We start from the raw sequence: 57671 nt of genomic DNA, 5'->3' as shown, positions 1-57671 counted from the left end.
CCTGATATAGAGGAACACCAGAATAGACGCGAGTGCCAGAGTCATTACGCCCAAAAGCAGTGAACTGAATCGATGGGACAGTTTCATAGCGGCTTGCCTTTGAGTTCACCGGTCAATGTCTTGAGAAACTCAATGATCAGAAGTTTGTCCTGCGCCGAAGGCGTACGCCCCAGTTGATACGTGAACATCACGCTGACGGCCTCATCGAGCGTCCTGGCTGACCCATCATGAAAGTACGGCGCCGTGAGGGCGACGTTGCGCAGGCTCGGCACTTTGAAGACGTTACGGTCGGCCTCATCCCTGGTCACCAGATAACGTCCCAGGTCGCTTTCTGCCGGGTTGCCCCGCGCCTTGAAATAGTCGCTCATCACACCAAACTTCTGGTACATATTGCCACCGATGTTGACGCCTTGATGGCAGGCGATGCAGCCGTATTGCTTGAAGCGCTGATAGCCGTATTTTTCGTTAAGCGTCAGGATGTCGGTATTGCCTTTGAGGTAGAGGTCGAAGCGCGAGTTGGGCGTCAGCAGGGTGCGTTCATAGCTTGCCAACGCATTCTGCGCATTGGCTGCGGTGACCCCGTCCGGGTAGGACCTGGCGAAGGTGGCGCGATAGTCCGGGTCTCTGGAGAGGGTGTCTATCACGGCTTTCCAGGTGTTGCCCATCTCGACAGGGCTTTGGACCACCTCTTCGATCTGTGCCTCCAGCGAGTCGGCCCGACCATTCCAGAACTGCTTGAAGTTAAGGCTCGCATTGAGCACGGTGGGAGTGTTGATGCCTAGCGGCGCGCCATTGAAACCAGTGGAGAAAGGCTTGTCGTCGGCCCCACCTTTTTCCAGGTGATGACAACTGGCGCAGGACACGCTGTTATTGACTGACAGGCGTGTATCGTTGAATAACTGACGGCCCAGTTCGACCTGCACGGAATTGTGTATCACAACGTCAGGTAACGGTTTTAGCGGCTCGTCCAGTGGTGTAGCAGCGGCCAACTCGCAGACACCAAGCAGCAACGCGAAAGCAGCGGGCAATCCATATAACTGCATCAATAATCCCTGGCTGCCTATAAATGTAGTGGTGCCCCGGCCCTAAATACGCCAGCGATCTCGTCTTGTCCGATTTATTCCTGTCGTGCTGCTTCCAATCGCTCACCACTCAATATTCTGGCGAATGCACATGGCTCTACCGCTCGGCTGAAGAAATAGCCCTGGCCTTCTTCGCAGTGGTTGGCTTTGAGGAAATCAAGCTGATCCTGGGTTTCGATACCTTCGGCAATGATGTTCAGCTTGAGGCTTCTTCCCAGACTGATGATGGCGCTGACCAACGCCGCGTCGTTGCTGTCGGTACTCAGGTCGCGGACAAACGACTGATCGATTTTTAATACGTCGATGGGGAAGCGACGCAGGTAACTCAGGCTGGAGTAGCCCGTCCCGAAGTCATCGATGGCCAAGCGGATGCCCATGTGCTTGATCGCTTGCAGGATCTGGATCGTCGACTCGGCGTTTTGCATGAGCACGCTTTCGGTGATTTCCAGTTCCAGCAGTTCAGGGTTCATTCCGGTTTCTTCAAGTACGGTTCGAATGCCCTCGAGAAACCCCCTCTGGCGAAACTCGGTGGCAGAAATGTTCACCGACATACGAATCGGCGGTAATCCGGCTGCTTGCCACGCGCAGGTCTGGCGACAGGCTTCGCGCAATACCCATTTGCTCAGTGGGACGATCAGGCCGCTGTCTTCGGCGACCGGGATGAATTCAGATGGGAAAAGCCAACCTTGTCCCGGTTTGAGCCAGCGGATCAACGCCTCGGCGCCGACTATTTTGCCGGTTTCCAGGTTCAACTTCGGTTGGTAATGCAAGACAAACTCGTTGCGCTCCAACGCCAGTCGAATGCCCGACTCGATAGACTGGTGCTCGCGGGCACGCTGGTTCATGGTGTCGGAAAAAAAGCAGAAGTCGCCTGGACCGCTGTCCTTGATGTTGCGCATGGCGGTTTCGGCTTTTTTGATCAGGGTGACGGCATCTTCACCGTCACCGGGGAAGATGCTGATGCCCAGGCTCGCGGTCACACTCAGGTCATGACCGGCGACATAGCGAGGAACCTTGATGGCGGCCAACAACTTCTCCGCAATGCCTTTGGTTTGTTGGGGGTGATGAACGTCGGACAGCACCAGGACAAATTCATCCGAGCCATAGCGAAACACCGAGTCGGACTCGCGTACGGTGTGGATGAGGCATTGAGCAACGAGTTTAAGCATCTCATCGCCGGTGGGATGGCCCAGCGCATTATTGATCCGCTCGAATCGATCCAGGCCAATGAACATCACTGCCAATTGCGTGTCGTGGCGGCGGGACAGGGCAATGGCTTGAGTCAAACGATCACCCAGCAACGTGCTGTTGGGCAGCTCCGTCAGCACATCGTACTGGAGCAGATGGGATACTTTCAGCAATTCCTGAACGCGCTCGGCGATGGTTTGCTCCAGGTTGCGCATTTTTGCCGCGGCATCCTGTGCCATTTGCCATTTGACCGTCAGCGCACTGGCCATCTGGCGGATTTCCAGGCTGTCGAACGGCTTTTTCAGAACCAGCAGTTGGTCGCCGAACTCGAGACGTTCGGTCATCGCCTCCCACGAGTAATCGGAGTAGGCAGTGCACAGTGCGATCTGCAACTGCGGGTCGGCTTTCCACAGGTGCTCAATAGTCTCCAGACCATCCCAGCCGGGTGGCATGCGCATGTCGATGAAGGCCAGCGCGTAGGGCCGACCTTCTGCCAGCGCTTGCTTGACCCGTTCAAGGGCTTCTTGCCCCTGATAGGCGGAATCGAGCTCGAAATTTTTCCGAGCGACCTGTACTGTGCCGAAGAGCTCTTCCTCCGCTGCATCAAGAGACTCTTCGCTGTCCGGTTTCGGGCAGAGAATTTTACGAAAGTCCTGATGAATCGATGGCGTGTCATCAATGATAAGCACGCGGCGATTAGCGTGAGTGGCCGGATTGCTCATTCAACGCTACCCGGCAGGTCTGCATTCAGATGAAAAATATGCATACGGATTTCCCTTCCTGAAGGCGCGACAACGGTTGCGTATACATTGGATACTATTTTGCGGAGCATAGCCCTCGACGAGGCGCTTCGCTGAGAAACCGTAGCTAATGTGCCATCAGTTTGTTAAAAATGCCTCTGCCCTTAGCCAAAAAAGCGAGGGAGCGAGGTTTTTATCATGAAAAACCCGTAAGTGCCCTCAAATGAGTGATGTCAGGTAACGCTATGGATGAGCAATCCGCTTCTGTTTCGGCTTATAAACCCTGCGTGCTGCTGGTGGATGATGAAGAATTCATTCTTAACAGTTTGCGCCGTCTGTTGCGCAGCCAGCCGTATGATTTGTTTTTTGCCGAAAGCGGTGAAAAAGCGCTTGAGTTGATGGCCCACCAGCCTATCGATCTGGTGATGACCGATGCCCGCATGCCAAATATGGATGGCGCTACCTTGTTGGCGGAGATTCATCAGCGTTATCCAGGCACCACACGGATCCTGCTGACGGGTTATGCCGACCTGGACACCATCGTCAAAGCGATCAATGAAGGAAAGATTCATCGCTATATCAGCAAGCCCTGGAACGACGAGGAGTTGCAGCTGACCTTGCGGCAGGCCTTGGAACATCAGCATTCCGAGCGCGAGCGGCAACGCCTGGAACGCCTGGCCCATGAGCAGAATGAGGCGTTGCAGGCACTTAATGCCACCCTGGAAAAACGGGTTGTCGCACGTATGTCCGAGCTGCAACAGACGGCCGACATGCTCGACCTGGCCTATGACGAGTTGAAGCACAGCTACGCGACCAGCACCGAAGTGTTCTCCCTGCTAGTCAATCAACGGCTGCCGAAAAGCAAGCAGACCAACCGGCAAATCATCGATTTGATTCGCACCTACTGCAAGTCCCACCCCATGGACGAGGCGAGTAGCCGCGATCTGGCCATGGCGGCAGCGCTCTACAACATCGGTAAGTTGAGCTGGAGCGACAGCATGATGGGCGCGCCTGCCGACCTGCTGCACCATACGGATCGTGAGCGTTATCGCGGTTATCCGAAACAGAGCGAGTCGCTGTTGATGACGTTGGAGCCGATGCAGGACGCGGCTCAGTTGATTCTTCACCATCAAGAGCGTTGGGACGGCACGGGATTCCCCGACCACCTCAAAGGCGAAGCCATCCCGTTTGGTTCGCGCCTGCTGAAACTGGCCGTGGACTTTATCGAGTTGCAGCGCGGGTTGATCCTCGAACGGCAAATGAACAGTGATGAAGCCCTGGTGTTTATCCGTAAGTACGCCGGCCGTCTTTATGACCCAGGGCTGGTGGAAGACTTCGTTCAGGTGTGCGCCGAGTACTTGAGCGATGTCACCTTGGGTGATCCTACGGTCAAGGTGGTTGGCACCCGCGAACTGTTGGGGGGGATGGTGCTTGCACGCAACCTCAATGCCGACAATGGCATGCTCCTGCTTAACGCGGGCAAGGTACTCAACACCGCGTTGGTGGAAAAGTTGATCGCCTTTGAAGCCATGGAAGGCGCGAAGTACAGCATTTTCGTCAAAGTGCCGGATGAGCTGCCTGCCAACCCCCTCGTGAATGAGCCTGTGCCAGCCACGACGTGATGCACAGTGGCTGGCATGCCTGTGTGGTCAGGTTGTCCTGTTTATGTCGTCAGCTATTTATGTCGTTAGAAACAGCATTTGCGGTGGTTCATGCATCAGAAAGTCCCGGTGCGAAATGTTCCAGGCATAGGCGCCTGCCAGGGTGAACACCAGTAGGTCATCGATCGCCAGGGCAGTGACTGTTTGCTGGCTTGCCAGCACATCTTTGGGCGTGCACAGCTGGCCGACCAGGGTGACCGGTTGATTCTGTAACTGCGCGGGTTGCTGGCCCCGTATCACGACAAAAGGATGGTTATGCCCCTGGGCAGCCGGTGTCCGGAAATGGTGGGTGCCACCCCGGCCAATGGCGAAGTACTGACCATGGCTGCGTTTGATGTCGAGGACTTGCATCAGGTAGTAGCCGCAGGCCGCGCTGATAAAGCGGCCGATCTCGAAGCGAATGCGCGTATCGCCCATGCCTTCTTCCGCGATCAATGCCTTGAGTCCTTGGCAGAATGTCGTCCAGTCGAATGAGTTCTGCGGGTCCTGGTAATTAATGCCCATGCCGCCCCCGACGTTGAGCAGGGGCAGTTGCAGACCGTGTTCGGCGCAGAGCTGGCTGAAGGTGCGACAGTAGCTGCGGATCAGTCTCAGGTGAGCGGCCACATCAAGCTGATGAGACAACACATGAAAATGCAGGCCCTGGAGCTCCAGCCAGGGTTCGTCACGCAACAGCTTCAGCGCTTCGTCCAATGCGTCTTCGTCCAGGCCGAAGGGGGTCGGTTTGCCGCCCATCACCAAACGGCTGTCGGGTGCCTCGGCCAGTTTCAGGTTCAGGCGCAGCATGACCGGCGCCCGTTGGCGACGTCTGGAAGCGATGCGCGCCAGATTGCGTAACTCGGTCAGGCTCTCGACATGGAAGGCCGAAATCCGGTAGTCCATGGCGATTTCCAGCTCACTGTCGAGTTTGCCGGGGCCGCCGAAAATCAGCGAATGCCCTGGGCATTGCTCGTACAGCCAGCGCAACTCGCCACCGGACGCGGCCTCGAAGCCGTCTACTAGCGGTACGAGCGTGCGGAGGATCGGTGCTTCCGGGTTGGCCTTGGCGGCATAAAACAGCTCACAGTTGGCGGGCAGCGTTTCACGCATGTGCCGAACGTGTTGCTCCAGGGCGACCAGATCGTAGACGTAAGCACAGAGCGGTGTTTGCTGTTGTTCGCGCAATTGGTCGATGGCCTGGGTGACGCGTGTCGGCAAGCTCATGAGCCGGCCCTCGCACCAGCAGCGAACAACGGGCTGGGGAGCGCGGTGTAGCCTGCTTCGCGGTCGGCGCGCATCATCAGCCGGGTCATGAAGTTTTCCTTGCTGGGCAGCGGAGCCCCTGCACACAATTCGCGTAACTGAGCGGGGTCATCCAGTACCGCTCGTTGTGCCTGCAGCAGCGTGCCGATATGCGCCCACAGTTGATTTTCCAGCCCTGAATCGGCGTTGGCCAAATGGAAGATCGCTTCGCCCAGGTTGTTCACCAACGCGCAGTAGGCGACGCGCTGCCAGGCTTTATCCTCGTTGTAGTACAGCGAGGCGCGAGTGCGCTCGTTGAGTTCACCGAGGCGTTCTGGTGCCCAATGGCTGGCCACCAGCTTGGTGCCCTCCAGGTCGCGAATCCAGACCCGACAAGGCAAGCCGTCGACGTCGAAACCCAACAGGGTGTTCTGCAAGTGTGGCTCCAGCACCACACCCTGACGGAACAGGCAATGCATCACCCCACCGAGTAATTGACGGGCATAGCCGTCGAGCCAGCGCAGAGTCGCCTCGGCCATGTCGAGGCCAAGACGCTCGGCACATTGCTGCACCAAGCGCTGACAAACACTGCGGCCTTGCAGATCCCAGGTGAATAACGCCATGGCCACTTGCGGTTGGTAGCGCTCGCGGGTGGCCTCATCCAGGTTCTGGCGATAGAGGATGCCGAAGCATTCGGTGACTTCTCGGGCCTGTTCCAGGGTACCAAGACTGCTCAGGTCCAGGGTGCTGGCGGCCGGTTCCGGCATCAGCAGAAAATCCGGAAGTGCGTGGGACAGCTCGGCCATCACCGGCGCGAGCAAGCGGGTCAGGGCGACCGCGCTGTCCAGTTCGTACCAGGCGTTTTTGCGCACGCAATTGGTCAGGCGCACATGCATCGAAAATTTCAGGAAATAGGCTAGCTCGGGGTGATAAAGGGTGCGTACCGACGACGTCGGGTACAGCGCCAGACCTTGAGGGCCGAGGTACTCCAGCAGGCCACGCTGTTGTGCGCGACGGACCAGAGGGTCGGCCAGAATCCGCTCGACTTCCCACGGGTGGCAAGGGTACAGGTCGTTTCGACCACATAGCTGATGCAGGGTATCTCGGGGGTCGTCGCCCTGATGCTGGATCAGCGCCGGATCGACACGGAACCAGTGCAGTTCGAAGCAAGCGCCGACTTCCGGCGAGCAGGCCAACAGGTCTTTTTGCGAGATGCCTTCGCGGCTCTTGGGGGTTGGGTGCAGGGCATGGCCCCAAATCTGATGCTGTTCCGAGGCCAGCAGGCTGTCAGTCGGTTGATCACGATCGGCGCGGGCATGACGGAGAAAGGTCTGGGTGATCTGCAGGCTGTTATCGACCTGCTGCAACATCTCGCCCACACGGTCCGGTCGACTCAACGGCACGCACAGCAGACGCGCCAGTTCGGTCGCGCTCAACGGGTGCCAGCTGTGCCCATTGCCCTTGAAATAGGGGGCGCTGACAAAGCGGCAACGACCGAGCAGGCTTGCGCGGTCGACCCGCACCACCAGTCGCCCGCTGGGCAGCCGGATGCTGATGCACTGGCCATTGAGTTGACGCAGGCTCATGGGCAGATCCTGAGCGCGATAGTCCAGGCTCGCCTCGTCGCGTGGCAGGGCGTATTCACGCAGATAACAATTAAGCAGGGATTCGATGGCGTGCCGTTGGGCTTCACCATCAAGGGCACGTTCATGCAGGGAAGCGGTGGTCAGAGCAAGGTTCATGCTGGTATCTCCCGCGAGGTCATGAGTAGGGGGCGTGCCAAGGCCATCGCAGCAACGGCGGCCAGACAGGCAACGAGGAAAGGTGAGGCGATGCCGCAAGTCTGACTGACCAGCCCGGCGGTCACGCCGGCAGCTGTGCCGGCCCATTTACCGCTGGCATCGAACCAGCCAAACAGGCGCCCGGCACTGCCTTGGCGGCTGCGTTGGCTCAGGCAGCGATGCAAGCCGACAAAGCCCAGCAACATCCCGGCACCGCTGAGCAGGCGCAGGGCAAATAACGGTTCGGCCTGGGTACTCCAGAACTGCAGGGCATTGCTGACGGCCAGCAGCCCAAGGCCGGGTAGCAGCAGGTTGCTGGCGTGCCGTTGGACCCAAGGCAGGGCGATGAGGTAGACCAGATGCGGCAGGCTGTAGAGCACGCCGATCAGCGCGTCGTTGCCAATGCCCAGTGCTTCGCCGTAAGGGACGAAATAAGGGAAGGTGACGACCATGGCGAAGCTGAACAGAAACTGCACCAGTAACAGGCGTGGCATGTCGGTCGGCAGTTGGCTGAGTGGACCCTCAGCTTTGCTCGCATTCGCCTGATGGCGTGGGGTATCGGCGGGCAACGGCAGGATCATCACGAACGCCAGTAACGGCAACCAGGCCAGGTAGCGATACAGCTCCAGTCCCAACCCTTGCGCCGTCATAAGACCGAGCAGAATGGGGCCGCTGATCATGGCCAGACGTGCCGAATATTGGGTCCAGTTCAGCGCCCGCGACAGGTCGCCGTCCTTGAACTGGGTCGCCAGGTAGGCATTGGATGCGGCCATCGCCCCGCCAAAAGTGCCCTGAATGATCAAGGCCAGCACGAACATCGGCAGGTTGGTACTGAACCCGGCCAGGAGAAAGCCCGTAAACAGTCCGGCATGGGCACGCAACAAGGACAGGCGACAGCCCCGTCTGTCCGCCCAGCGACCCCAGAGCGGCGCCGCCAGAGCGGTGCACAGGGTCGGCAGGACAAACAACACGCCGATGCTCCAGCCCGGCGCATCCGGCGCCAGATCGGCGAGGATGCGTGGCAGGTACAACGGAATGCCGAGGGCGGTGAAGGCCGATAAATAGTGGCCAAGCAATACACTGGCGATCAGTCTGCGTTGCACGGGTGCGCCTCCAGCAGGAAGTTTGCCGCGCTGTAGCCATAGAACTTGTTGATGTCCTGGGCGCCTGAGTGGTTTTTGCTGAACAGGCTGCCGGCACTGAGCAGGTATTTCACCGGCAATTTCGGGCTGTCCAGCAACACGCGTCTGGCTTCAGTGCAGTCCAGGCCTTTGCCCTCCAACTGCTCAATGCAATTGATCAGGCGCTGGCGCAAGGTGGCGTAGAGCGGCTCGCGGGGTGCCAGGTCGGCGGCAATGATCGCTTCCAGCACCGCGACGATATTCAGTTGCAAGGTGATGGTGCAGAACATCTCGGCCAGTGGCTGGGCATCGTCGACGCGGATGCGCTCGTCACGCAAGTCTGCAGGACGCTGTGCAAGGTCGGGGCAGGCTGCGGCGAAACGCTTGGGCCAGAGGCGTGCGGCGTCGTTATCTTTCATCAGCAGGCGCAATGGGCGATCAGCTTCGAAGATCAGCACGGCGTTCTGCTGATTGGCTTCCAGCGCGATGCCATAACCCAGCCACAGGCGCAGGTGTACGTGCAGCAGCAGGTCCAGATAATCGTCGAGCCAGCGTTGCAGCGAGCCTTGGTAGAAGCGCTCGATCAGTTGCTCGACGAACAGTCGACCATCGGGCAGCGGGCTGGCGAGGGCAGCGACGGGCACCAGCGTTGCGATGCCCAGTTCGCCGGGGTAGTGACGCGCAATATAGACCAGGTGGCGGCTTTCATCGGCATGCCCGCCATGTTCCTCATCAACGTGCAGATAGCGCATGCCCAGCTGAGGATCTCGTTTGGCCAGTGCTTGCAGCGTGGTCTGAAACCAATGACCGTCATACAGCGTGCTGGGCTTGATCAGGCGCAGGTTGCGGGCGCCCAGGGTGGTCACCAGCAATGGCAGTTTGATGTGCCAGTGCGGTCGCTCGACGCACATCACGGTACGCACCGACAGGGTTGGCTCAACGTCCATAGCGCTGTGCGGTGCCTTGATCGTGCCTTCGGGTAACCCATACGTATCCAACTCCAGCCACGTCAGCGGATGCACCGGCAGCAGGGTATGGCTGGTTTCGAGGCTCTGCTTCAAACCCAGTTCGACAAAGCTCGGCCAATGTTTGGGCGGCGAACTGCTCAACGTCAGGGCCGCGTTCGGCACAGCCAGCCAGTTGAGTTTGAAGCGCGGGGCGAATTCCGGGGCATAGCGCTTGAGGGCCGTGCTGTCGAAGCCACTTTTAGCGCGAGCGGTTGGGTAGTACGGATGGTCCAGGTAACTGGCCAGTCGGTCTATCCCTATCAGGCGTTGGTCCCAGGCGGGTTTACCGAGGATGCCGCTCAGTTCAGTCGCGTGTTCTTGATAGGCCGCATGACATAGCGCGCGATGGTGCACCGCGCAGTCAGCCTCTTTGCGGTACGCGGCAAACAGCTCAAGGCTGGCGTCGTCCAGGCCGTTGCTCAAATGCTCGAGCCAGCGTGCGTAACCGTGCTCGATGAAGACGTGTCCGTTTTGATCGCAGAGCCAGGCATGGCTGGACGTGCTCCAGGCCTGTAAAGGGCCGCCTTGGTGTACCGGCAACCAGAGTTCATCGGCGTCCAGGTGGGCTATGCGCAGCCAGTACGGGCTGACCGTTCCGGGCCAGTGGTCGTGCAATTCGGTGGGCAGGTGCTGGACGATGCCTTGGCTGAGCAGCCCGCGAATATCTTCGCGCAGGCAGCAATCGATGATGCGTTGGCTGATGGCCGCGTGATCGGCATCCTGCGCCACAACGTTCATGCCATCACCCAGCGCAGATCGGCCAATGTGGCGGCAAAACGTGCGTCCAGGCTGGCGGTATCCGGGGCGATCAGGCGCAGCACGCCCAGATAATCCTTGTTCGAGTGACTCACGTGAATGTCGTCGCCAATCTCGCGCAGCGCACGGTAGTCGCTCCAGTGATTGTCCTGCTCGTAGCGAAAACTGCTGGAAGCCTGCTGCAAGCGGCCAGGTGTGTCGGCGACCAGGTAATGCACCAGCGCTTCGGCCAGGCCGGGCTGGGCATCTACCAGTGGCTCACCAAGGTGCACGGCAAGGATGCGGTCGAACCAGCCTTGGGGCAGCAGGCGGTCGAGAAGGAACTCGCGGCCGTCGCCGATGCTGCGGTAGTTGATTTCCACCAGCACCGGTCCTTCGGCGGTGAGAATGAATTCGCTGTGGCACACGCCGAAATTGATGCCGAAAGCAGCGACCTGAGCCAGTGCTCCCGCCCGATGCTTAGCGCTCAATGAGCCGTTCCAGCGCGCAGCGAGTTCGACGAAGTGCGGGGGTGGCGACAGGCTGACATCAAAACCGCCGATGGCTTGCAACCGCTGACCGTCGCCGAGTGTCTCGAGGGTAAACAATGGGCCTTCCATGTAGGCCTCCAGCAACAGCGCGCGACCGGGTTGTTGTTGCCAGAACTGCGTGCAGTAATCCGCCAGTTCTCGGGTGCTGTGACACAGGCGGACGTCCAGGCTGGCGACCCCTTCGCGTGGTTTTACCACCAGCGGGAACGGGGCCTCTTCGGGCAGCACGCTGCCGGCAGTCAGCACCTGGAACCACGGGCCGGGCAGGCCCATGCGCTGTAACCGTTCGCGCATGGCCGCCTTGTTTTTTGCTGCATAGCACAGCCGCCAATCCTTGCCGGGACAGTCGAACGTTTCTGCCACCACTGCGGTGGCGGTTTGCAGGTGATCGCTGTTGGAAAACACGGCGGCGGGGCGCAGGCCATGAGCGTTGATCAGTTCAATCACGGCCAGAGGATTGAACACGTCGCACTCGAGGATCAGTAAGTCCTGTGCGGGAAAGTCGGACGTGGCGAGCAGGCGCCGATGCTCTTGGGCATGGTCGCTGATCAGCACCACTGACAGTCCGCGCTTGCGGGCGGCGGGCAGGAAACCTTCGGTAACGGCGGCGTGGGTGACATGGCTGAGGATGACGAGAGGACGGTGCATGGCGAGTTTCCTGGGGGCAGCAGTCGCCCGTCCCGAGAAGGTTGGGCGACTGGTTTTACAGGGGCGCGGGTGCGCAGTTAGAAGCGGTAGTTTGCGCCGAGGGTGAGGGCGCGCTCTGGGGCCGGCTGGCGACCCCATGGGCTGGTGTCGATACCGCGGAAATAGTATTCGCGGTTGAACAGGTTGCTGATACCGGCTGAAGCGGTCAGCACGCTTTTGTCGTCAAGCTTGAATTCGCGTTCCAGGGCTGTGTTGAAGACCCAATAGGCCGGTAGCCTGCCAACCGACGCACTGGCATTTTCATCGCCACTGTTGGCGGCATCCGTGTAGGCGCTGCTGACGTAAAGGCCGTCGAGGCTGTAGGTCCAGTGCTGGGCGAAGTGATAACGACCTTCGGCGTTGAACTGATGTTTGGACGCGAAAGGTACTTCGTTGTCTTTGTATTGACCCGTGCGCTGCTTGGCATCGAGGTAGGCATAGCTGGCATGCAGGTCCAGATCAGGGACCGCCGACGGGGTCCAGAACAGTTCAGTCTCGATACCCTGATGGCGAGTGCTGCCCAGGTTCACGTAGCGGTCGGTAGTGGCGTTGTATTCGATCTGGTCGTCGAAGTCGATGCGGTACAAACCGACGTCGACGCGCAGGCCGTCCCACGGTGTGTAACGCACGCCGGTCTCATAGTTCCAGGCGATTTCCGCGCCCACGTCGCCTTCTTTGACGATTTGGGTGATCTGCGGTGGACGCAACGAGCGCTGGGCGTTGGCATACACGAACCAATCGTCGTTCGCCTGGAAACCGACGGTCAGGCCGGGCAACCATTCTTCGGCCAGGTTGCTGTGCTGGAAGCCGGTGATCCCGTCGCTGTAGTCCATTCGCGCGTTTTCGTAGCGAATGCCCGGGGTGATGGTCAGGCGTCGGTCGAACAGGCTGATGGCGTTGCTCAGGTAGGCGGCTTTGGCTTCGTCGTTGAAATGCCAGTCACGGAAGACGCTGGTCACGCCAGTGCTGAGGGCTTCGCGATCAACCCGGTAATCGATGTCTTCCTTGACGTAGCGGGCACCCAGCACCCAGGTTTGCCCCACCTTATCACCGTCGATGCTCATGCTCAGGCGCGGTTCGCTGCCCCATACTTTGAAGTCACGCGGACCGTCCTGCTGGGTCACGGCGGTACCGTCCGGGGTGAATGGCAGGCCAACGACGAAGTTGCGGTAGCTTTTGTGGGCGAAGTTGGTCCAGCTGAACTCGACTGAATCGAAAGGACCCATGGCGCCAAGCTGTTGCGTGTAAGTGCCCCAGACCCGGTCCGTATCGCCTTCGAATCGGTCCAGTGGCCGGGTCGACTGGCGCGGATCGTTCTTGTAGTCCTTGACGCTCAGGGCGCCGGCCAGGTCCATATCGGCCTTGTAGTGCTGCACGCCAAAACTCAGTGAGCGGTCATCATCGATGTTCCATTGACCCCGCAGACGGTAGTTCTGGATGTCGGTGTCGGAGTGCTCGCGGCCGTACTCGCCCTGAACGGTATTGACGTCCAGTTGCAGGCCGAAGTTGTCGGTCAGGTAGCCACCGGTCCCCAGGTAGGTGTCGAACAGCTGGCGACCACCGGCAGCGAAGGTGGTGCGCTCCTGAATAGTGGTCTGCATTTCATGGGGGATCGGCGCGCTGATGAAGTTGATCACGCCGCCGACGTTGTTCGGGCCGTACTGCACCGCTGCGCCGCCGCGCACAATGTCGACGCGATCAATCGTTGCCAGGGTCATCGGAAACAGTGACAGCCCCGTCTGGCCATAAGGTGCCAACGCCAGAGGAATACCATCGGACAAGGCCTGAATGCGTCCGCTCCGGCTCTCGTATAGACCGCGCACGGAAATCTGCGGCAAGGCACCCGTGCCGGTCTCATCGAAAATTTTGACCCCGGGCACGCGCTGCAAGGCATCGTCAATCCCGCGGACACTGCCTTTGCGCAAGTCGGCGGCGTCGATCACGCTGCGGCTACCGGAGTAGGTCCGCACTTCCGGATCGCTGGCGGTACCGAGCACGTCACCCTTGATCACCATGGGGGCGAGCGAGTAATCGGCAGGCTGGTCGTCGGCCAGTACGGTTTGGCAGATGCTCAGGGAGAGCAGGCTGAAGGGAAACGCAAACAGATAGTTTGTTGTTTTCATCTGGACTTCGTTCAGGCTCAGTTGGGAAATTGAAGGCTGTTCAAGCGCGCTTTCAACGCGTTGTGCAGCAGGCCGCGGTCTTCGCCAGCGAGAAAGCTGCGAATCCCCCGGTCACGCCACCAGGCATGTTGTTCGGGCGAACGTGGATTTGCGCAAAATGGAACGCCTGCGGCGGCGCAGGCATCGGCCATGCCTTGCAGGGCTTGCCAGACATGCGGGTGCAATGGATCAGGGCCCAGTTGCAAATCGAGGGCGAGGTCGAGCGCGCCTTCTAGCACCATGCCAACGCCGGGCAGCGCGAGAATGTCGGGCAGCGCTCGAAGCCCGGCGGCGCTTTCGATCATCGGTACGATGGGTGTTTGGCGGTTGGCCAGTTCGATGTAGTCGGGCAATGACACATGGCCAAAACCAGTGATGCGACCGCCGCTGATTCCGCGCTTGCCCAGCGGTGGGAAATACGCCGCTTCCAGGGCGCGGGCGACTTCGTCGGCGCTTTCGACACGCGGCAGAACGATGGCTTCGGCGCCTGCGTCCAGCGCACGGCCAATCAGTTTGACGTCGACTTCCGGGATACGCAGCCAGGCCGAAATCCCTGCTGATTCGCAAGCACGTATGCAATGCATCAGCTCATCGCCGGACCGCAGCAGGTGTTCCATATCGAGAATGACGAAGTGATAACCGGCGCTGGCAATCATTTCGCACAGCAGGGGGGAGGGGACTGAGTTGAGTAAACCATAGACGCTTTCGCCGCTTTCAAGGCGAGCAAAAACTGGTGACTTCCTGATCACTGGGCGCATTCCGTAATGTGAAACATGTCGCCAATGATAATCGTTATCGTTTGTATGTAAAGCTCTTATTTACCTGGGCGGATGCTCAAGGCCTGATTCTAGACGGCTGAAATGCCCAGCCAGGCCTTCATAGCCCGTCTCGCAGCATTTGCAAATACTGAGGGCTGTCGGAGATAGAGTTGTGGTCTTTGCCGGGGATGACCTGCAGAGTGGCCACACCTTTGGCGAAGTGTGTGTGGAGTTGTTCCGTGCTGGCGCGGGGAATGATTTCGTCTTGCCCGGCCGCGATCAGCAGTGTCGGCACGGTGATGAGTGGCGCGTAACGCCAGGATTCAAACGTGTCCCGCATAACCCATTTCACCGGGAACAAGGGCATCCTGCTTTGGGCCAGTTGCACGAGGCTGTTATAGGGGGTAATCAGGATCAGTCGCGATGCCGGGCGTTCGCTGGCGAGGCGAATGGCGACGCCCGTGCCGAGGCTGCGCCCCACAATCGCAACGTGGGGGTGGACGGCGTGGACCTTGTCGAACAAGGCGAGGGCGTCACGGTTAATTGACTCCTCGGAGGGCGAACCGGTGCTGCCCCCGAAGCTGCGGTAGTGAAGCAGATAAAGGGCCTGATCCGGGAACGCTTGCGAAAACGGCAACAGGTTCTGAGAAACATCCTCGGCATTGCCCCCGAAGTAAATCAGCGCATTGGGGCTGGCACGTGGCCAGACCGAGACCAGCACCTTTGCATCCGGCTGCGAGAGCTCAAGAACCGTCGAGGGGCTGCTCATGGAGCGAGGTTGCGGGAAATAGATAAGCGAGCGTTGAAACACGAGCAGCAGGACACAGGCCAGCACGTACAACACGGCGGCCAATGCCAGCAGTGAAATCAGGATTCGCGCGATGCGGCTAATCATTGTCATGAGCGCCAATCACCCTATAGAGTCAACCGTTCTGCTGAGGTTAGTCGAGTGTCCGCACTTGGATGTCCGGAATGCTTTTTCATCGCCCTGTTCCTGCCGGAAACCCGTCACAAGGAGCTTGAAGTCTATGCCTGAACTCATCGAACCCCGCAGCGGCGGGAAAATCCTGGTAGAAGCGCTGCTGCGCAATGCCGTGGACACGGTCTATTGCGTACCCGGCGAAAGCTATTTGCCGGTGCTCGACGCCCTGCACGATGCCCACTCCATCCGCACCATCGTCACCCGCCATGAAGGCGCCGCTTCGAACATGGCCGACGCTTACGGCAAGCTGACGGGCCGGCCGGGCATCTGTTTTGTCACCCGTGGCCCCGGCGCCACCCATGCGAGCAATGGGGTGCACACGGCCAAGCAGGACTCCACCCCGATGATTCTGTTCATCGGCCAGATCGAAAGTGGCTTCAAGGGCCGCGAGGCCTTTCAGGAAGTCGATTACACCCAGATGTTCGGCGGCCTGGCGAAATGGGTGACCGAGATCGATAGCCTGGAGCGTATTCCGGAAATCGTCGCCAAGGCGTTCAGCATTGCACTCTCCGGGCGCCCGGGGCCGGTGGTGATCAGCCTGCCGGAAGAAGTGTTGTTCGGCAGCGGTCTGTGTATCGACGCGCCGCCAGTGCGCGTTGCCTGTGCCGCGCCGGACCCGGCCGCAATGATTGAGTTGCGCGAGCTGCTCCGTGTCGCTCGCAAGCCCTTGGTGGTGTTGGGTGGCACGGGTTGGGATGCCGAGGCTTCCCGGGCGATCAAGCATTTCGTTACGGTAAACAACCTGCCGGTGGCGGCTTCGTTCCGTCGCCAGGACCTGTTCGATAACCGTGATCCGCATTATGTCGGTCAGTTGGGCCTGGGCATCTCGCCCAAGCTTGCCGAGCGCCTATGCACCACTGACCTGTTGTTGGTGATCGGCTCGCGCCTCAGCGAAACCGTGTCCAATGGCTACACGCTGATCAAAAGCCCGGTACCGACGCAGCCACTGGTCCACGTGCATCCCGATCCGCAAGAGCTGGGGCGGGTGTATCAAGCCCGATTGCCGATTGTGTCGTCCCTGCGCGGTTTTGCTGCTGCACTGACGCAACTCGAGCCGCTGACCGAGCAGCCGTGGACGTCCTGGACCGAAACCGCGCGGGCTGATTACGTGGAGCATTCAACACCGCCCCAGGCTCACCCGCAACTGGTCGGCGTGGACATGGCGCACGTGGTTGCACATTTGAACGATGTACTGCCCGACGACGCCGTGATCAGCAACGGCGCGGGTAACTACACCGTCTGGGTTCATCGTTTCTACCGCTATCGGCAACCGGGCACTCAGCTGGCGCCTACCAACGGCGCGATGGGGTACGGTTTTCCCGCAGCGATTGCCGCCAAACTACGCAACCCTGAACGCACCGTGGTCTGCTTTGCCGGCGACGGCTGCTTCATGATGTACCCACAGGAGTTGGCGACCGCCATGCAGTTCGGCGCACCGCTGGTGGTCATCGTCGTCAACAACGCCATGCTGGGGACCATCCGTATGCACCAGGAACGCGAGTACCCCGGCCGGGTGTTGGCGACCGACCTGGTCAACCCTGACTTTGTGGCCTTCGCCAGATCCTTTGGTGCTTATGGCGAATTGGTCGAGCGCACCGAAGATTTTGCCGATGCGTTTCAGCGTGCCCGGCAGGCGGGCGTTCCTGCGTTGATTGAGTTGAGTACGGACCCACGGCAAATATCGCCCCAAGTGCGCCTCTTTGACGGGCCGCGAGAGCATTGAAAATGATTAAGCGTTGGACCGTGTTGTTTATGTTGGCATCGACGGCTGCCCATGCCGACACAACACTGCACACCGACCTGCCGTTGAATTACATCGAGCAGGCCGGCCCCGACTCAAAAAATAAACCGCTTATAATTTTTCTCCATGGCTCTGGCAGCAATGAAGAGGACCTGTTCGGCATAAAAGATCAACTGCCTGACGACTACACCTATCTGTCGGTGCGGGCACCGTTTGAGGTCGAGTCAGACAGCTATCAGTGGTTCAACAAAAAGGCGGGCGAGGGTGATTACGATGGCGAGACGGATGAGCTGAAGAGTAGCGCAGGGAAGATCGTTGCTTTCATCGCCAAAGCCACCGGGAAATACCACACCCAGCCTGACAAGGTGTTTCTGGTTGGTTTTAGCCAAGGGGCAATCATGAGCTACGAAGTTGCCCTGCGCGATCCCGAGGTCGTGCGTGGGATCGCGGCGTTGAGCGGGAAGATTCTGCCGGTGTTGAAGGCTGAATTGAAGCCTGCCGACACCCTCAAACAGGTGGCTATTTTTATCGGTCATGGCACCGCAGACCGAAAACTTCCTTACGTGGGTGCAACCGACGCAGATACGCTGCTGAAAAGCCTGTCCCTGACCCCGGAGTTTCATGCTTATCCAGGCATTGGCCATACGATTAGTCAGACCGAAATAGTGGACCTGAACAGCTGGTTGCAGCAGATCAATCAATGACGCCTGGACGCTGAGCCTCACTCGCTTCACAGGCGCATCAGCTCATTTACCGCCGACGATTTGCTTGATCAGTTTATCGTGCCCAGCCTGGTCGTCCGCGCGGAATATGACCTGAACCACCGACATGTGAGTGCCCGAACCGGCCAGGAAGGTGGTGCTGAGGGTCCTGCCGCCGCCCATGGTGGCGGTGCTGTCGATCTGGCGCACGCCTAGACCTTTGAGGGTCAGTTTCTTCTCGCCGAGCGGCTTGAAGTCAGGAAGGCCTGCGATCTGCTGTTTGAGAAAGCCGGCAACCGCGCCGTCGAGAAAATCCGCGTCATTGTCTTTCGCGTTCACCCCAGCTTGCAGTGGGTGTTCGACGGCGATGACCACGCTCTTCGTCGCTTTATTGACGTACATCGTACCGGTTTCACCCGCAGTGCCGCTGGCTTCATCACCCGCGGGCAATGGGTTGGCGACATAGCTGGCGGGAAGTTTGAATTCGAATTTGCCGCCGAGTGTCGATACTGTCTGCATCGCCGGTTTGTGTTTGGTCGGCGCAGTCGCCGCGTAGCTGTTCATCCCGCCCAGACTGGCCGCCATCGCCAGGATCAACACAGCGGCATTCTTAACGAAAAAAGACATTTAATCTCTCCTGATTGATTGCGCGCAGCGCCTTGTGGGCGTCGAAATGAATGACGCCACCGCGCATTGATGGGCCCGTGAAGGTGCGAAAATACCCTGCGTCGTTATTGCTGGGAAGTAAAAGCTGCGGGGAAGTAAAAGCACACGGCTATCCGAAAGACACATCGTTCAACGGTCCCAATAGGGCGTCGGTCCAAACCGCTCGACAAAGAAATCGATCACTGTTCTGACTTTGACCGAAAGGCGTCGGCTGGTCGGCCACAGGGCCGCGATCTGTTGGGGTTCGAGGCTGGTCGACACTTGAAACTCGGTCAGTACCGCGTGCAGCGTCCCTTTGTGCAGTGCCTCGCCAATCAGCCACGAGGGAAACATGACCAGGCCCATGCCGAGTTCGGCGGCCTGGGTCAGGGTTTCGGCGTGATTGCCGGTCAGTGGGCCTTTAACGGTGTAAGGCACCCAATTGTCCTGGCCAAGGCGAAAGAACCAGCGTTGCTGGCCGGTCATGCCTTTGTAGGCCAGGCATTGATGCGCGGCCAGCTCATCCGGGTGCTGCGGTGTGCCGTGGCGTGCCAGGTAAGCCGGGCTGGCGGCGAGCCGATAGCGTTGCGGGGCGAGGATGCGCGCCTGCATGCTCGAGTCATTCAATACGCCGATGCGGAACAACAAGTCTGCGCCTTCCTGCAAAGGATCGACGAATGTGTCGGTCTGCTGCACGTCGAGTTGCAACTTCGGATAGCGGCGACACAGCTCGGCCAGCCCAGGCGCCAGATGCCGTTGACCGAACACCACCGGAGCGTTGATCCGTACGAGACCGCTGGGTTCACTTTCCTGCTCCTGCAAGGCCCGCTCGGCTTCCTCCAGTTGCGCGAGTACCAGGCGGGCATGGTATTCGAGCAATCGACCCGCCTCTGTCGGCGTAACGGCGCGCGTATGGCGATACAACAGTTGTTGTTGCAGCGCGCTTTCCATCACCTGGATTTGCCGCGAAATCGAGGAGGGCGCCACACCTTCACGGCGGGCAACCTCGGAAAAACTCCCTCGATCAAGCACGGCCACGAACAGGCGCAGCGCCTTGAATCCCAACTCGTTGAAACCGTGCATGATTAATCCTGCTGTGCGAGTTTCGCAAAAGTACTTTGTGAATAGTCCCATTTTACGCAAAGGACGATCAACCCATACTTCGCACCCTCGGCAAGGCCCTGGTCTTGCCCCTCGATTTTTGTAGAGGCGCACCTGATGCACGTCACATCGCTGGAAAACGCTGTACTTGAAGATCAGGACCGGCACGCCCGGCTGAAAAAGCTGTTGCTGCTGCCGCTGGTGATTCTCGCTGGCATGGGCCTGTCGGTCGAAGCCGGATTGCTCGGTCCATTGGGCGTGCAGGTCGGGCACTTGTGGGCAACCCTGAGTATCTTCGGTGTGGGTGCAGCCCTTCTGTTCTTGCTGACGCTGCTCAGTGGGCCGCAAAAGGGGCCCGCGTTGTCTGAGTTGCCGCGCTGGCAATTGCTGGGTGGGTTCCTCGGGCCGATGTATGTGGTGGTCCTGACATTGGCGACGCCCCACATCGGCATCGCGATGACCATGATTGCCATTCTTTCCGGCCAAGTGGGTAAAAGCGTGTTGATCGACCATTTCGGCTGGTTCGGTGCTGCCCGCAAACGGGTCAATGTTGAACGCTGGGTGGCTTTGATACTGATTCTGGTGGCACTTATTCTGATCGCGCGAGGTTGATGATGAACTTGACTCTATTGTTGATTCTGGTGGTAGCCGCTGGCGCCGTTCTAAGTATTCAGGCCGCTATCAATGGTCGTCTCGGAGAGGCTGTGGGTGTATTGCGCAGCAGCTTGCTGACCTTCGTGGTGGGTGCTGTGGTCACCGCACTGCTTATCCTGTTCTTCGAGCCGGCGCATTCCATTAGCGTGCTGGATGTACCGAAATGGCAGCTCGGCGGTGCCTTTTTCGGGGTGATCTACATGATGGTGATGGTCGGCGCCGTGCCACGGGTGGGTACGGCTGTAGCGACCGTAGCGGTGATCGTCGGCCAACTGGGCATGGGCATGTTGATTGATAACTTTGGCTGGCTGGGTAACCCCGCCATCGAGTTGTCGGGCAGCCGTATCCTGGCAATGGTCTGCCTGGGGCTTGCCTTGGTCTTCATGTACCGTAGCAGTGCGGCCGCGCCGGAATCCGCCGATAAAGCGCGATGAACTAAGTTGTTATTGGAAGGGACCGTACAAACGCGTATAAAACAATTGATATACAGCACGATAAGCTTTAAAAAAAAGGATTGTTAGCACATCGATTACTACAACTAAGATGTGTACCGCCAGTTTCTGGCTCATGGAGCGCTGATGAGTTTCCGGCCTTTGACCGACACCTTGGGGCAATCGAGTGATTGCGGCGATGTCGCCTCTCAAACTATCGGCAGCTCGGGCAGTGCCAGGGATGCGATTGAAACGCTGTTTGCAGCAGCCCGGAGCTGGAGCCACACGACGTCATGGGTCGCGTACAGAGCCGGTGAGCAAATGCACCTGGTGGGGCAGGGCGATCCGCAGATGCAATGGCCTGCCAGTATCGCCAATGACGCGTTCGATGCTTTTTGCGTTGCCGGGAAACTGCACCGTTGGCCAACGGGTAACGGTGAAAGTGTGCTGGGTTGGCTATTGGCGCCATTGGATGACGCAGCCAATCCTGCCTTGGTCGACTTTGCCCTGCGTCTGGGCGTTCAGGTGCAGACCGATACGCTGGCTCGGGCGCAAATTACCCAGCGCGTGCTGTATGAAATCACCTACCTGGCCAGCTCCACACGTGAGCGTTCGGTCTTTCTGGTCGGGGTTCACCGTTTACTCGCGACGCTGATCGACGCCGAGAATTTTTACCTCGCGCTCTATGATGCTCGCAGCGGCAAAATTACCTACCCCTATTACGTCGACATCATTGATGTCGACGCACTGGAAGCCGAGAACTACGAATTTCTCGATCCCACGCACTTGTCCTTGACCGGGCAGGTGCTGACCAGCGGCCAGCCACTGCTGATCGATGCCGCCGGTATTCGCACCGCCCAAGCCCAAGGCCGATTCTTTTGTGTAGGCCACCGGCCCGAGTTCTGGATGGGCGCGCCGCTTAAAAATGCATCGGATGATGTGTTCGGCATGCTGGCGATGCAGGTGTATGACGTTTCGCGCGCTTACAGCGCCGAAGACCGGGCGCTGTTCCTGGTTGTTGCGCGACACGTGGCCATGGCGCTCGACCGGATACTGCACCGTGCCGACCTGGAAGAAACGGTGTTGCGGCGCACCCTGGAACTGTCGGAGCTCAACAATGCGCTGCGTCAGGAGGTGGCGGACAGAGAGCGTGCTGAGCACCTCCAAAGCGCGCTGTTTCAGATTGCCGAACTCTCGAGCCAATCCGGCGACATGGAGGAGCTTTTTCAGCGTCTGCACGGGATCGTGGGCGATCTGTTGTTTGCGAAAAACTTCTACATCGCGCTCTTTGACGACACGACCGCAGAGGTCACTTTTCCTTACTATGTCGATGAGCGACAGAAGACGCGACCATCGTCGCGACGTGGTCAGCGTGGGTATACCGAGTATGTGATACGCCAGCGCCGGCCACGTCTGATTGATCGGGACGAGGCCTTGAGGCTGGAGAGCCTCGGCGAAATCGAAATTATCAATGAGTCCACCCGATCTTATTCCTGGCTGGGAATTCCGCTGTTCGATGGTGACATGGTGCGTGGCGTGCTCGCGGTGCAGAGCTATACCCCTGAGGTGAGCTATTCCCGGCGCGATCAAGAGTTGCTGACCTTCGTGTCGCGTCATATCGACACTGCGTTGTCGCGCCGCAGCGCTGCCGAAGCGATCCACGCGGCCAACCTCAAGCTCGAAGCGAGGGTTCAGGATCGCACCCGCGAGCTCGACCACGCCAATGCCAAGTTGCAACACGAGAACTCCCACGACACATTGACCGGTCTGCCAAACCGCGGCTATTTGCAGCAGCGCCTTGATGTGGCATGGACTCAGTTTGGCAATGACGGCCGACCACTGGCCGTGATGTTCATCGACCTTGACCGCTTCAAGCTGGTCAACGACAGCCTGGGCCATCACTTCGGCGACCTGCTACTGATGCAGGCAGCCTACCGTTTGCGCAATTGTCTGCGTGACAGCGACCTGCTGGCGAGGCTTGGCGGCGACGAGTTTGCGGTGCTTGCGCCCGAGGCGCCGCTCGACGCGGTGGTCGACATTGCGGAGCGGATTCTGGCGGCGTTCGACCTGCCGTTTTTTATCAATGGCCATGAAGTGTTCTCCTCCTGCAGCATCGGTATTGTCAGCGCCGACAGTCAGTTTCACCATGAACCGGCGGACCTGTTGCGCGATGCGGACATGGCGATGTATCGGGTCAAGAGTGGCGGTCGCGACAGCTATGCCGTGTTCAATCAAGAAGTGCGACGCGAGGTGTCGGACCAAGTCGAGCAGGAAGGCGCACTGCGCAATGCCCTAAAGCGCACTGACGAACTGGTGCCCTATTTCCAGCCTATCGTCTGTGTGCGAACAGGCGAGTTGGTCGCGCTAGAGGCGCTCATTCGCTGGCACCAGCCTGACGGTCGGGTCATCGTCCCGGGCCAGTTTCTACCCGCTGTAGAAGGCCTGCGCCTGATCGGACGGCTCGACCTGTACATGCTGACCAGTATCGTCGTCATTCTGGCGCAGCCCGAACACGCCCACTGGCCGGCCGTGCACGTGAACTGCTCCAGCTACAGCATGACCCGCCCGGAATTCGCCAATGAAGTGCTGACGCTGCTCGCGCGGCATGGGGTTGCACCGTCGCGGATCTGCCTGGAACTGACCGAGGGCGCGCTGGTGGCCGAACCGGACATTGCGCGGCGGACCATGCAGCAACTGGCCGACAACGGTATGTCGGTGGTGCTTGATGACTTCGGCGCGGGGTTCTCGTCGCTGAGCTATGTGCACCAGTACCGCTTCAGCGGCCTGAAAATCGACAAGTCATTCATCCTCGAACTCACCGCCAGCCCGCGCAGCCGCGCCATTGTTCGGGCCATCGTGCGTATGGCCGAATCACTCGGCCTCTCAGTGGTGGCCGAAGGCGTGGAAGACGTCGAGACCCTCGACCTGCTGCGCGAAATGGGGGCTGGTCAGGCTCAGGGTTATTACTTCGCCAGGCCCATGGCGCTGAACGAACTGATCCAGACCTCAAGAGCCCCAGGAACCTGGAGGCTGGGGTAATCGGTCGGCCGTGCAGGGCATAGAGGTTAGTCGATCTACCCGCGATCGCAGGCCATTTTTAGGGGCTATTCGGCATAATGAATAGCGCTTAAAGAAGTGTTAACTATCAGGTATTTGTTCATCGCAAATTCATTCAAAAGCATGTTGTCCACTTTCTTGACACTCCCCCATACCTCTCCTTAGCTATGACTAACTACCCCCGGTAATACCATCGGAGGCAAGCCTCGAATACCTGCCAGCGCAGGTCGTCGGGGCTTGCCTCAATGATTTCGGTCGCCCCTCATTCGGGGTAGGAGAGACGCCAGAGCGAGTACTTATGCGACAGCAAGGAATTCTCAATGAAAACTTCCATGACCCACCAGGAAATCAAATCGGCGGTGTGCGCTGTTTCGACTTCAATTCTTCTGTGCTCCGCCCTGGAAATTCAGGCATCGCCGCCAGAGGATGCAGCGATTTCCTGGTCCCGCGGGGACATTCCGATTCTCTTTTTGCTACCCCTTGACCCTGTTCGATTGGCAGGGAATCTCGCTGCTGCCGGCCCCGGAAACGCTCAAATCGGCCCTGCGCTTTATGCCGCGCAAAACACTCGCGGGGACACCCAGCGCGCGGGCCTGTTTGTCGGACCCAGTACTCTGCCGAGCAATACCGCTGGCTTTGTGGCAACCCCGGCAGCCAATGCCGTGAACCTGCAAAGTCAAAGCCTGGGGGCCTACTGGAGCCTGACCGCAGCGCAAGGCTGGCATGTGAATCTGGTCGCGATGGGGTCACGCCTGAACGGTCAGGCACGCTCGGAACAAGGCGACTGGCGAGCCGCCGAAGGCAACGCCGTGACGTTGTCGGTGGAGGGCGGTTTTCCAATCGGTATCGGCGAAAACTGGATCATTGAACCCCAGGCACAGTTAATCAACCAGCGTGCGTCCCTGGGCAGTCAGAGCACGGCGGCGGTCAGCGCCCCCTATGATCAGCAGACGTCATGGAGCGGTCGTGTCGGTGCACGCCTCACCGGGAGCTACCAGGTCCGTGGCCTACCGGTCGAACCCTACGTGCGCACCAACCTTTGGCGCACGTATTCCAGCGGGGAGACGCTTACCCTGGGTCAGGTCGACAAGATCAGCAGTAGCCGCAACTCATCGACGGTAGAACTGGGCCTGGGTCTGTTGGCCAAAGTCTCGCCGACCGTCAGTCTGTTTGTCAGCGCCGACTTCAGCAGCGATGCCGAGAACGCCTTTGGCTTGATCGGTAACCTTGGCGTGCGCATGCGCTGGTGAGCACCACCCCTTAAACCCATCCGTCCGGGGCTGGCGTCAACTAAAATGACAGGTGACAGTCGGCGAGACACGTTCGGGAGGTTTCTGTGAGCAGTCGCTGGTGGCGCAAAACAGTGCTGTTGATGTGGCTGCTCGGGGTGTCCGTGGGGGCGACTGCTGCAGACGGTTCGGTCAGGGTGCTGGCGGTGGACGACGTGATCGGCCCGGCCAGCGCCGAGTACGTGGTTAATGGCTTGGCCCGGGCCGCGGACGAGCAGGCGCAGTTAGTGGTGCTCACCATCGATACCCCTGGCGGGCTGCAAAGCTCGATGCGGGTGATGGTGCAAGCCATTCTCGCCAGCCCGGTGCCGGTGGTCAGTTATGTGTGGCCCAGCGGCGCCCGTGCGGCGAGTGCCGGCACGTATATCCTCTACGCCAGCCATATCGCGGCCATGGCACCGGGCACCCATCTGGGCGCCGCCACACCTATTCAGCTTGGCGTACAGCCAGAGCCGTCAGGGTCTCCTGCAATCGACACCGAGACGCGCAAGCAAATCAGCGATGCGTCAGCCTTTTTACGTGGGCTGGCTCAATTGCGCGGGCGTAACGCCGAATGGGCCGAGCAGGCGGTACGTGACGCTGTCAGCCTGACTGATTCTGAAGCCGCGAAACTTGGCGTCATTGAGTACCGGGCCAAGGATTTGAGCGATCTGCTCGGGCAACTGGACGGCAAAGTCCTGAACGTGGGAGGCCAGAGTGTGCAGTTGCATACCGCAAATGCGACGGTGATTCACGACGATCCGGACTGGCGCATTCGTGCTCTGGCGGTCATCACCAATCCCAATGTGGCGCTGGTGCTGATGATGATCGGCGTGTTCGGTCTGATTTTCGAATTTTTTAACCCCGGCTCGGCAGCTGGAGGTGTCATCGGTAGCATTTGTTTGTTGCTGGCGATGTATGCCTTGCAATTGTTGCCTGTCAGTTATGCCGGTGTCGGTCTGATCATGCTGGGCATGGCGCTGATGGTGGCCGAGGCGTTTCTGCCGAGTTTCGGGGTGATCGGTTTTGGCGGCATTGTCGCTTTTATCGGCGGCGCGACGATGTTGATGGACACCCAGGCTCCCGGATTTTCGGTGGCGCTGCCGCTGATCATCGCGATGGCAGCGGTCAGCGCCCTGTGCCTCATCGGTCTGGTCGGGGTAGCGCTCAAGGCCCGGCAGCGCCAGGTTGTCAGCGGTGACGCGGGTCTGGTCGGCAGCATGGTCACGATAACCGCATTGCAGGCGGATGACCCCTTGGGTGGTTGGGTGCAACTGCAAGGTGAAAACTGGCAGGTGTTGAGTCAAACACCGTTACGGCCCGGTCAACGGGTCCGGGTAGTGGCGCGTCGTGGCCTGCTGCTGGAGGTCGCGGTGGTGCCGGATACGCCTTAACAAGGAGACTGATCATGTTTGTGCAACTGGGTTTTGGCGCGCTGGTGTTGCTGTTGGTACTGCTGGCGTTGTCTACCTTTCGTATCCTGCGTGAGTATGAGCGAGGGGTGGTGTTTCAGCTGGGGCGGTTCTGGCAGGTCAAGGGGCCGGGCTTGATCCTGCTGATTCCGATGGTTCAACAGATGGTGCGGGTCGATCTGCGTACGGTCGTGCTGGATGTGCCGCCGCAGGATGTGATCACCCGGGACAACGTCTCGGTGAAGGTCAACGCAGTGCTGTACTTTCGGGTGCTTGATCCGCAACGGGCGATCATCCAGGTCGAAGATTTTCTCATGGCGACCAGCCAGCTGGCGCAGACCACATTGCGGGCCGTGCTGGGCAAGCACGAGCTGGATGAGCTGCTGGCCGAGCGTGAGCGGCTCAATGTCGATGTTCAGAAAGTGCTCGACGCACAGACCGATTCCTGGGGGATCAAGGTGGCGAACGTCGAGATTAAACACGTCGACCTCAACGAGTCGATGATTCGTGCCATCGCCAAACAGGCTGAAGCTGAACGTGAGCGTCGGGCCAAGGTAATCCATGCCGAAGGCGAACTGCAGGCTTCGGAGAAATTGGCAGAAGCCGCTGAAGTGCTGGGTCGGCAACCCGGCGCCATGCAGTTGCGCTATATGCAGACCCTGAGTGTGATTGCCAACGACCGCACCTCGACGATTGTCTTCCCGTTGCCCATCGAGTTGCTTAAGGGCATGGCCGACCTTTCGCCCAAGGCGTAAGGCGACTATGTGCACCTGATGCAACCCCGATGACGGCCTCAATGAGCATCAGGAGAAGGCGAGGCGGGCGGCACGACCTTGTGCATCAGTGGCACCATTGCGGTCGCGACGATGAAACACACCATGATCGCCAGAAACGCGTCGGAGTAGGTTTGTGTCTGGGCTTCGCGGAACGTCAGCAACCACAGTTGGTGCAGGGCCGCCGTGGTGCCTTCGCTGCCGGTCTGGCCCAGGGTTGCAAGGTTGTCGCCGACCTGGCTCAGCCATTGGTTCATCGCTTCGTTGCTGCTGTTCAGATGCTCGGCCAAACGAGTGAAGTGCAGGTTGGTGCGGTCATTCAAAATCGTGGCGCAGGCAGCGATGCCGATGGCGCCGCCGAGGTTACGCATCAGGTTGAACAGGCCGGAGGCTTGTTTGAGCCGCGACAGGGCCAGGCCGCCCAAGGTCAGGGTCACGGCGGGTGGCACTGCCAGTTGTTGGGCAATGCCACGCAGTGCTTGCGGCAACATCAGTTCATGAGCCCCCCAATCGTGGGTGATGGGCGAGAAGTCCCACATGGACACTGCGAACAGCGCCAGGCCGGCCATCATGATCCAGCGCAAGTCGACGCGATTGGCCAGAAAGGCATACAGCGGAATCGCCATGATCTGGAACACACCGGTGGAAAAAACCGCCAGACCGATGTCCAGCGCGCTGTAGCCGCGCACCCGGCCCAAAAACAGAGGTGTCAGGTAAATCGTCGCAAACAGGCCTATGCCGGTTATGAATGAGAAGAAACAACCGAGCGCGAAATTACGCTCTTTCAGGGCGCGCAAATCGACGATGGGGTTGGACACCCTTAGGGTGCGACCGATGAAGGCGACCGCCGCCAGCCCGGAGATCCAGGCCGTGGTCAGGATCGTGCTGTCGCTGAACCAGTTCCAGCGCGGGCCTTCTTCCAGGGTGTATTCCAGGCAGCCGAGAAACAGCGCCATGAACACCATGCTCAGGTAATCCGCCCCCTTGAGCAGCGACAGGTCCGGCTCGTCGATGCGCACCAGCATCGGCACGGCCACCGCGACGAAAATGCCGGGTATCAGGTTAATGTAGAACAACCAGTGCCAGGACGAAATGTCCGTGATCCAGCCACCGATAACCGGGCCAAGGGTCGGCGCCAGGGAGGCGATGGCACCGATGGTCGCTGCAGCGATGACCTTCTGTTTGCCGGTGAAAAACATGAACGCCGAGGTAAACACCATCGGGATCATCGAGCCCCCAAGGAACCCTTGCAGCGCCCGAAACACAATCATGTTTTGAATATTCCAGGCCGCGCCGCACAGCAGACTGGCGAGGGTGAAACCCACTGCTGACGTGCAGAACAGCCAGCGCGTGGACATCACTCGCGACAGCCAGCCCGACAACGGAATGACCACGATCTCGGCGATCAGGTAACTGGTCTGCACCCACGCCGTTTCATCGGTACCCGCCGACAGGCCACCGCCGATATCCCGCAGCGACGCGGAAACGATCTGGATATCCAGCAGGGCGATGAACATGCCGACGCACATAGTGGCGAAAGCGAATACTTTGGTTGCCGTAGCCATCGACGCGGCGTCGAAGGGTTTGGCGGGGGCAGAGACGATGGCACTCATGGTGCGCTGGCCTGATTGTCGGTGATGCGGTGGCCTGAGTCGGCGTGAGTATCGACCTCAGCCGTCACCGACAGGCCCGGACGTAAATGGCCCAGAACGCCGTCGGCTTGATCGAGCAGAATCCGCACCGGTACACGCTGCACGATTTTGGTGAAATTGCCGGTGGCGTTTTCGGGGGGCAACACGCTGAACTGTGCGCCTGTTGCGGGCGCGAGGCTGTCCAGATGGCCATGAAATTCGCGGCCCGGCAGCACATCGGCATGAATGCTCACTGCCTGGCCAGGAAACATATGGGCCAACTGGTCCTCTTTGAAGTTGGCGTCCACCCACAGACCGCTGGCCGGTACCACCGACAGTTGTTGCGAGCCGGCGGCGGCGAAGGCGCCAACCCGCGCCCGGCGATTGCCGATAACCCCATCGACCGGGGCGCGCAACTCGGTGTAGCCCACATTCAGTTGGGCCATGTCCCGCTCGGCCTTGGCCTGCATCAATGCGGCCCGGGCTTGTTGCTTTTGCGTGGCGATCACCGCGATTTGCCGCTGGGTCGCCAGCATCGAGGCCTGAGCCTTGGCCCCATTGGCCTGGGCGGTTTTGAAGGTGGCATCGACCCGCTGTGCGCTTTCGACCGACACCGCTGACTGGCTAACCAACCGTTGATAGCGAGAATGGTCATCACGGGAGCGGACGGTCTCGGCGTTGGCCGCATCAATGCTGGCTTTTGCTTGCCCGATCACTGCGTATTGCAGTTGTTCGGTAGCGTCCAGATTGGCCAACAAGGCTTCCTCTGCGGCCACCGCACCCTCGGCTTTGTGCAACGCCGCAACGTAGTCCCGGTCATCAATCTTCACCAACAGATCGCCCGCGTGGACCCGCTGGTTATCGGTGACGTTTAGTTCAGTGATGTAACCGGAGACTTTCGGGCCGATCACCGTGACATCACCACCGATGTACGCATCGTCGGTTGACTCGATAAAGCGCCCGACCGTCCACCAATGAATGCCAAAAACCACGGCCAGCACCAACGCAGCGGCCGGCATCACCCATGACAGCAGGCGTTTGAGCCGTGCGGGACGGCTTTTTCTCACAGCGACTGCTGTGTCGGTATCACCTACCGCAGTTGAGCTATTCATCGTAGGACTACCTGGTGGATTCAGAGGCTGTGGACATCAATGGAGGCCAGGCTTCGCGGCGCTGGCGTCCCACGGGTGCGGATGGCGCGCCGTTCACGGTGGGCTCGTTAATATTACGGTCGTAATATGAATGAGTAAATCGCATTGTGCAAGTCACTGCCTGGACCGGTGGTCAGCAGGGAGGAGAGGGAGATTGGGACGAAGATGTATGAACGTGCTCGAGGGCTACGACGTATTGCGTATTGTCTTTGTGTGTATTAACTGCATGTAACAGAGTGCGGGGTTATTGTTACCAAAACAGCACATAGTCTTTATCAGAATAGGCACTGTAAGTTAGCGCCGTTGCCGCCTACTCTTCACCTCGCCAACCATTGAAACCTAAACAGACACGTTGATCACTCACGTCTGCGAGATGAAATTGACGTGTCGAGAGTTTGGCTGCCTGCCACATCTAAAGTTAGAGGAATGCAACGATGAAAGCGTCACTGCTGTTTTTATTAGCCTGTGTGTCTGCAGTCAGCATGGCCGATGAAAAACACGAAGGGACTGCCCAGCAACAGCCTGTCGTAGAGCACTACGATTATTCAATGAAACTGGACGTTGCGAAGGTCATCTCGATCACCGAGCCCCAAGCAGTCTGTGAAGCCGTCCCGGTTCAAATGAATTATCTAGACTCCGCTGGCAAGCAGCACATTGTTGAATACCTAGTGATGGGTACCGGTTGCTCTAATGGTTGATTGTTCATTGTCGTGAGCGTTTTGATAACACGCTGTATGGCCTGACGTATAAAAAAGGCCCTGTGATACAGAGCCTTTTTTAATGCTTTCCGTTTGTGCTTTTCAGGCCGCTGATGATTAAGCTTACAGCTCTGTCAGCCGTTGGCTGCACGCGTCGTCAAAGGCCACATAAAGACGTTCCGCAATCTGACTTTTAATCGCTTTTCCGCTCTCGAGTCCGAGAACGAACCCTTCAGCTTTGCCCCCTGCGCGATTCAAATCATCGGCCGTGCCCGCTTGGGTGATGGCATTCAATAGCTTATCGGCGTCCGGTCCCACGCCTTTTGGCAGCACGATCCCGTCGAGGCTCATTGTTCGACCCCTTGATGTGAAGGCCTGGCGCCGTCGAGGCAGCCGGGCTGCATGCTGTGTTGGTCGGTCATGATCAATTCCTTAAGCCGAGTATCGGGCGCTGCGTAGAACCACAGGCCGGGGGCGATGGTAGGCCACGCACCGACGGTTAGCGAGCACATCCGGTAACTCGGTATTGAGGATGATCGCCCTGGCGCCGGGAAAGCGGGGATGCTCTTGTCCTGGACGTTGAGCCACTGCCCGCGATGAGCGGTCGGTTACGGGCGGGGCAGTGCCTTGCGATCATCGATTTCATAGGTGTTCCCCACCACAAAGCGACCGATTGGGCTTTTTTTGCCCATCGTCACGTAATAATCGTGCCAGTGGCGTGCTGCGGTCCAGATAGCTTCTGGACAGGAGGCCCGCGTCTCAAGTCCCGGCGTCAGGTCCAGACCGGCGCCGCCGAACGCGGCCTCAAGCATGCACGCTGAAGGTAGGCCGGTGCGCTCATGAATCGGGTTTGGAGCGGCATTCACTCCCCAGGCAAACGCCAGCCAGCGGACGATGTGTTCGAGCGCATCAAGTGCTCCGCGATTCTGAGAAAAATCAGTGATCTTCTGCTCAACTTTTTCTTCGCTGATGGGCAGGGCGATCAAGGCAATGTTTGGCCAGTTGGTGGCGTCTGCAAAGCGAGCAAAGGGTTGCTCGACGACACCATTGGTCTCGGAGGCAAACACGCCGTTGGCCGGTTGCAGCAGGGGGACATTAATGGCGGTCGCGGCTGACAGCGCATTAGCCCCTGTTCTGAGGAATAACGCATCGGACCAATAGGACGGAAGCATGTCATTTCTCAAGTGAGATTGGGCCACGCGACTACGAAACGACAGAACATCGATACCCCCGATCAGCGCGATCAGACTCCAGTCATTTCGTTTGTGCAGTTTCATGTCTTTCAACGCCCGTGAGGCCCACTTCACGTTGTCTTCTTCCTCTGGGCGCTTCAACTCGGACAGATAAGCGTTGGCCTCGGTGCTTTTGGACCTGATCTGTTGCATGGTGGCAACTCCTGTCAATTAATAGGACAGCAATGCAAAAGGCCCCACTTGGGTGGCGCGTCGTTGCGCGTTGATCGAGAAGAAAGTGATGGTCATTTCGACCACTTGCCCCGTCGTGCAAAACTGCAGCATTGCGACGTAATCACCTTTGTTTAACGGTGGGCCCGGCACAGGAGAAAACTCGCTATTGGCACCAAACCAGCCATGCGCGGGCTCGGGGGGCGAGTGACGAGGCCACGCGTCATCAGGACCCAGCCAGTTTTTGACGGAGTTGATAAGCTCTTTCGAGCGATCCACCCACGGGGTGCGCATAAGGCACGAAGGTGAACAGATGACTTCTGTCAGAAGTTTAAGTCCGCTGGCGCGATGAGTGGCTTGGGCCACCCGACTCCAATGAACATCGCCCGTCAGATAAACAACCGGGATCCGCAGCGTGGCCAATCGATCGAGCGTGTCCTGGATAATCCGGAACTGTTTGAAGTTGCTGTACTCGGCATCGGCTACTCGCTCATCGAGCGCATTGGGTGTGTCGACGAACAAGGCTTGTCCGCCAGACAGCACCCCGACGCAGGACTGGTGGTTCGCTTTGGCCGACATCAATGCCTGCTCCCATTCCTCGAGTTGCTTTACCGTGCTTGCAGACATGAGCCCTGTGGGGGAGTCGAAGTCCGAACTGCGTGCCATCCGGGTATCGAGAAACAACATGTACATGGGCTCGATATCAACGCGATAACTGGTGCCTGCGCTGCCGGGGGGGCCACCCTGTTGGTAATCCTCATACAGTCCAGTTGCGGCCTTGATCCACCTCGCGCGTGCTGAGGGTAAATGAGTCCCCGGTAACTGAGCCTGACCCACGGGTGCATTATTGAACAGCTCGTGGTCGTCCGGGATGCACACAGTAGGTGCCATTTTCAGGACTTTCTGCAGCCCGGGGATATTGAGTTCATCCGAGATCCAGTTTCTTTCGTACTTGGTGCCAAACGCCTGGGCGAGTCCCTCGGCGTCCTCCGGCAAGTCTTCAAACAGCGGGAGGTCAAGATAGACCTGATCCCCTGCCAGCACGGTCATGTCCGGTTTGATCCTTAAATCCTTGACGATGTAGCCGAGCAGCCCTTTATCCTCGGGCTGGAAATAACAGGAACTCAGAAGCAGATTGAAAGTACCTTCCAGCTTGGCCGGCACCTTTGTCGGAAAGGGCGGGACGATGAGTTCGATGCCTTTGTTGTTTGCCGTGATATGGAGCCTGACGGGGTCTGGCGTGGCCAACTGTTTGAACTGAAAAACGCCCTGATAATTAAGCGGCTGATGGTCGCCTCGGGTCTTGCTGTCCCTGATGGGGTGAAGCTCTCCATTTTCAGGCACGGTGGGTTGTTCATTGAGTTTGAAAGCGAGGGTCGGGCCCTCGGCGCGCTCGCTGTTGTCCACGTAAAAGATGCCGACCCAGATCTGTATGAAGCCCTTCTTTCCCACTTGCGGTCGCGCATTGAGAATCATCCGGTTGCTCCCTTACCAAAAGGCTCGCACGTAATTGACGGGCGCGTGGTCAGCCCAATCCCGGAGAAATACATTTTCGGGATGGCGCGCATACCGCATCAGATAATCGACGCGCGCTTTTTCCTGATCTTCGAGGATCTGTGCCTCGGAGAAGGATGCCTGCAGGACGCCGTTGTGGTCGATATAGCCAAGCCCGTGCACATGGTCGAAACCCAGGCTGGCGGGCACTAATTCGGTGACCACATCACAACAGTCGACCAGCCGCATAACGCGCAGTTTTTTCTGCGCGGCCAAACCTTGGGTAAAGTCAGGATCACCGACCCGTGGCGACCCAAGGGTCACCAGTAGGTCCGCCCCTGCGGGTTCGGCGAGAAGGGTCGCAATGGCGGCGCCCAGGCTATGCCCGGTGATGGTCAAGGACGTGCGTTGATGGGCAGTATCGTCGAGCCACGTCTGGATGGAAGGCCAGAGTCCCAGGGCTGCCTTGGCGAATCCGCTGTGCACCTGACCGTGTCCAGGTGCCCACGTCATGCGCATCACCTGCACATCCGATATCAAGTCTTTTATGTGGTCAATTTGCGTGCCTCGCAGGGCTATAAGCGCGCTGCCATCATCGCGTAGGGTGCCGAAGCCCTCGCTGCCTGTCGGGCCATGCCGAAAGTACTCGGGTTGCCCGAATCCTTGGCTCGAGAGTGTGATCTTCAACGTAAGCCTGGCAGCGTCAGACTCTTCGGTGCGCAGGTAGGCCAGCCGGGCCGCCTCGACCGCCAAAGAAAGGTCACCCTGCGCAGGGACTGAAGCAAAAACAGAAGGCTGTGCTTCGGGGTGATAGAGGGCTGTTTGCGAGGGATCGTATTCGAGAGCCGACATCGCCTGTGCGCTCCTTGCAGAACGGGAATGTTCGGCCTTCAAACTCAATCGCTATACACAATTGAGGCGCGACAACTGGACGGGCCGGGTTTTGCATCCGCAGCCTCTGACCACCGTGGATGCAACAGTTAAGCTAGTTGGGATTAGAGAACCTGCCACCTGAAAAGACTGAATTGTTTTGTGCTGTGAGCGGTGGGGCCACTCAGCTATCGCGGTGAGCGCCGCTGACCGGCAGGCGGCTGCCAAGTCGATAGCGTGATGAGGGATGAACCAGACGCACGTAAGTGACAACCTTGCCGCCGCACCAGGTCCGACGCATCAGCACCAGGCAGGGCTCACTGGCATCGATCTGCATGTATTTGCTTTCATCGTTGCTGGGATGGCTGGCTTCTACGATGTGTTCCATTTCGTCAGGGTGGATCACTTGCAGCAGGTACCGGGACGCTTGCAGGTGTTCGCCGAATGTTTGCTGAATAAACTCGGGCGCCAGCTCGGGGTTGACGTAACGGTCCTCCAGTTGCACCGGCACGCCTTCTTCACAGTGCACGCACAGCAGGTGAAATACCGAGGTGCCGGTGGACAACGCCAAGGCAGCAGCCACGGCCATTGAGGCGGCTTCGCGACCCAGATGCAGCACCTGGCAGGAGTACCGATGTCCACGGGCAATGATTTCGTCAGCAATGTTGGTGATGCGCAGCAGGTTCGATTGCGGCTTGCTCTCGGCGACAAAGGTGCCGACCCCTGAGACCCGCACCAGATGGCCTTCCCCGGTCAATTCTCGCAACGCCCGGTTGACGGTCATGCGCGACATGCTCAGCTCTTGCACCAGACGGTTTTCCGAAGGAATCATTTCGCCGGGCTTCCATTCGCCAGAGCGAAGTTTGCCTTGCACAAAGTCCTTCGCTCGCTGGTAGAGGGCCTGCGGTGCGGCTTTTATCATCAGGCGCTCCGCACGTGCTGTTGGGTGAGGACGCTTGCCAAAGCCTCAAGAAACAGATCGTTATCCTCACGACTGCCGACGGATACTCGCAAATACCGGGTATGCCCGGCCTCACGCCAGGGTTTGATGATCACGCCCAGGCGTAACAGCGCCTGGTTGACGGTCTCGGCTGCTAGGGGTGTGGAGAAAAACAGGAAGTTGGCCATCGACGGCACATTGACGATGCCCAAACCCTGTAGCGCAATGGCCATCCGGCGACGTTCGCGGGCGACATGTTCGAGGGTGGCGTGCAGGTGCTCATCATCGGCCAATGCCGCAACCGCCGCAGCCTGGGCCACGCGGTTGATATTGAAAGGCGTGCGCAGGCGATCAATCAGGTCTGCCAACACGGGATCACTGACGATACCGTACCCGATGCGCAGGCCTGCCAGCGAGTAGGCTTTGGAAAAGGTACGCAGCAAAATGAACGGTTTAGCGCTGTCCTGGATCAGGCCCAGGCAGTCCGGGTACTCGGCTTCATGTTGCGCGTATTCGTAATAGGCTTCGTCGAACACCAGTAAACAGTGCGCAGGCAATGCCGCGAGCAGTTGTTGCAGTTCATTGGCGTTGAGGGTGCTGCCGACCGGGTTGGACGGGCAGGAAAACATCAGCAAACGCGTACGCGGCGTCAGTGCTGCAATCATCGACGCTACGTCGAAGGCACCGTCGGCGGTCATCGGTACGCCCACAACCTGGGCGCCTGCGGCCATCGGATAGATGAAGTGCAGACCGAAGGACGGCACCACAGTCACCACTTCATCGCCATGGTCGAGAAACACTCGGCTGACGATACTCAGGAGATCCTCCGAGCCATTGCCGAACACCAATTGATTACCCGGCACCCCGAGCTTTTTCGAGAGGGCGGTGCGTAACACCAGGCAGTTGGCGTCCGGGTACAGGGCAATTTCGCTGCACGCCTGGGCCATGGCGGCGGCCACAGCGGGGGCCGGACCGAGCGGATTTTCATTGCTGCCGAGTTTGGCGACGCGGGTCAGGCCAAAGCGTTTGCGCACCGCCTCCGAGCTGAGGCCTGCGTTGTAGCTGGCAAGGTCGCGCACTTCGGCGCGAGCCAGCAGGTTCAAATCGGACGCGCTCATGCCGGGCTCACTTCTTTGCTGTCCTGCCAGAACGCGTTGCGGTCCAGGTAGTTCTGCAGGAACTGCTGTAGACGCGGGTGTTCGGCGTTATGAAATATCTCGTGCGGCGTGCCGCGCGCGACGACTTCCCCCTGATCGAGAAACACCACCGAGTCGGCCACTTGCGCGGCGAAGCCCATTTCATGGGTGACCACGACCATGGTCATGCCTTCTTTGGCCAGGGTTTTCATGACTTGCAGCACCTCGCCGACCAGCTCCGGGTCGAGGGCCGAGGTCGGCTCATCGAACAGCATGATGTGCGGCTCCATGGCCAGTGCTCGGGCAATCGCCACACGCTGTTGCTGACCACCGGAAAGCTGGGCTGGATAAGCATCCGCCTTGTGGGCGAGGCCAACTTTATCGAGCATCGCCATGGCCCGTTGCCGCGCATCGGCGGCAGACAGTTTACGCACGCGCAGCAACGCTTCACTGACGTTGCCCAGCGCGGTCATGTGCGGCCACAGGTTGAATTGCTGAAAGACCATGCCGACATTGCGCCGCACCCTATTGATCTGGGATTGCGCGGCGCGTTTGCGGCCCTTGCCGTTGTCTGGCACCCAGCCGAGCAGTTTGCCTTCGATGTAAATCTCGCCTTCGTCGTATTCTTCGAGAAACGCCATGCTGCGCAGCAGGGTACTTTTACCCGAACCGGACGGGCCGATCAGGCACACCACTTCTGAGTGCCGGACTTGCAAGTCGATGCCCTTGAGTACGCGCAACGGGCCGAAACTTTTGCCGACGCTGTGCAGTTTCAGCATAGGCTCGCGGTTGTCGGAGAGTGCTTCGGGAGTTTTCATCGCTTCACCTGATTCTTGCAATGCGGGTAAGTGCGTGGCGGTCGGGATTGCCGTCGTGGGTGCCGGGCGCGGGCCTGTGACGGGGCGGAGGGCGTCGTTCATCGTGGCTGCTTCTGCATGAAACGCCCGACCCGCACTTCTAGCAGCATGCCCAGCCGTGAGCACGCTTCCACCAGTAGCAGGTAGCCGATGCACAGCACCAGCAGGGTTTCGACAAAGGCGAAGGTTTCCGAGCCGATGCCGGTCAGGACCATGGTCAGTTCGGGGATGGTGATGATCGACAGCACGGCGGTTTCCTTGCACAGGATGGTCACCAGATTGACCAGTGCCGGGAGGATGATCACCAGCATTTGCGGAATCTGAATGCGCGTGATGCATTGCAGGCGGCTGATGCCCAGGCAGTCGGCCGCCTCCAGTTGGCCACGGGCCACGGACTCAAAACCGGTGCGAAAAATCTCGGCGAAATAGACACTGCCATAGATGCCCAGACCGAGGATTCCGGCCGGGATGGGCTCCAGACTGAGCCCAAAAGACGGCCCGCCGTAATACACCAGAAACAGCTGGACCAGAAACGGCGTACTTCGAATCACCTCGATGAATACCCGTAGCGGCGCGCGAACCAGGGTGTTGCCGAACAGCTGCGCGACGGCGATCAGCATGCCGAGTATGAGCCCGAGAGCGACACCGGCAGACCAGGTGCCGAGGGTGACCATGAAACCTTGGCCGATGTCACCGAGGTGCTCGGTGATGATCCTGGGGTCGAAAATCATAGGGCTCGCTCCTTCAGATGACGCTCCAGCAGGCCACCACAAAACGCCAGCGGAATGTTGATCAGGCAGTAAAAACCAGCCAGCATCAGGTAGTCCTGAACGAACATGTAGTCACTGGCCGCTATGTTCTGTGCGGTACGGGTCAGGTCGGCCAGACCCACTACGGATACCAGCGACGACGCCTTGATCAGCAGAATCATTTCATTGACCAGCGCCGGCAGGGTCAGGCGCACGGCTTGAGGCACGCGAATGCGCACCAGCATTTGCCCTGCGCTCATGCCCAGCAGGCCGGCGGCTTCCAGTTGCCCGCCGGGAATGGCGAGAAAACCACCGCGCATGATCTCGGCGATATAAGCCCCTGCCGCCAGCGACAGGCCGATCACTGCCGCCACCATGGGCGAGACGTTTGGCAGGCCAATGCGCGGCAGGAAGTAATAGATAAACAGCAATTGCACCAGCAGCGGAATGCCGCGGAACACGAATATATAGGCGCCACCCAGACGTCTTAACAGCGGCACGGGTGACAACCGCAAGCTGCCGACGATAACGCCGATGACAAAACCAAAAACCAGTGCCGCGACCGAAACCTCAAGGGTCACCAGCAGGCTGCTCAGCAGCAACGGCAGGTTTTGCAGCAGTAAAGGCCAATCGAACATCGTCGTGACTCCACCCTCGATGATCGCCGGCCTGGTTGAGCCGGCGATCCGTTGATCCAACCCGCTAAAGCGGTTTACCAGGTTGGGTCGAAGTCAGCTTTAGGCACGTCCATTTCGGCCCCGAGCCATTTTTTCTGCAGGCTGGCGAGGCGACCGTCTTCATGCATTTTCAGCATGGCGGCGTTGAGGGCGGCGATCAGGCTGTTGGCGTCGTCATCCTTGCGTCCCAGGTAGGCAAAGTAGGATTTCTTGCCGAACGGCGGCATGACCACTTTGTACACGTTTGATTTCTCGGCCGCGACATAGGAAATGTTCGGCAGGGAGTTGGCCACTGCGACGATGCGCTTGGCCGCCAGGTCGGCATAGGCCTGGTTGTTGTCGACGTACTCGCGGATCGTGACTTTCTCCGGCAGGGTCGCGGCGAAGGATTTGAGCTCTTCGAGCTGCGCCGATCCTTTGCCTGCGCCGACGGTCTTGCCAGAGATATCTTCAGGCTTTTTGATGGTCTCGTCTTTGGCGCCAATCATCAGCGCTACGGTCGCTTCGGCGATCGGCATCACGAAGTGGTAGCGCTCTTTGCGCGCCTTGGTGACGATAATAGGGCCAGCGACCACGTCGAATTTCTTCGCTTCCAGCCCTGGCAATACGCTCGGCCACGGCAGGTCGAGGAACTTGATCTTGACCCCCAGTTCTTTGCCCAGTTGTTCGAACACTTCGGCGTTCAGACCTTTCTGTTTGCCGTTGTCGGTGAAGTCGAACGGTGCAAATTGCAGTTCGGTGCCCACAACCAGCTCACCGGCTTTTTTCACATCGGCCAGTTGATCGGCATGCGCCGCCAGGGGAGCAACGGCCAGGGCCATGGCGACGCACAGGCCGTTGAATGTCTTACTGAACAGAGAATCGAGTTGCATGGGGTAACTCCTTCATCAGATGCAGTGAACGCTGGTGGTTTGTGTCGGTTCTTGTGTTGGCTGCGGTGTTGATTTTTATGATTGTTGCTAAGGGTTCTTGCGGGTGACTCAATGGGATCTTGCCTATTGCTCAGTGCAGTTAGCGTGCCATACCTGTATGTACAACCTGAGATGAGCTTCAGTCGAGTATTTTCCCTGGATTGAGAATGCCGTTGGGGTCATAGCAATCCTTGAGTTGCTGCATCGCCTGGCGCGCTTCATGGCTGACCGAGTGATGAAGAAACTCGCGCTTGAGCAGGCCGATGCCATGTTCAGCGGACACCGATCCGCCCAACTCACCGATGGCGGTATAGACCAGTTCCTCAATCTCAAGGACAGGTGCTGGCTGTGGCAACGAATCGCAGTCCACGGTCAGGTGCAGGTTGCTGTCACCGATGTGACCGAAGTACACGCTGCGGTTACCCGGCCAGCGTTGCTCAAGGCGCTGACGACACAGCTCGGCGAAGTCGCCGATCTGGCCAATGGGCAGACTCACGTCGAAATTCAATGGCGTCATGCGCAACGGAAATTCACCGGTCGCTTCGCGAATCTTCCACAGTGCGCGGGCTTGGGTCTGTGAACTGGCCAGCACTGCATCCACCACTTCGCCAGCGTTGATGGCATCTTCCAGGGCCTGCTCCAGCCGCTCGCGGGGGGCGGCGGATTCCAGCAATACGTACAGTGGATAATCCTGCGATATCGGTGCTACCGGATTTTCCAGCCAGGAAACGCCCAGGCGGAAGAAATCCTGCCACATCAGCTCATAGGCTTGCGGTGTGCCGACGCTGCGTTGCACACGCCGCAGCAGGCACACCGCGCTGGCGTAGTCGGGCAGGGCGCACAGCAGGGTCGTGGTTTCACCGGGTAATGGCGCGAGCTTCAAGATGGCGCGGGTGATCACCCCAAGGGTGCCTTCGCTGCCGATGAAGCACTGTTTCAGGTCATAACCACAGTTGTTCTTGATCATTTTGTTCAGCAGATTGAGCACGCGGCCATCGGCCAAAACCACTTCCAGGCCGAGCACCAGGTCTCGGGTCATGCCATAGCGGATCACCGCATTGCCACCCGCGTTGGTCGCGATATTGCCACCGATCTGGCATGAGCCTCGGGCACCCAGGTCCAGAGGGAATAGAAAGCCTGCGTCGAGCGCCGCGTGCTGAATCTCTTGCAGCGTGGTGCCCGCCCAGACACTGATGGTGGCGGCGGCGGGGTCGATTTCTTCGATGCCGCGCATCCGCTCCAGTGACAGGGCGATGTCGGTTTCCCGAGGCACCGCGCCGCCAGCCAGTCCGGTCATTCCCCCTTGAGGCACGATCGTTTGCCGTGCTGCGTTGCAGATGCGCAAGGCGGCGACGACGTCCTCGGTGCTTCTTGGCAATAACACCGCCGCCGGACAGGCAGGTGCGTGTCCGGTCCAGTCGCTGTAGTGCCGTTGATTGATCGCGGCGCCCGTGACTACCGCCGTGTCACCCAATGCTGCACGCAATTGCTCGAGGGTCTGTTGTAGATGAGGCATTGGCCTAGCTCACGGTAAAAGAAGAAAGAGGATTCAGGCGCAACCCGCGACTGTCGAGCTGGCTCAAGTCCGGTTGGCCGAGCAAGGACAGGGCCAGACGTAACTCCTGTGTCAGCAGATCGAGGGCATGCCCGGCACCGGCCTGACCGCCGACGGCCACTCCATACAAGGTAGCGCGTCCCAGCAGAACCGCATCGGCACCCAGCGCGCAGGCCTTGAGAATGTCGGTGCCACGGCGGATTCCACTGTCGAGCAGCAACGCCAGCTTGCCTTTGGCCACGGCGGCAATCGCTGGCAAGCATTCAATGCTGGCGGGCACACCATCGAGTTGGCGGCCACCATGGTTACTGATCACCAGCCCGTCGAGTCCCAGGGCGACGGCCTTTTCGGCATCTGCCGGATGCAGCACGCCTTTGAGCAGCAGGTGTTGAGGCCAACGATCCCGCAGTCGCGCCAAGGCATCCCAATCAAGCCCGGTGTCCATCTGCGAGCCGATAAAGTGCGCGGCACCTTCGACGGTGCGGTGTTCGGCGGGCAGATAGCGTTCGATATTGGCCAGGTTCGGCAAGCCGTGTGGCCATAACGTCTGCTTCATCCAGCGCGGATGACGCAGTACATTGAGCGTGTTGCGCAGGCTCAGTTGGCGCGGGCGGACGAAATTGCGCTTGTCCCACTCGCGATTGCCCAGCAACACGGCATCGCTGGTCAGCAGCAGCGTTTTGCAGCCAACGGCAGTGGCGCGCTGCAACAGGTCTTGTTGCACTTGAGGGTCACGCAGGCAGTACAACTGGAACCACAGATTGACCTCAGGGACTGCGGCGACTATCTGCTCCAGCGAGCTGGTGGACACGGTGCTGAGGGTAAAGGGCAGGCCACGCTCAGTGGCGGCCCGCGCCAGGTGAATGTCGGCATCGCGGTAGAGCATGCCGTTGTAGCCAGTCGGGCCGATGGCCAAGGGCAGTGGCAAGGTTGTGCCCAGCAGCGAGCGTTGGGTGCGCGCGGCAGTGCAGGGGATCAGGGTGTGCGGCAGCAGGCTGATGTCGGCGAAGGCTTGACGGTTGCGCTTGAGGGTCAGCTCCTCTTCGGCACCGCCTTCCAGGTATTCCCAGGCGAAGTGCGGCAGCCGTTGGCGTGCCATCGATGCCAGTTCGGCAATGCTGTGTGCGCGACGGAAGTCCGGGCCTGAATGATAGCGACGCATGCACGCTCCTGAGTCGGTGAAGGCGCATATATAGCTATATGATCCTGTCTATACGGGTAAGGCAAGATGCAGGCCAATGCGCCAATTGCACATCATGAGGGTCGTTCCTGAGCCTGTGTTTACAGAATCAAACAGGATTTCTCGGGTATTCCTGGCAGAGACTGTCACCGAAAGTTGCACCCATTGAGGTCGTTCCGCCCACTGATGGGGCGAAGGGAAACCAGGCAATTGCGGATGACAAGCCGAAGTTGATTGTCAGAAAAACAAGCGGTGAGCGTAAGCATGAGGGTTTGCCGAAAAGGACAATGTCGGCGGCACAGTAAATGCTTACACCTGTATATACCGCGCGTTCCGCTGTGCGATTGATCCCTCCATTCCAGCTCGGTATAACCCCTATAAACAGGAGCGAGCATGACCTCTAGCGCTAATCTGCCCTTGATCGATATGTCCGGTGTTCGCGAAGGTGACCAAGCGAGTATTCGCCGGGCCGGTGATGCCATTCGCGTGGCCTGCAGCGAAATCGGCTTTTTCTACATCATCAATCACGGTGTGCCGCAGGACGTGATTGACCGGGCGATGGCGGCGGCAGCGCAGTTCTTTGCCTACCCGGCCGAGACCAAGCGTCAGGTGGCGGTGAATAAGCGGCACCGTGGCTGGCATGCGTTGGGCGGGGCTACCATGTATGAGGCGACCAAGCCGGATTTCAAGGAGTTCTTCAGCATCGGGCTGGAGCTGCCCGAAGACGATCCGTGTGTGGTGGCTGGACAAGCGTTGCGCGGACCGAATCAATGGCCGGCATTTATGCCGGAGCTGCGCACTGTGCTGGCTGAGTATTACGTCGAAATCGGCAAGGCCGGGGCCGATCTGTTGAAGGCGGTGGCGACAGGGCTGGGCATCGAGCAGGACTTCTTCAGCGGCAAATACCACACGCCGCTGCAACGGACGCAGATGGTGTATTACCCACCCCATCCGCCGATGGCCGAAGCCGATCAGTTCGGGGTTGCACCGCACACGGATTACGGCTGCATTACGTTGCTGTATCAGGACAACAGCGGGGGCTTGCAGGTGCGTGAGTTGGGCTCTAACCGCTGGATCGATGCCACGCCAATCCCCGGCAGTCTGGTGGTGAACGTCGGCGACCTGCTGGCGCATTGGTCCAATAACCGGTTCCGCTCGACCTTGCATCGAGTGATCAATAAATCAGGTCATGAACGCTATTCCATCGCGACCTTTTACGACCCGACCTACAGCGCGGTGGTCGATCCCTGTGATCTGGGTATCGATTCGGCATCGAGCCTGTACCCACCCGTGGCAGCGGGGGATTACATCCTCAAGCGGATTGATGATTCGATGGCGTATCGCAAAAAAGCGCAGTAAATCGCGTGCCTTTGACGGGGGGGGCTGGCTTAAATAAAAAGGGGAGTCAGCTCACGCTGACTCCCCTTTGCGTACCGCCAACGACCGTCAGATCACCTGAACAATCGCCTTGGTCACGACGTCGATGTTGCTCTGGTTCAGTGCGGCAACGCAGATCCGGCCCGTGTCGAGGGCGTAGATGCCGAATTCGTTACGCAGGCGATGAACCTGTTCGGTGGTCAGCCCGGAGTAGGAGAACATGCCGCGTTGACGACCGACGAAGCTGAAGTCGTGGTCGGTCTGGGCTGCCAGTTTCTCGACCATGGCCTGACGCATGCCGCGAATCCGCAGACGCATTTCGCCCAGTTCCTGCTCCCACATCTCGCGCAGCTCAGGGTTGTTAAGCACCGCAGCGACGATGGTTGCGCCGTGGGTCGGCGGGTTGGAGTAGTTGGTGCGGATCACGCGTTTGACCTGAGACAGAACCCGTGCGGTTTCGTCTTTCGATTCAGTGACGATCGACAACGCGCCAACGCGTTCGCCATACAGCGAGAACGATTTGGAGAACGAGCTGGAGGCGAAAAAGGTCAGGCCCGACTCGGCAAACAGACGCACTGCGGCGGCGTCTTCTTCGATGCCGTCGCCGAAGCCTTGGTACGCCATGTCCAGAAACGGCACGTGGCCCTTGGCTTTGAGCACGTCGAGGACATTTTTCCAGTCCTCAGGGCTCAGGTCGACACCCGTCGGGTTATGGCAGCAGGCGTGCAGGACCACGATCGAACCTGACGGCAGGTTCTGCAAATCTTCGAGCATGCCTGAACGGTTCACGTCATGGCTGGTCGCATCATAATAACGGTAGTTCTGAACCGGGAAACCAGCGGTCTCGAACAGCGCACGGTGGTTTTCCCAGCTTGGATCGCTGATGGCCACGACCGCGTCGGGTTTGAGCTGCTTGAGGAAGTCGGCGCCGATTTTCAATGCACCGGTACCGCCTACAGCCTGGACGGTCAGGGCACGCCCGGAATCCAGCAGCGGCGACTCAGCACCGAACAGCAGTTTTTGCACGGCCAGGTCGTAAGCGGCAATGCCATCGATCGGCAAGTAACCGCGTGCGACGTGTTGAGCCACGCGAATGCTCTCGGCTTCGGCGACGGCACGCAGGAGTGGAATTCGCCCCTCTTCGTTGCAGTACACCCCGACCCCCAGGTTGACCTTAAAGGTACGGGTATCGGCGTTGAATGCTTCGTTGAGGCCCAGGATTGGATCGCGTGGTGCCATTTCGACAGCGGAGAACAGGCTCATTTTTACGGCAGCTCTGAATGGAGGATTGAAGGGGGACAACGCTCCGGCCGAGTGCACTAGAGCGGTGCGCAAACGGGGACCTAGTATAGAGAGCATCGTTCAGCGCTGCGACAGGTTGGAGCGCGTTTTTCAGGGTTTTTTAGGGTTTTCCACATTTATTTTTCGACCGTCAGTCAAATTGCAACGGCAATTGTTTCGGGCTTGTAGGATGGGGTGCTTGAAAGGTGACATCTTTGACTCCATTTGTAGTGTCTTCACGTCTTTTCCCGACGGCATCGGTCGTTCGCGGTTTTCTCGTTTCAGCGCTGTTTTGCAGGCCGGAATGAACCCAGAGGTAACGTATGTCTGAGTTTGAGCTCGTAACCCGTTTCCAGCCAGCCGGTGATCAGCCGGAAGCTATTCGCTTGATGGTCGAAGGGATCGAGGCCGGGCTGGCGCACCAGACATTGCTCGGCGTAACCGGTTCGGGCAAGACCTTCAGCATCGCCAACGTGATCGCGCAAGTGCAGCGTCCGACCCTGGTGCTGGCGCCGAACAAAACCCTGGCGGCGCAGTTGTACGGTGAGTTCAAGGCGTTCTTTCCGAACAACGCAGTCGAGTATTTCGTCTCTTACTACGATTACTACCAGCCAGAAGCGTACGTGCCGTCGTCGGATACGTTCATCGAGAAGGATGCTTCGATCAACGACCATATCGAACAGATGCGGTTGTCGGCGACCAAGGCGTTGCTGGAGCGCAAGGACGCGATCATCGTCACCACGGTGTCGTGCATCTACGGCTTGGGCAGTCCCGAGACGTATTTGAAGATGGTGCTGCACGTCGATCGCGGTGACAGACTCGATCAACGCGAGCTGCTTCGGCGTCTGGCTGATTTGCAATACACCCGCAACGACGTGGACTTTGCTCGTGCGACATTTCGCGTGCGCGGAGACGTGATCGACATCCACCCGGCTGAGTCGGACTTTGAAGCGATCCGCATCGAGTTGTTCGACGATGAGGTCGAGAACATTTCTGCCTTTGACCCGCTGACGGGCGCAGTGATTCGCAAACTGCCGCGCTTCACGTTCTATCCGAAGAGTCATTACGTGACGCCGCGCGAAACGCTGCTGGATGCGATGGAAGGCATCAAGGTCGAGCTTCAGGAACGGCTGGAGTACCTGCGCAGCAATAACAAGCTGGTGGAAGCGCAACGGCTGGAGCAGCGCACCCGTTTCGATCTGGAAATGATTCTGGAACTTGGCTACTGCAACGGCATCGAAAACTACTCGCGCTACCTGTCTGGACGACCTTCCGGTGCGCCGCCGCCGACGTTGTATGACTACTTGCCGGCCGATGCATTGCTGGTGATCGACGAGTCCCACGTCAGCGTGCCGCAGGTGGGTGCGATGTATAAGGGCGACCGCTCACGTAAGGAAACCCTGGTCGAGTACGGCTTCCGTCTGCCGTCGGCTCTGGATAACCGGCCGATGCGCTTCGATGAGTGGGAACGCGTCAGCCCGCAGACGATTTTTGTCTCGGCCACCCCCGGCAACTATGAGGCTGAGCATGCCGGTCGGGTGATTGAGCAGTTGGTACGACCTACCGGTCTGGTCGACCCGCAGATCGAGATTCGTCCGGCGCTGACTCAAGTTGATGACCTGCTGTCAGAGATCGGCAAGCGTGTGGCCGTGGGTGAGCGGGTGTTGGTCACTACCTTGACCAAGCGCATGTCCGAAGACCTGACCGATTACCTGGCCGATCATGGCGTTCGGGTGCGTTACCTGCACTCGGATATCGAAACCGTGGAGCGAGTCGAAATCATCCGCGACCTGCGCTTGGGTACGTTCGATGTGCTAGTGGGCATCAACCTGCTGCGCGAAGGCCTGGACATGCCTGAAGTCTCGCTGGTGGCGATTCTCGACGCTGACAAAGAAGGCTTCCTGCGTTCAGAGCGTTCGCTGATTCAGACCATTGGCCGTGCTGCGCGTAACCTCAACGGCCGGGCGATTTTGTACGCCGACCGCATTACCGGCTCGATGGAGCGGGCGATTGGCGAAACCGACCGTCGTCGGGACAAGCAGATTGCTTACAACCTGGAGCACGGCATCACCCCTAAAGGCGTGTTCAAGGACGTTGCTGACATCATGGAAGGCGCCGTCGTGCCAGGTTCGCGCAGCAAGAAGCGCAAAGGCATGGCCAAGGCCGCCGAAGAGAACGCCAAGTACGAAGCCGAGTTGCGCTCGCCGGGCGAGATCGGCAAGCGTATTCGTCAATTGGAAGAGAAGATGTACCAACTGGCCCGCGACCTCGAGTTCGAGGCTGCGGCACAGATGCGTGACGAGATCGGCAAGCTGCGTGAGCGGTTATTGACGGTTTGATGTTGAGCAATTCATTCGCGAAAGTGCCAGTGCAGGCACTGGCACTCGTTAATGCGCAGCCCCACCCTTGACCCCAACAGGGAGCGCTTTGGTCAGCAACACGGCGATCATGCTGATCCCTAGTGCGATACCGACGAAATGGAAGGCGTCGTTGTAGGCCATGATGGATGCCTGCTGGTGCGTGATCTCACTGAGTCTGCCCAGAGCGGCTTGTTCGTTGCCCAGCTTGTCGGTGAGCAAGGCCATGCGCTCAGCGACCTGCGGGTTGCTCGGGACAATGGCTTCGCGCAAATAGTCGAAATAGGTCTTGGTCCTGGCATCAAGCAGGGTGGAGAGCAGGGCGATGCCAACGGCGCCTCCCAGGTTTCGCAGGATGTTGAACAGGCTCGACGCTGAGCCCGCGTCTTTCGGCTGGATATAGACGGTGGCGATCAACGAGATGGTAACCATGATCATCGGTTGGCCGAGGGCGCGCACGATCTGGATCTGATTGAGTTGCGGCCCGGCGAAGTCCAGGTTGAGCGCTCCAGACGCGAAGCTGGCAAACCCGAACAGCCCGAAACCGATGGCGCACAGTAGCTTCGGCGGTATCACTTTCATCAGTTGCGGCACCAGCGGGATCAAAAACAACTGTGGAACGCCCATCCACATGATCACTTCGCCGATCTGCTGCGCGTTGTAGCCTTGAATTTGCGCGAGGTACAGCGGCAACAGATAAATCGAGCCGTACAAACCCACACCCATCCCCACGCTGGAGATACTCGACAGGCCAAAATTGCGCTCGCCTAAAATACGCAGGTTGATCAGTGGCTCTGGTTTGGAAAGTTGCAGAATCACAAAAGTGATCAGGCTGACTAGGGCGATGCTGCCCAGGCTGACAATCAGGTGGGATTCGAGCCAGTCCTTGCGGTGACCTTCCTCCAGAAACACCTGCAGGCAGCCCAGGCCGACCCCCAGGGTGACGATGCCCGCGTAGTCGGTGCTTTTCAGCAGTTCCCAGTGCGAAGCTTTCTTTTCGAGGCCGTAGAGCAAGCCGGCGATCATCAGCAGGCCGGGCGGTATGTTGATGTAGAAAATGTACTGCCAGCCATAGTTCTCTGTCAGCCAGCCGCCCAGCGTCGGGCCGATCGAGGGCGCGAATGTCGCTGTCATCGCAAACAGGGCCATCCCTTTGGCGCGATGATGTTCGGGCAGTTTGATCAGGGTCATGGTGAACGCCAGCGGGATCAGCGCGCCACCGGTGAAGCCCTGCAAGGCGCGGAACACGATCATGCTGTCCAGACTCCAGGCCATGGAACAGAGCATGGAGGACAGCAGAAACCCGCCCGAAACCCAGACCGCCAGGCGTCGCGCCGAGAGCAACTGCACCAGCCAGGCGGTGAGCGGAATCATGATGATTTCCGCCACCAGGTACGAGGTGGAAATCCACGAGCCTTCTTCGAGGGTTGCCGACAGCGCGCCCTGAATGTCCTTGAGCGAAGAGTTGGTGATCTGGATGTCCAGCACCGCCATAAAGGCGCCCAGCATCACGCTCATGACCGCGATCCAGTCCCGTCGGCTTGGCTCGCCAGCGGGGCGGATCAGTTGATCACCGGCCACTGTCAGCGCCGTTTGCCTTGATGTTGACCTTGACCGTCACCGACATGCCGGGACGGATTTTGCCGTGCAACGGGTTATCGGCGGCAAACGTCAGCTTCACTGGAATACGCTGTACCACCTTGGTGAAGTTGCCGGTGGCGTTGTCCGGCGGCAGCAGGCTGAATTGCGCACCAGAGGCGGCGAACAGGCTTTCGACCCTGGCATTGATCGGGGTATCGGAATAGGCGTCGAAAATCAGTTCGGCCGCTTGCCCAGGCGCCATATGGCCGATCTGGGTTTCCTTGAAGTTGGCCTGAATCCAGATGTCTTCATCCGGCACGATCGACAGCAGGTACGCACCGACCTGTACATACTGGCCATTGCGCGCCCCGCGTTGGCCGATCATTCCGCTGAGTGGCGCGCGAATCTCGCTGCGTCGCAGATTGAGTTCAGCTTGAGCAAGGTCGGTGCGGGCGTTGGCGATCTGTGCGTCGAGGCGTTTGATTTCCGCCGAGAGGGCGACGACCTGTTGCCGCTGGCCTTGTACCTCGGCCTGGGCCTTGGTGACCTGCGAGCGTGCGATATGACTGTCGGCAGACAGGGTGGTGACGCGCTCTTCGGAAATGTAGCCGGGTTTGCGCAAAGTCTCTGCGCGATTCAAATCGATTTGTGTGCGGCCAAAGGTTGCTTGACTGGCTGCCACTTGGGCTTCGGCGGACGCAATCATGCTGGCTTGCTGGGTCAACTTGCTGTTTGCCTGAATCCGCTCCGCTTCACGGGTATCGAGCATGGCCTTCGCCCGGTCAACGGCCAGGTGGAAGTCAGCGGCGTCCAGCTTCACCAGCAGTTGGCCTTTTTCGACGTGCTGGTTGTCCTGGACCAGGACTTCATCGACGCGCGCGGCCAACTGGCTGGAAATTCGGGTGATTTCGCCCTGTACATAGGCGTTGTCGGTGGTTTCATAGAAGCGGCCCTTGAAGTACCACTGGGCAAAAAAGGCGAGGGCGATCAGTAGGGCAATCGTGAAGAAGACGTACAAACGGCGTTTAAGTTGGGCGGGCATGGGCGTTCTGAATTAGTTGAAATGTAAGCAAACTTATCAGTGTTTAATTCTGGCACATAGCCACATGCCTGAATAATGACTGAGGGTGATGTTTGGGTATTCATTTAGTCCGTTATGCCTTGTATATACCTTCTATGGGGCATGCAGGCGCTCGGCCGTACGTTGATTGCGCCCCTGCGCTGGAGCCATGGGGGGTGCGCCTGTTAAGATTCGACGCTTGTTCGACCTATTCGAGATCTTTCATGACCACCGTCCGCACCCGCATCGCGCCATCGCCCACTGGCGACCCCCACGTTGGCACTGCCTACATCGCATTGTTCAATTATTGCTTTGCCAAGCAACACGGTGGCGAGTTCATCCTGCGCATCGAAGACACTGACCAAGTGCGCTCGACACGTGAGTCTGAACAGCAGATTTTCGATGCGTTGCGCTGGTTGGGAATCGAGTGGAGCGAAGGCCCGGATGTCGGTGGTCCTCACGGCCCTTATCGGCAGAGTGAGCGGGGCGACATTTACCAGAAGTATTCCAAGCAACTGGTCGAGATGGGCTACGCGTTCCCGTGCTTCTGCACCGCGGAAGAGCTCGATCAGATGCGTGCCGAGCAGATGGCCCGGGGCGAAACCCCGCGATACGACGGCCGTGCATTGTTGCTGTCGAAGGAAGAGGTTCAGCGTCGTCTGGACGCTGGCGAGCCTCATGTGATCCGCATGAAAGTGCCAAGCGAAGGCGTTTGCGTGGTGCCGGACATGCTGCGTGGCGACGTCGAGATCCCGTGGGATCGCATGGACATGCAAGTGTTGATGAAGACCGATGGGCTGCCGACCTACTTTCTGGCCAACGTCGTCGACGACCATCTGATGGGTATCACCCATGTTCTGCGCGGTGAAGAGTGGCTGCCGTCTGCACCTAAACTGATCCTGCTGTACGAGTATTTCGGTTGGGATCAGCCGGAGCTGTGCTACATGCCGCTGCTGCGTAATCCGGACAAGAGCAAGCTGTCCAAGCGCAAGAACCCGACTTCGGTGACGTTCTACGAGCGTATGGGTTTCATGCCTGAAGCCATGCTCAACTACCTGGGTCGCATGGGCTGGTCGATGCCGGACGAGCGCGAGAAGTTCTCGCTGGAAGAAATGGTCGAGCATTTCGACCTGTCGCGCGTTTCGTTGGGCGGGCCGATTTTCGATATCGAGAAGCTGTCGTGGCTCAACGGCCAATGGCTGCGCGAGTTGCCGGTCGAAGAGTTTGCCCGTCGTGTGCAGAATTGGGCGCTGAATCCCGAGTACATGATGAAAATCGCCCCTCACGTCCAGGGACGCGTAGAAACCTTTAGTCAGGTCGCGCCGTTGGCCGGTTTCTTCTTCGCCGGTGGCTTGCAACTGGATGCCAAACTGTTCGAGCACAAAAAGCTGTCGCCCGATCAGGTTCGGCAGTTGATGCAGTTGATTCTGTGGAAGCTGGAAACTCTGCGCCAGTGGGAAAAAGATCCGATTACAGGCTGCATTCAGGCCGTGGTCGAGCACCTGGAGCTCAAACTGCGCGACGCCATGCCGCTGATGTTCGCTGCAATCACGGGTCAGGCCAGTTCGGTCTCGGTCCTCGATGCGATGGAAATTCTCGGTCCGGACCTGACACGCTTCCGTCTGCGTCAGGCTATCGACTTGCTTGGCGGCGTATCGAAGAAAGAAAACAAGGAATGGGAAAAGCTGTTGGGCGCCATTGCCTGACACGCTTGCCAGGCGTTGTTGGTCATTGTGTCTGCCTGGAGTAGGGCGCACAGTGGCCGTTGCGCCCCCGGATTTACGGGGGTTGGGCGGTAAGTGATTGTTATGCCGACGAAAAATATTGGAATTTGTTGAAAATATATTTGACAGGTTCCGAGGTCGCGCTTAATATGCGCCCCGTCCACAACGTGGGGCTATAGCTCAGCTGGGAGAGCGCTTGCATGGCATGCAAGAGGTCAACGGTTCGATCCCGTTTAGCTCCACCAAATTGTACAGTTCAAGGCTTGGCCACGCAGGCCTTGAATCGATCAGACTTAGTCTGATCACGTTGTATAGAAGGTTTTGCGTCCCCTTCGTCTAGTGGCCTAGGACACCGCCCTTTCACGGCGGTAACAGGGGTTCGAGTCCCCTAGGGGACGCCAGTATCAAGAAGCAGTGCCGCGAGGTATTGCTCCGCCGCGAGGCGAAAAATCCGGGGCTATAGCTCAGCTGGGAGAGCGCTTGCATGGCATGCAAGAGGTCAACGGTTCGATCCCGTTTAGCTCCACCAAATTGTACAGTTCAAGGCTTGGCCACGCAGGCCTTGAATCGATCAGACTCAGTCTGATCACGTTGTATAGAAGGTTTTGCGTCCCCTTCGTCTAGTGGCCTAGGACACCGCCCTTTCACGGCGGTAACAGGGGTTCGAGTCCCCTAGGGGACGCCACGATTACCCGTTCTACGGGACCAGGGGTCATTCAATTATTGAATGGCCCTTTTGTTTTTGTGCTGCGTTTTATCCCTCCTGCCGTATGTTCCATCAATCCCTTCCTGCGCTGTAGCGCATTCATCCTGCCGACCGGCGGCATGACAATCTGCTTGCCAATAATTATTATGAGAATAATATTATTTCCATAATATTTGGAGGCGAGCATGAACGATAAAAAGGCGCAAACCCGCGAGCGTATTCTTCAGGCCGCCAGCTCTGCGCTGATCCAGCAGGGACCGGTTGAGCCGAGTGTCAGCGACGTAATGGGCGCCGCAGGCCTGACGGTGGGTGGTTTCTACGCGCACTTTGAAAGCAAGGACGCCTTGATGCTGGAGGCCTTCAGTCAATTGCTCAGCCAGCGCAGGGCGCTGATGGCGCAAATTGACGAGCACTTGGCTGGCGATGAGCGCCGAGCGCTGGTCGCCGCCTTCTATTTGTCGCGTAAGCATCGGGACGCTACTGAGCATGCCTGTCCGTTGCCGTCGACCGTGGGTGAGTTGTCGCGTCTGCCTGACGGTTTTCGTGCGGTGTTGGCCGAGCATGTGGAATTGATGGTGGCGCAATTGGCGGACAGCCCTGAAGACGCCGACAAGGTCCTGGCGGACGTGGCATTGATGACCGGTGGTCTGGCCCTGGCGCGCGCTTTAGGCCCGTGCGAACTATCTGATCGGGTACTCCGGGCCGCAAAGTCGGCGGTACTGTGATGAACGCTGTTTGCAGTGCCAGGATTTAAAACACACAACGCAACGCAGTGAGTTTGCAGGAGAGAAGCGATGAGCAGTTTAGGCTGGGTTCGCGGAGTCAATGGCACCTTGGGTCGGCTGGCACCCAGGCTGGTGGCAGCAAAAATGCATCTGGCGTTCACTACCCCGCAGCATCGATTGCCGTCTGACTGGGAATTGCCAGTCCTGGCCCGTGCCGAGCGCGTGACCTTGCGCTTCGGTCTTTCCGCCTTGCGTTGGGGGGCGGGACCTACGGTGTTGCTCATGCATGGCTGGGAAGGGCGCCCAACTCAATTCGCCAGCCTGATAGAGGCCTTGGTCACTGCGGGTTATACCGTTGTGGCGCTTGACGGTCCGGGCCATGGGCAGTCCCCGGGTCGTGAGGCTCATGTGGTGTTGTTTGCCAGGGCGCTGCTGGAAGCCTCCGCAGAGCTTCCTCCGCTCAAAGCCGTGATTGGCCATTCCATGGGCGGCGCCAGCGTGCTACTGGCGACCCAGATGGGCCTGCGCAGCGAAACCCTGGTGAGCATTGCCGCGCCAAGCCGTGTATTGGCCGTGCTGCGTGGTTTTGCGCATCGGGTTGGATTGCCGCCTGTGGCGCGCTCTTCGTTCATCCGGCAGTTCGAACGCGAGGTGGGCATGGCGGCGTCTGCGCTGGATGTCAGCCGCTATGAGTTGAATGTGCCAGGCTTGATCGTGCATGCAGAGGATGACCTCATGGTGCCGGTGGACGAAGCGCAACGGATCCACGATGCCTGGTTTGACAGCCGCTTGTTGCGCCTCAAACAGGGCGGACACCAGCGGGTGCTAGCCGATCCAAAGGTGATCGAGGGCGTGCTGGCGTTGCTGGCCGGCAGCGCACACCCGCAGCGCCAATCTGCCTGAGCTTCCGTTACACTGCTCGCGAGTTGCTCTCCACGTTGGGGCACGCATCAAGGAGCGAGCATGAGCTGGGATCTGGCAACGCCATTCGTCATTGACCTGAGTGTGGCGGCAGAAGACATCGATGGGCTGGGGCATGCCAATAATGCGGTGTACGTGACCTGGCTGGAGCGTTGCGCGTGGCGACATTCACAACGGCTTGGCCTGGATTTGAGCGAATACCGTCGAATCGATCGGGCCATGGCCGTGGTCCGGCATGAAATCGATTACCTGGCCAGCGCCTACGAAGACGACGAGCTGCAATTGGCAACCTGGATCGTCGATTGGGATCAACGCCTGAAGATGACCCGCCGTTTTCAGCTGAAGCGGCCCAGTGACGGTCTGACATTGCTGCGCGCGCAAACCACCTTCGTCTGCATCGAGCTGTCCAGCGGCAAACCCAAACGTATGCCCGCCGAGTTCATCGAAGGCTATGGTCCGGCGTTGGTCAACCCGCAAGCCTGAAACCAAACGGCGCATAAGCGTTTCCAATCCGGCGGACGCCCCGTAAACTGCCGGACTTTTTTTCGAGTGTGACCCATGCAAATTGCCTTGGCGCCCATGGAGGGGTTGGTCGACGACATCCTGCGCGATGTGCTGACTCAGGTTGGCGGCATCGATTGGTGCGTGACCGAATTCATTCGTGTGTCCGAGCGCCTGATGCCGGCCCACTACTTCTACAAATACGCCTCGGAGTTGCACCAGGGGGCGAAGACCGCCGCAGGCGTGCCTTTGCGCCTGCAATTGCTGGGTTCCGATCCGGTGTGCCTGGCCGAAAACGCAGCTTATGCCTGTGAACTGGGCGCCCCCGTGCTGGACCTGAACTTCGGTTGCCCGGCCAAGACCGTCAATCGTTCCCGTGGCGGTGCGATCCTGCTCAAAGAGCCGGAGTTGCTGCACAGCATCGTCAACCATGTGCGGCGCGCTGTGCCTGCACATATCCAGGTGACGGCGAAAATGCGTCTGGGTTATGAAAGCCCGGAGGGTGCTCTCGATTGCGCCCGTGCACTGGCCGACGGTGGCGCAGGGCAGATCGTGGTCCATGCCCGGACCAAGGTTGATGGCTACAAGCCGCCAGCGCACTGGGAATGGATCGCACGTATCCAGGAAGTGGTCAAGGTCCCGGTCGTGGCCAACGGCGAAATCTGGACCGTTGACGACTGGCGACGCTGCCGGGAAATATGTGGCGCCCGAGACATCATGATCGGTCGCGGGTTGGTCGCGCGCCCTGATCTGGCCCGGCAAATTGCGGCTGCCGAGGCGGGCGAAGACGTGGTCGAGATGACCTGGACGCAACTGCAGCCCTTCCTGCAAGACTTCTGGCAGCAGGCGTTGAACAAAATGACCCCGATTCAGGCACCCGGCCGTTTGAAGCAATGGCTGGCACTGCTGACCAAAAGCTATCCCGAGGCGACAACACTGTTTAACACCCTGCGGCGTGAGACCGATTGCGAGCGCATCGGGCGGTTGCTCGGCGTAGGGCAGCGCGAGGTTGCCTAAGTACGATCTCGTGTAGGAGCGCTTGCCCATGCCGGGGGTGAGCATCGAAACTTGACAGCACCAAAAATAACAATTTATTTGTTACAAATAATTTAAAGAAGTTGTATTTTTGGCTTGCGGCAGGTCCTACAAATAAAAACGCCAGCTAGAGCGGATTTATTAATTGCGTCCTACAATTTGAAGTAAGAACAGTCCTACGACTGAGGCGGATTTTTAATCTGTTTAGGTGTTCGTTGTAAAATAAAACCTCGCATTAGGTGTTGACGAGCTCAAACGACTTTATCTAAATTTGAGTTGTTCGGAAGCAGTTCTGAATAAAAATAAACGGAGATGCAGCATATAAGTGCAGAGATAAATTTCAAAAAATAACAAGACGTTTTCAATGTGAAGAGATTCTGCGCCCGTGCTTGGCAAGTCTTAGAGGTCGTGCGATGCCTCTTTCTGATTCAAACAAAACAGGGAGTGTTATGAGTGATCTTGGGCTTCGTTTAAGGGGGGGCTAGCCTAGGTGATTGGCGAAGAGTTTTGACTCGCAGTTGCATGGCAAAATTCTAGCCGCTTGCCATATGTAAGAGGCCTGAGATCACGCTGTTTTCGTTCTATACATTAGCTCGCTGAAAAATAAATATTAAAGCCTACGAGTCGCTAGCGGAAGGTATGGTTGTGTACTTAAAGTCCTCCGTATCCGTACTGGCTGCAGGGTTATAGGCATGTCGCTTAGCAGATTCATGAGGCACTGGAAACTATGATAGTCCGTGAAACTAATGTACAGGACTGGGTTAGCTTGAAAACCGTCCGACTCGAAGCGCTTCTTGACGCGCCGACGGCATTCGGTGTCAGTTACCAGACCGCCATCACTTACACCGATGAGCGATGGAAGGAGCTCGCGTCATTGGAAAGTCAGCCGCATTTTTGGGTAGCCCTTGATCGGGATAAGCCGGTTGGAATGATAGGTGCTGGTATTGATCAAGCTGGTCGCTTTAATTTGATCGGGATGTGGCTAAAGCCGGAACTTCGAGGTTCGGGCGTTGCGGAGCATTTAGTCAATACAGTCAAGGCTCGTGCAATCGATACGGGGTATGGGCGTGTAATTCTAAGCGTATCTCCTGATAATATAAGAGCGTCCCGGTTCTATAGGAAACAGGGTTTTGTTTTTATTAATGAATTTCTAGAGTTGTCGAGCCATCCACACATTAAGGTGCAGACAATGGACTGGGTGTTGATGCCCTAAAGGTGAGCTCTGGTGCGTACAGACTGGCCCTATAGGATGCCGAAGGTGGCTAGGCACTGGACTGCTGACACTTGAAATAAATAGCTTTCTATATGTGCGTGGTTTTGAGATGATTGATGAGGTTATATCGTTGGTGGCCAAGAAGGGGGTTCGCCTTTCTTTGACGATGACAGTCTAGTTTATACGGTGCTGAAAGGGGCGTTAAGCGAAGATACTAAGAAGTGTATAGTTGAAAAAAGAAACTATCGTTCTTCTGAAGTTGCGGCGGACGGAAATATTGCAGCCGTCGTTGCGTATGACCAAGCACGAAGCGTTATCATCCAGTCCGCTCTCGTTTGCCTAGCAACGACTGTGGTTGCTCAATCAGATAAATAATGGCAGTGCACATTATGATATGCCCAGTGCGTTGAAGATGAGCATGTCTTGCTGGCCCGGCTGCGTTTTAAAGTACGCGCTTCTGCGCCAAATTTTTAAAACTG

At 58.6% G+C, this 57671-nt stretch carries 49 protein-coding genes and 4 tRNA genes (1 of these 53 running past the window's edge); 22 read left to right on the top strand and 31 right to left on the bottom strand.

Annotated elements, in window-relative coordinates:
- The 3 genes from AC1MEA_RS23995 to AC1MEA_RS23985 form a co-directional block, all read right to left on the bottom strand.
- A protein-coding gene (locus AC1MEA_RS23995) for a DAHL domain-containing protein (protein WP_219060732.1) crosses the window boundary here: on the bottom strand, positions 1-87 show its start. Its footprint begins 1722 nt before the window's first position; the window shows 87 of its 1809 coding nt (coding positions 1-87); its start codon is at positions 85-87; its stop codon lies beyond the left edge, outside the window.
- Positions 84-1043 (bottom strand): cytochrome-c peroxidase, encoded by a 960-nt coding sequence (locus AC1MEA_RS23990; RefSeq protein WP_449635216.1) that lies wholly within the window; start codon positions 1041-1043, stop codon positions 84-86. Before AC1MEA_RS23990 ends, AC1MEA_RS23995 begins: the two co-directional genes overlap by 4 nt.
- 74 nt (positions 1044-1117) lie before the next feature.
- Positions 1118-2992: a putative bifunctional diguanylate cyclase/phosphodiesterase gene (locus AC1MEA_RS23985; RefSeq protein ID WP_449635215.1), complete on the bottom strand. Its 1875-nt coding sequence runs from the start codon at positions 2990-2992 to the stop codon at positions 1118-1120.
- Positions 2993-3255: 263 nt separating this feature from the next.
- Between AC1MEA_RS23985 and nosR the strand changes: the two genes are divergently transcribed.
- Positions 3256-4632: a response regulator c-di-GMP phosphodiesterase, NosR family gene (gene nosR / locus AC1MEA_RS23980; protein WP_219060735.1), complete on the top strand. Its 1377-nt coding sequence runs from the start codon at positions 3256-3258 to the stop codon at positions 4630-4632.
- 57 nt (positions 4633-4689) lie between these two features.
- Here the strand turns inward: nosR and AC1MEA_RS23975 are convergent, their stop codons facing one another.
- From AC1MEA_RS23975 to AC1MEA_RS23940, 8 genes are all read right to left on the bottom strand, one after another.
- Positions 4690-5874 carry a type III PLP-dependent enzyme gene (locus AC1MEA_RS23975; protein WP_480417579.1) on the bottom strand — a complete coding sequence of 395 codons (1185 nt, stop codon included), beginning with the start codon at positions 5872-5874 and terminating at the stop codon, positions 4690-4692.
- On the bottom strand, positions 5871-7634 hold the full coding sequence (locus tag AC1MEA_RS23970) for an IucA/IucC family protein (protein ID WP_480417578.1): 1764 nt from the start codon (positions 7632-7634) through the stop codon (positions 5871-5873). The genes AC1MEA_RS23975 and AC1MEA_RS23970 overlap by 4 nt, the downstream gene beginning before the upstream one ends.
- Positions 7631-8776, bottom strand: a complete 1146-nt coding sequence (locus AC1MEA_RS23965) for an MFS transporter (RefSeq protein ID WP_219060738.1) — start codon at positions 8774-8776, stop codon at positions 7631-7633. The genes AC1MEA_RS23970 and AC1MEA_RS23965 overlap by 4 nt, the downstream gene beginning before the upstream one ends.
- Entirely contained in the window at positions 8761-10539 is a 1779-nt protein-coding gene (locus tag AC1MEA_RS23960) for an IucA/IucC family protein (protein WP_219060739.1), read from the bottom strand. Before AC1MEA_RS23960 ends, AC1MEA_RS23965 begins: the two co-directional genes overlap by 16 nt.
- Positions 10536-11735 (bottom strand): ATP-grasp domain-containing protein, encoded by a 1200-nt coding sequence (locus AC1MEA_RS23955; RefSeq protein ID WP_480417577.1) that lies wholly within the window; start codon positions 11733-11735, stop codon positions 10536-10538. Before AC1MEA_RS23955 ends, AC1MEA_RS23960 begins: the two co-directional genes overlap by 4 nt.
- A 77-nt stretch (positions 11736-11812) precedes the next feature.
- A complete protein-coding gene (locus tag AC1MEA_RS23950) occupies positions 11813-13897 on the bottom strand; it encodes a TonB-dependent receptor family protein (RefSeq protein WP_480417576.1) in 2085 nt (694 codons plus the stop codon).
- Positions 13898-13914: 17 nt separating this feature from the next.
- Entirely contained in the window at positions 13915-14685 is a 771-nt protein-coding gene (locus AC1MEA_RS23945; protein ID WP_480417575.1) for an HpcH/HpaI aldolase family protein, read from the bottom strand.
- 127 nt (positions 14686-14812) lie between these two features.
- Positions 14813-15595, bottom strand: coding sequence for an alpha/beta hydrolase (locus AC1MEA_RS23940; RefSeq protein ID WP_219060743.1), 783 nt, complete (start codon positions 15593-15595; stop codon positions 14813-14815).
- A gap of 127 nt (positions 15596-15722) precedes the next feature.
- Here AC1MEA_RS23940 and AC1MEA_RS23935 point away from each other — a divergent pair, with 127 nt between their 5' ends.
- A complete protein-coding gene (locus AC1MEA_RS23935) occupies positions 15723-17399 on the top strand; it encodes a thiamine pyrophosphate-binding protein (RefSeq protein ID WP_219060744.1) in 1677 nt (558 codons plus the stop codon).
- Positions 17400-17401: 2 nt separating this feature from the next.
- Positions 17402-18121 (top strand): alpha/beta hydrolase, encoded by a 720-nt coding sequence (locus AC1MEA_RS23930; RefSeq protein WP_480417574.1) that lies wholly within the window; start codon positions 17402-17404, stop codon positions 18119-18121.
- 42 nt (positions 18122-18163) lie between these two features.
- On the opposite strand, the gene AC1MEA_RS23925 is transcribed toward AC1MEA_RS23930, so the two are convergent.
- Together AC1MEA_RS23925 and AC1MEA_RS23920 are read right to left on the bottom strand one after the other, a co-directional pair.
- Positions 18164-18745: a DcrB/PsbP domain-containing protein gene (locus AC1MEA_RS23925; RefSeq protein ID WP_480417573.1), complete on the bottom strand. Its 582-nt coding sequence runs from the start codon at positions 18743-18745 to the stop codon at positions 18164-18166.
- Positions 18746-18913: 168 nt separating this feature from the next.
- Positions 18914-19846 (bottom strand): LysR family transcriptional regulator, encoded by a 933-nt coding sequence (locus tag AC1MEA_RS23920; RefSeq protein ID WP_219060747.1) that lies wholly within the window; start codon positions 19844-19846, stop codon positions 18914-18916.
- 135 nt (positions 19847-19981) lie between these two features.
- On the opposite strand from AC1MEA_RS23920, the gene AC1MEA_RS23915 reads away from it, so the two are divergent.
- From AC1MEA_RS23915 to AC1MEA_RS23890, 6 genes are all read left to right on the top strand, one after another.
- Positions 19982-20476, top strand: coding sequence for a DMT family transporter (locus AC1MEA_RS23915; RefSeq protein ID WP_219060748.1), 495 nt, complete (start codon positions 19982-19984; stop codon positions 20474-20476).
- A 2-nt stretch (positions 20477-20478) separates the two neighbouring features.
- Complete coding sequence (locus tag AC1MEA_RS23910; RefSeq protein WP_219060749.1) at positions 20479-20952, top strand: DMT family transporter; 474 nt, start codon at positions 20479-20481, stop codon at positions 20950-20952.
- A 144-nt stretch (positions 20953-21096) separates the two neighbouring features.
- Positions 21097-23988 (top strand): sensor domain-containing phosphodiesterase, encoded by a 2892-nt coding sequence (locus AC1MEA_RS23905; protein WP_219060750.1) that lies wholly within the window; start codon positions 21097-21099, stop codon positions 23986-23988.
- Positions 23989-24326: 338 nt separating this feature from the next.
- A complete protein-coding gene (locus tag AC1MEA_RS23900; protein WP_480417572.1) occupies positions 24327-25256 on the top strand; it encodes an autotransporter domain-containing protein in 930 nt (309 codons plus the stop codon).
- Between the two features lie 86 nt (positions 25257-25342).
- Entirely contained in the window at positions 25343-26668 is a 1326-nt protein-coding gene (locus tag AC1MEA_RS23895; protein ID WP_480417571.1) for an NfeD family protein, read from the top strand.
- 14 nt (positions 26669-26682) lie between these two features.
- Positions 26683-27441 carry a slipin family protein gene (locus tag AC1MEA_RS23890; protein ID WP_219060753.1) on the top strand — a complete coding sequence of 253 codons (759 nt, stop codon included), beginning with the start codon at positions 26683-26685 and terminating at the stop codon, positions 27439-27441.
- A 38-nt stretch (positions 27442-27479) separates the two neighbouring features.
- On the opposite strand, the gene AC1MEA_RS23885 is transcribed toward AC1MEA_RS23890, so the two are convergent.
- Together AC1MEA_RS23885 and AC1MEA_RS23880 are read right to left on the bottom strand one after the other, a co-directional pair.
- On the bottom strand, positions 27480-29072 hold the full coding sequence (locus AC1MEA_RS23885) for a DHA2 family efflux MFS transporter permease subunit (protein ID WP_480417570.1): 1593 nt from the start codon (positions 29070-29072) through the stop codon (positions 27480-27482).
- Positions 29069-30202, bottom strand: coding sequence for an HlyD family secretion protein (locus AC1MEA_RS23880; protein WP_219060755.1), 1134 nt, complete (start codon positions 30200-30202; stop codon positions 29069-29071). Before AC1MEA_RS23880 ends, AC1MEA_RS23885 begins: the two co-directional genes overlap by 4 nt.
- Positions 30203-30675: 473 nt before the next feature.
- Between AC1MEA_RS23880 and AC1MEA_RS23875 the strand changes: the two genes are divergently transcribed.
- On the top strand, positions 30676-30939 hold the full coding sequence (locus tag AC1MEA_RS23875) for a DUF2790 domain-containing protein (protein WP_219060756.1): 264 nt from the start codon (positions 30676-30678) through the stop codon (positions 30937-30939).
- Positions 30940-31062: 123 nt separating this feature from the next.
- Here AC1MEA_RS23875 and AC1MEA_RS23870 read toward each other — a convergent pair whose 3' ends face one another.
- From AC1MEA_RS23870 to AC1MEA_RS23810, 13 genes are all read right to left on the bottom strand, one after another.
- Entirely contained in the window at positions 31063-31290 is a 228-nt protein-coding gene (locus tag AC1MEA_RS23870; RefSeq protein WP_480417569.1) for a hypothetical protein, read from the bottom strand.
- Entirely contained in the window at positions 31287-31451 is a 165-nt protein-coding gene (locus tag AC1MEA_RS23865) for a hypothetical protein (protein WP_480417568.1), read from the bottom strand. Before AC1MEA_RS23865 ends, AC1MEA_RS23870 begins: the two co-directional genes overlap by 4 nt.
- A 96-nt stretch (positions 31452-31547) precedes the next feature.
- Entirely contained in the window at positions 31548-32324 is a 777-nt protein-coding gene (locus tag AC1MEA_RS23860; RefSeq protein WP_219060758.1) for a hypothetical protein, read from the bottom strand.
- 18 nt (positions 32325-32342) lie between these two features.
- Entirely contained in the window at positions 32343-33818 is a 1476-nt protein-coding gene (locus AC1MEA_RS23855; protein WP_480417567.1) for a metallophosphoesterase family protein, read from the bottom strand.
- A gap of 12 nt (positions 33819-33830) precedes the next feature.
- A complete protein-coding gene (locus AC1MEA_RS23850; protein WP_480417566.1) occupies positions 33831-34688 on the bottom strand; it encodes a lipase family protein in 858 nt (285 codons plus the stop codon).
- A gap of 202 nt (positions 34689-34890) precedes the next feature.
- The gene (hutC, locus tag AC1MEA_RS23845) at positions 34891-35628 is read right to left on the bottom strand and encodes a histidine utilization repressor (protein ID WP_480417565.1); all 738 of its coding nucleotides are present in this window, start codon (positions 35626-35628) and stop codon (positions 34891-34893) included.
- Entirely contained in the window at positions 35628-36764 is a 1137-nt protein-coding gene (gene hisC, locus AC1MEA_RS23840; RefSeq protein WP_480417564.1) for a histidinol-phosphate transaminase, read from the bottom strand. Before hisC ends, hutC begins: the two co-directional genes overlap by 1 nt.
- The gene (locus AC1MEA_RS23835; protein WP_480918211.1) at positions 36761-37600 is read right to left on the bottom strand and encodes an amino acid ABC transporter ATP-binding protein; all 840 of its coding nucleotides are present in this window, start codon (positions 37598-37600) and stop codon (positions 36761-36763) included. The genes hisC and AC1MEA_RS23835 overlap by 4 nt, the downstream gene beginning before the upstream one ends.
- Positions 37601-37698: 98 nt before the next feature.
- Entirely contained in the window at positions 37699-38370 is a 672-nt protein-coding gene (locus tag AC1MEA_RS23830) for an amino acid ABC transporter permease (protein ID WP_219060763.1), read from the bottom strand.
- A complete protein-coding gene (locus AC1MEA_RS23825) occupies positions 38367-39026 on the bottom strand; it encodes an amino acid ABC transporter permease (RefSeq protein ID WP_219060764.1) in 660 nt (219 codons plus the stop codon). The genes AC1MEA_RS23830 and AC1MEA_RS23825 overlap by 4 nt, the downstream gene beginning before the upstream one ends.
- Positions 39027-39100: 74 nt before the next feature.
- Positions 39101-39937, bottom strand: a complete 837-nt coding sequence (locus AC1MEA_RS23820) for a transporter substrate-binding domain-containing protein (protein WP_449635192.1) — start codon at positions 39935-39937, stop codon at positions 39101-39103.
- Between the two features lie 178 nt (positions 39938-40115).
- Complete coding sequence (locus tag AC1MEA_RS23815) at positions 40116-41492, bottom strand: FAD-binding oxidoreductase (protein WP_480417563.1); 1377 nt, start codon at positions 41490-41492, stop codon at positions 40116-40118.
- A 4-nt stretch (positions 41493-41496) separates the two neighbouring features.
- Positions 41497-42693: an alpha-hydroxy acid oxidase gene (locus tag AC1MEA_RS23810; RefSeq protein WP_480417562.1), complete on the bottom strand. Its 1197-nt coding sequence runs from the start codon at positions 42691-42693 to the stop codon at positions 41497-41499.
- A 411-nt stretch (positions 42694-43104) separates the two neighbouring features.
- Between AC1MEA_RS23810 and AC1MEA_RS23805 the strand changes: the two genes are divergently transcribed.
- Entirely contained in the window at positions 43105-44070 is a 966-nt protein-coding gene (locus AC1MEA_RS23805; RefSeq protein ID WP_480417561.1) for an isopenicillin N synthase family dioxygenase, read from the top strand.
- An 87-nt stretch (positions 44071-44157) separates the two neighbouring features.
- Here AC1MEA_RS23805 and AC1MEA_RS23800 read toward each other — a convergent pair whose 3' ends face one another.
- A complete protein-coding gene (locus AC1MEA_RS23800; protein WP_219060769.1) occupies positions 44158-45351 on the bottom strand; it encodes an amino acid aminotransferase in 1194 nt (397 codons plus the stop codon).
- Positions 45352-45692: 341 nt separating this feature from the next.
- On the opposite strand from AC1MEA_RS23800, the gene uvrB reads away from it, so the two are divergent.
- Entirely contained in the window at positions 45693-47708 is a 2016-nt protein-coding gene (gene uvrB / locus AC1MEA_RS23795; RefSeq protein ID WP_219060770.1) for an excinuclease ABC subunit UvrB, read from the top strand.
- Positions 47709-47756: 48 nt separating this feature from the next.
- On the opposite strand, the gene AC1MEA_RS23790 is transcribed toward uvrB, so the two are convergent.
- The gene (locus AC1MEA_RS23790) at positions 47757-49307 is read right to left on the bottom strand and encodes an MDR family MFS transporter (protein ID WP_480417560.1); all 1551 of its coding nucleotides are present in this window, start codon (positions 49305-49307) and stop codon (positions 47757-47759) included.
- Positions 49297-50349 (bottom strand): HlyD family secretion protein, encoded by a 1053-nt coding sequence (locus tag AC1MEA_RS23785; protein WP_219060772.1) that lies wholly within the window; start codon positions 50347-50349, stop codon positions 49297-49299. The genes AC1MEA_RS23790 and AC1MEA_RS23785 overlap by 11 nt, the downstream gene beginning before the upstream one ends.
- 242 nt (positions 50350-50591) lie before the next feature.
- Between AC1MEA_RS23785 and gltX the strand changes: the two genes are divergently transcribed.
- The 10 genes from gltX to AC1MEA_RS23735 all read left to right on the top strand — a co-directional run bounded on the left by gltX (position 50592) and on the right by AC1MEA_RS23735 (position 57192).
- Entirely contained in the window at positions 50592-52073 is a 1482-nt protein-coding gene (gene gltX, locus AC1MEA_RS23780; protein ID WP_219060773.1) for a glutamate--tRNA ligase, read from the top strand.
- Between the two features lie 187 nt (positions 52074-52260).
- Positions 52261-52336, top strand: a tRNA-Ala gene (locus AC1MEA_RS23775).
- Between the two features lie 80 nt (positions 52337-52416).
- A tRNA-Glu gene (locus AC1MEA_RS23770) sits at positions 52417-52492 on the top strand.
- Positions 52493-52544: 52 nt separating this feature from the next.
- Positions 52545-52620 (top strand) — tRNA-Ala (locus AC1MEA_RS23765).
- An 80-nt stretch (positions 52621-52700) separates the two neighbouring features.
- A tRNA-Glu gene (locus AC1MEA_RS23760) sits at positions 52701-52776 on the top strand.
- Positions 52777-52982: 206 nt separating this feature from the next.
- Positions 52983-53522 carry a TetR/AcrR family transcriptional regulator gene (locus AC1MEA_RS23755; RefSeq protein ID WP_219060774.1) on the top strand — a complete coding sequence of 180 codons (540 nt, stop codon included), beginning with the start codon at positions 52983-52985 and terminating at the stop codon, positions 53520-53522.
- Between the two features lie 69 nt (positions 53523-53591).
- Positions 53592-54425 (top strand): alpha/beta fold hydrolase, encoded by an 834-nt coding sequence (locus AC1MEA_RS23750; protein WP_480417559.1) that lies wholly within the window; start codon positions 53592-53594, stop codon positions 54423-54425.
- 60 nt (positions 54426-54485) lie between these two features.
- Positions 54486-54926, top strand: a complete 441-nt coding sequence (locus AC1MEA_RS23745) for an acyl-CoA thioesterase (RefSeq protein ID WP_219060776.1) — start codon at positions 54486-54488, stop codon at positions 54924-54926.
- A gap of 75 nt (positions 54927-55001) precedes the next feature.
- Positions 55002-55961, top strand: a complete 960-nt coding sequence (locus AC1MEA_RS23740) for a tRNA dihydrouridine synthase (RefSeq protein ID WP_480417558.1) — start codon at positions 55002-55004, stop codon at positions 55959-55961.
- Between the two features lie 784 nt (positions 55962-56745).
- A complete protein-coding gene (locus AC1MEA_RS23735) occupies positions 56746-57192 on the top strand; it encodes a GNAT family N-acetyltransferase (RefSeq protein WP_480417557.1) in 447 nt (148 codons plus the stop codon).
- Positions 57193-57671: the final 479 nt, after the last annotated feature.

It is taken from the genome of Pseudomonas sp. ASL8, assembly GCF_056680355.1.
The sequence above is the reverse complement of the archived record's forward strand: the minus strand, read 5'-3'. Positions and strand labels throughout refer to the sequence as shown.

Bases quoted from the DNA above. Each gene is read 5' to 3' on its own strand.
- hutC (WP_480417565.1), bottom strand. From the start codon at position 35,628: ATGATAAAAGCCGCACCGCAGGCCCTCTACCAGCGAGCGAAGGACTTT.
- AC1MEA_RS23910 (WP_219060749.1), top strand. From the start codon at position 20,479: ATGAACTTGACTCTATTGTTGATTCTGGTGGTAGCCGCTGGCGCCGTT.
- AC1MEA_RS23890 (WP_219060753.1), top strand. From the start codon at position 26,683: ATGTTTGTGCAACTGGGTTTTGGCGCGCTGGTGTTGCTGTTGGTACTG.
- AC1MEA_RS23975 (WP_480417579.1), bottom strand. From the start codon at position 5,874: ATGAGCTTGCCGACACGCGTCACCCAGGCCATCGACCAATTGCGCGAA.
- AC1MEA_RS23820 (WP_449635192.1), bottom strand. From the start codon at position 39,937: ATGCAACTCGATTCTCTGTTCAGTAAGACATTCAACGGCCTGTGCGTC.
- AC1MEA_RS23750 (WP_480417559.1), top strand. From the start codon at position 53,592: ATGAGCAGTTTAGGCTGGGTTCGCGGAGTCAATGGCACCTTGGGTCGG.
- AC1MEA_RS23755 (WP_219060774.1), top strand. From the start codon at position 52,983: ATGAACGATAAAAAGGCGCAAACCCGCGAGCGTATTCTTCAGGCCGCC.
- AC1MEA_RS23815 (WP_480417563.1), bottom strand. From the start codon at position 41,492: ATGCCTCATCTACAACAGACCCTCGAGCAATTGCGTGCAGCATTGGGT.
- AC1MEA_RS23925 (WP_480417573.1), bottom strand. From the start codon at position 18,745: ATGTCTTTTTTCGTTAAGAATGCCGCTGTGTTGATCCTGGCGATGGCG.
- AC1MEA_RS23785 (WP_219060772.1), bottom strand. From the start codon at position 50,349: ATGCCCGCCCAACTTAAACGCCGTTTGTACGTCTTCTTCACGATTGCC.
- AC1MEA_RS23810 (WP_480417562.1), bottom strand. From the start codon at position 42,693: ATGCGTCGCTATCATTCAGGCCCGGACTTCCGTCGCGCACACAGCATT.
- AC1MEA_RS23900 (WP_480417572.1), top strand. From the start codon at position 24,327: ATGAAAACTTCCATGACCCACCAGGAAATCAAATCGGCGGTGTGCGCT.
- AC1MEA_RS23825 (WP_219060764.1), bottom strand. From the start codon at position 39,026: ATGTTCGATTGGCCTTTACTGCTGCAAAACCTGCCGTTGCTGCTGAGC.
- AC1MEA_RS23990 (WP_449635216.1), bottom strand. From the start codon at position 1,043: ATGCAGTTATATGGATTGCCCGCTGCTTTCGCGTTGCTGCTTGGTGTC.
- AC1MEA_RS23950 (WP_480417576.1), bottom strand. From the start codon at position 13,897: ATGAAAACAACAAACTATCTGTTTGCGTTTCCCTTCAGCCTGCTCTCC.
- AC1MEA_RS23970 (WP_480417578.1), bottom strand. From the start codon at position 7,634: ATGAACCTTGCTCTGACCACCGCTTCCCTGCATGAACGTGCCCTTGAT.
- AC1MEA_RS23960 (WP_219060739.1), bottom strand. From the start codon at position 10,539: ATGAACGTTGTGGCGCAGGATGCCGATCACGCGGCCATCAGCCAACGC.
- AC1MEA_RS23855 (WP_480417567.1), bottom strand. From the start codon at position 33,818: ATGATTCTCAATGCGCGACCGCAAGTGGGAAAGAAGGGCTTCATACAG.
- AC1MEA_RS23985 (WP_449635215.1), bottom strand. From the start codon at position 2,992: ATGAGCAATCCGGCCACTCACGCTAATCGCCGCGTGCTTATCATTGAT.
- AC1MEA_RS23870 (WP_480417569.1), bottom strand. From the start codon at position 31,290: ATGAGCCTCGACGGGATCGTGCTGCCAAAAGGCGTGGGACCGGACGCC.
- AC1MEA_RS23940 (WP_219060743.1), bottom strand. From the start codon at position 15,595: ATGACAATGATTAGCCGCATCGCGCGAATCCTGATTTCACTGCTGGCA.
- gltX (WP_219060773.1), top strand. From the start codon at position 50,592: ATGACCACCGTCCGCACCCGCATCGCGCCATCGCCCACTGGCGACCCC.
- AC1MEA_RS23875 (WP_219060756.1), top strand. From the start codon at position 30,676: ATGAAAGCGTCACTGCTGTTTTTATTAGCCTGTGTGTCTGCAGTCAGC.
- AC1MEA_RS23800 (WP_219060769.1), bottom strand. From the start codon at position 45,351: ATGAGCCTGTTCTCCGCTGTCGAAATGGCACCACGCGATCCAATCCTG.
- AC1MEA_RS23880 (WP_219060755.1), bottom strand. From the start codon at position 30,202: ATGAATAGCTCAACTGCGGTAGGTGATACCGACACAGCAGTCGCTGTG.
- AC1MEA_RS23850 (WP_480417566.1), bottom strand. From the start codon at position 34,688: ATGTCGGCTCTCGAATACGATCCCTCGCAAACAGCCCTCTATCACCCC.
- AC1MEA_RS23935 (WP_219060744.1), top strand. From the start codon at position 15,723: ATGCCTGAACTCATCGAACCCCGCAGCGGCGGGAAAATCCTGGTAGAA.
- AC1MEA_RS23955 (WP_480417577.1), bottom strand. From the start codon at position 11,735: ATGCACCGTCCTCTCGTCATCCTCAGCCATGTCACCCACGCCGCCGTT.
- uvrB (WP_219060770.1), top strand. From the start codon at position 45,693: ATGTCTGAGTTTGAGCTCGTAACCCGTTTCCAGCCAGCCGGTGATCAG.
- AC1MEA_RS23740 (WP_480417558.1), top strand. From the start codon at position 55,002: ATGCAAATTGCCTTGGCGCCCATGGAGGGGTTGGTCGACGACATCCTG.
- AC1MEA_RS23830 (WP_219060763.1), bottom strand. From the start codon at position 38,370: ATGATTTTCGACCCCAGGATCATCACCGAGCACCTCGGTGACATCGGC.
- AC1MEA_RS23905 (WP_219060750.1), top strand. From the start codon at position 21,097: ATGAGTTTCCGGCCTTTGACCGACACCTTGGGGCAATCGAGTGATTGC.
- AC1MEA_RS23865 (WP_480417568.1), bottom strand. From the start codon at position 31,451: ATGTGCTCGCTAACCGTCGGTGCGTGGCCTACCATCGCCCCCGGCCTG.
- AC1MEA_RS23860 (WP_219060758.1), bottom strand. From the start codon at position 32,324: ATGCAACAGATCAGGTCCAAAAGCACCGAGGCCAACGCTTATCTGTCC.
- hisC (WP_480417564.1), bottom strand. From the start codon at position 36,764: ATGAGCGCGTCCGATTTGAACCTGCTGGCTCGCGCCGAAGTGCGCGAC.
- nosR (WP_219060735.1), top strand. From the start codon at position 3,256: ATGGATGAGCAATCCGCTTCTGTTTCGGCTTATAAACCCTGCGTGCTG.
- AC1MEA_RS23915 (WP_219060748.1), top strand. From the start codon at position 19,982: ATGCACGTCACATCGCTGGAAAACGCTGTACTTGAAGATCAGGACCGG.
- AC1MEA_RS23885 (WP_480417570.1), bottom strand. From the start codon at position 29,072: ATGAGTGCCATCGTCTCTGCCCCCGCCAAACCCTTCGACGCCGCGTCG.
- AC1MEA_RS23920 (WP_219060747.1), bottom strand. From the start codon at position 19,846: ATGCACGGTTTCAACGAGTTGGGATTCAAGGCGCTGCGCCTGTTCGTG.
- AC1MEA_RS23930 (WP_480417574.1), top strand. From the start codon at position 17,402: ATGATTAAGCGTTGGACCGTGTTGTTTATGTTGGCATCGACGGCTGCC.
- AC1MEA_RS23835 (WP_480918211.1), bottom strand. From the start codon at position 37,600: ATGAAAACTCCCGAAGCACTCTCCGACAACCGCGAGCCTATGCTGAAA.
- AC1MEA_RS23745 (WP_219060776.1), top strand. From the start codon at position 54,486: ATGAGCTGGGATCTGGCAACGCCATTCGTCATTGACCTGAGTGTGGCG.
- AC1MEA_RS23805 (WP_480417561.1), top strand. From the start codon at position 43,105: ATGACCTCTAGCGCTAATCTGCCCTTGATCGATATGTCCGGTGTTCGC.